General features: G+C 72.8%; 53 protein-coding genes, 1 tRNA gene, 3 pseudogenes and 1 riboswitch (2 of these 58 cut by a window edge). Of the genes and pseudogenes, 31 read left to right on the forward strand and 26 right to left on the reverse strand.

Going from position 1 to position 55525, the window contains the following annotated elements:
• The 4 genes from ACFY0K_RS00515 to ACFY0K_RS00530 all read right to left on the reverse strand — a co-directional run.
• Positions 1 to 1281, reverse strand: the 5' portion of a protein-coding gene (locus ACFY0K_RS00515) for an NADP-dependent succinic semialdehyde dehydrogenase (RefSeq protein ID WP_390637908.1). It extends 105 nt beyond the left edge of the window; the window shows 1281 of its 1386 coding nt (coding positions 1–1281); its start codon is at positions 1279 to 1281; its stop codon lies off the left edge, out of view.
• 75 nt (positions 1282 to 1356) lie between these two features.
• Positions 1357 to 1824: an NUDIX domain-containing protein gene (locus ACFY0K_RS00520; RefSeq protein ID WP_390637909.1), complete on the reverse strand. Its 468-nt coding sequence runs from the start codon at positions 1822 to 1824 to the stop codon at positions 1357 to 1359.
• Complete coding sequence (locus ACFY0K_RS00525) at positions 1821 to 3359, reverse strand: ATP-dependent DNA ligase (protein WP_390637910.1); 1539 nt, start codon at positions 3357 to 3359, stop codon at positions 1821 to 1823. The genes ACFY0K_RS00520 and ACFY0K_RS00525 overlap by 4 nt, the downstream gene beginning before the upstream one ends.
• Positions 3360 to 3388: 29 nt before the next feature.
• The gene (locus tag ACFY0K_RS00530) at positions 3389 to 4318 is read right to left on the reverse strand and encodes an NAD(P)/FAD-dependent oxidoreductase (RefSeq protein WP_390637911.1); all 930 of its coding nucleotides are present in this window, start codon (positions 4316 to 4318) and stop codon (positions 3389 to 3391) included.
• A 78-nt stretch (positions 4319 to 4396) separates the two neighbouring features.
• On the opposite strand from ACFY0K_RS00530, the gene ACFY0K_RS00535 reads away from it, so the two are divergent.
• From ACFY0K_RS00535 to ACFY0K_RS00560, 6 genes are all read left to right on the forward strand, one after another.
• Entirely contained in the window at positions 4397 to 4972 is a 576-nt protein-coding gene (locus ACFY0K_RS00535; protein WP_351955648.1) for an XRE family transcriptional regulator, read from the forward strand.
• A gap of 95 nt (positions 4973 to 5067) precedes the next feature.
• A complete protein-coding gene (locus ACFY0K_RS00540; RefSeq protein ID WP_390637912.1) occupies positions 5068 to 6036 on the forward strand; it encodes an NADPH:quinone oxidoreductase family protein in 969 nt (322 codons plus the stop codon).
• Entirely contained in the window at positions 6033 to 7214 is a 1182-nt protein-coding gene (locus ACFY0K_RS00545) for an acyl-CoA dehydrogenase family protein (RefSeq protein ID WP_390637913.1), read from the forward strand. Before ACFY0K_RS00540 ends, ACFY0K_RS00545 begins: the two co-directional genes overlap by 4 nt.
• The gene (locus ACFY0K_RS00550) at positions 7211 to 8284 is read left to right on the forward strand and encodes an acyl-CoA dehydrogenase family protein (RefSeq protein WP_390637914.1); all 1074 of its coding nucleotides are present in this window, start codon (positions 7211 to 7213) and stop codon (positions 8282 to 8284) included. The genes ACFY0K_RS00545 and ACFY0K_RS00550 overlap by 4 nt, the downstream gene beginning before the upstream one ends.
• Before the next feature lie 182 nt (positions 8285 to 8466).
• Positions 8467 to 9330: a phosphatidylinositol-specific phospholipase C/glycerophosphodiester phosphodiesterase family protein gene (locus tag ACFY0K_RS00555; protein WP_390637915.1), complete on the forward strand. Its 864-nt coding sequence runs from the start codon at positions 8467 to 8469 to the stop codon at positions 9328 to 9330.
• Between the two features lie 102 nt (positions 9331 to 9432).
• Positions 9433 to 9627 (forward strand): hypothetical protein, encoded by a 195-nt coding sequence (locus ACFY0K_RS00560; protein ID WP_093505948.1) that lies wholly within the window; start codon positions 9433 to 9435, stop codon positions 9625 to 9627.
• Positions 9628 to 9660: 33 nt separating this feature from the next.
• Here the strand turns inward: ACFY0K_RS00560 and ACFY0K_RS00565 are convergent, their stop codons facing one another.
• Complete coding sequence (locus ACFY0K_RS00565; protein ID WP_390637916.1) at positions 9661 to 10833, reverse strand: phosphodiester glycosidase family protein; 1173 nt, start codon at positions 10831 to 10833, stop codon at positions 9661 to 9663.
• A gap of 142 nt (positions 10834 to 10975) precedes the next feature.
• Positions 10976 to 11344 (reverse strand): DUF779 domain-containing protein, encoded by a 369-nt coding sequence (locus ACFY0K_RS00570; protein WP_352365436.1) that lies wholly within the window; start codon positions 11342 to 11344, stop codon positions 10976 to 10978.
• Between the two features lie 255 nt (positions 11345 to 11599).
• On the opposite strand from ACFY0K_RS00570, the gene ACFY0K_RS00575 reads away from it, so the two are divergent.
• Positions 11600 to 12931, forward strand: a complete 1332-nt coding sequence (locus tag ACFY0K_RS00575; RefSeq protein WP_390637917.1) for an enolase C-terminal domain-like protein — start codon at positions 11600 to 11602, stop codon at positions 12929 to 12931.
• A 38-nt stretch (positions 12932 to 12969) separates the two neighbouring features.
• Here ACFY0K_RS00575 and ACFY0K_RS00580 read toward each other — a convergent pair.
• From ACFY0K_RS00580 to wrbA, 4 genes and pseudogenes are all read right to left on the reverse strand, one after another.
• Positions 12970 to 13338 (reverse strand): annotated as a pseudogene (locus ACFY0K_RS00580) (SDR family NAD(P)-dependent oxidoreductase); the annotation flags it as partial.
• A gap of 39 nt (positions 13339 to 13377) precedes the next feature.
• The gene (gene mdlC / locus ACFY0K_RS00585; protein WP_390637918.1) at positions 13378 to 14988 is read right to left on the reverse strand and encodes a benzoylformate decarboxylase; all 1611 of its coding nucleotides are present in this window, start codon (positions 14986 to 14988) and stop codon (positions 13378 to 13380) included.
• 211 nt (positions 14989 to 15199) lie between these two features.
• Positions 15200 to 16204, reverse strand: coding sequence for a zinc-binding dehydrogenase (locus tag ACFY0K_RS00590; protein WP_390637919.1), 1005 nt, complete (start codon positions 16202 to 16204; stop codon positions 15200 to 15202).
• A 202-nt stretch (positions 16205 to 16406) separates the two neighbouring features.
• Entirely contained in the window at positions 16407 to 17009 is a 603-nt protein-coding gene (wrbA, locus tag ACFY0K_RS00595) for an NAD(P)H:quinone oxidoreductase (protein ID WP_390638822.1), read from the reverse strand.
• A gap of 604 nt (positions 17010 to 17613) precedes the next feature.
• Between wrbA and ACFY0K_RS00600 the strand changes: the two genes are divergently transcribed.
• Positions 17614 to 18066 (forward strand): MarR family winged helix-turn-helix transcriptional regulator, encoded by a 453-nt coding sequence (locus ACFY0K_RS00600; RefSeq protein ID WP_390637920.1) that lies wholly within the window; start codon positions 17614 to 17616, stop codon positions 18064 to 18066.
• Positions 18067 to 18414: 348 nt separating this feature from the next.
• Positions 18415 to 18864, forward strand: coding sequence for a MarR family transcriptional regulator (locus ACFY0K_RS00605; protein WP_351955636.1), 450 nt, complete (start codon positions 18415 to 18417; stop codon positions 18862 to 18864).
• A 78-nt stretch (positions 18865 to 18942) separates the two neighbouring features.
• On the opposite strand, the gene ACFY0K_RS00610 is transcribed toward ACFY0K_RS00605, so the two are convergent.
• Both ACFY0K_RS00610 and ACFY0K_RS00615 read right to left on the reverse strand, forming a co-directional pair.
• The gene (locus ACFY0K_RS00610; protein ID WP_390637921.1) at positions 18943 to 19539 is read right to left on the reverse strand and encodes a cysteine hydrolase family protein; all 597 of its coding nucleotides are present in this window, start codon (positions 19537 to 19539) and stop codon (positions 18943 to 18945) included.
• A gap of 84 nt (positions 19540 to 19623) precedes the next feature.
• Complete coding sequence (locus ACFY0K_RS00615) at positions 19624 to 21048, reverse strand: MFS transporter (protein WP_390637922.1); 1425 nt, start codon at positions 21046 to 21048, stop codon at positions 19624 to 19626.
• A gap of 342 nt (positions 21049 to 21390) precedes the next feature.
• On the opposite strand from ACFY0K_RS00615, the gene ACFY0K_RS00620 reads away from it, so the two are divergent.
• From ACFY0K_RS00620 to ACFY0K_RS00635, 4 genes are read left to right on the forward strand one after another with little or no spacing between them, the layout of a single operon-like run.
• Positions 21391 to 22644 (forward strand): glycosyltransferase, encoded by a 1254-nt coding sequence (locus ACFY0K_RS00620; protein ID WP_390637923.1) that lies wholly within the window; start codon positions 21391 to 21393, stop codon positions 22642 to 22644.
• Between the two features lie 26 nt (positions 22645 to 22670).
• Positions 22671 to 24902: an ArnT family glycosyltransferase gene (locus tag ACFY0K_RS00625; RefSeq protein ID WP_390637924.1), complete on the forward strand. Its 2232-nt coding sequence runs from the start codon at positions 22671 to 22673 to the stop codon at positions 24900 to 24902.
• 20 nt (positions 24903 to 24922) lie between these two features.
• Positions 24923 to 25669 carry a response regulator transcription factor gene (locus ACFY0K_RS00630; protein ID WP_390637925.1) on the forward strand — a complete coding sequence of 249 codons (747 nt, stop codon included), beginning with the start codon at positions 24923 to 24925 and terminating at the stop codon, positions 25667 to 25669.
• Complete coding sequence (locus tag ACFY0K_RS00635) at positions 25666 to 27177, forward strand: sensor histidine kinase (protein WP_390637926.1); 1512 nt, start codon at positions 25666 to 25668, stop codon at positions 27175 to 27177. The genes ACFY0K_RS00630 and ACFY0K_RS00635 overlap by 4 nt, the downstream gene beginning before the upstream one ends.
• A gap of 29 nt (positions 27178 to 27206) precedes the next feature.
• Here the strand turns inward: ACFY0K_RS00635 and ACFY0K_RS00640 are convergent, their stop codons facing one another.
• From ACFY0K_RS00640 to ACFY0K_RS00650, 3 genes and pseudogenes are all read right to left on the reverse strand, one after another.
• Positions 27207 to 27830, reverse strand: a complete 624-nt coding sequence (locus ACFY0K_RS00640) for a DedA family protein (RefSeq protein ID WP_390638823.1) — start codon at positions 27828 to 27830, stop codon at positions 27207 to 27209.
• A 153-nt stretch (positions 27831 to 27983) separates the two neighbouring features.
• Positions 27984 to 28112: pseudogene (locus tag ACFY0K_RS00645) on the reverse strand (sugar ABC transporter substrate-binding protein); the annotation flags it as partial.
• A 253-nt stretch (positions 28113 to 28365) separates the two neighbouring features.
• Positions 28366 to 28530 (reverse strand): annotated as a pseudogene (locus tag ACFY0K_RS00650) (cyclase family protein); the annotation flags it as partial.
• Positions 28531 to 28681: 151 nt separating this feature from the next.
• Between ACFY0K_RS00650 and ACFY0K_RS00655 the strand changes: the two are divergent.
• Positions 28682 to 29932 (forward strand): PP2C family protein-serine/threonine phosphatase, encoded by a 1251-nt coding sequence (locus tag ACFY0K_RS00655; protein WP_390637927.1) that lies wholly within the window; start codon positions 28682 to 28684, stop codon positions 29930 to 29932.
• Positions 29933 to 29964: 32 nt separating this feature from the next.
• Here ACFY0K_RS00655 and ACFY0K_RS00660 read toward each other — a convergent pair whose 3' ends face one another.
• Positions 29965 to 30543: a TetR/AcrR family transcriptional regulator gene (locus ACFY0K_RS00660; protein WP_388600984.1), complete on the reverse strand. Its 579-nt coding sequence runs from the start codon at positions 30541 to 30543 to the stop codon at positions 29965 to 29967.
• A 238-nt stretch (positions 30544 to 30781) separates the two neighbouring features.
• On the opposite strand from ACFY0K_RS00660, the gene ACFY0K_RS00665 reads away from it, so the two are divergent.
• Positions 30782 to 32209 (forward strand): MFS transporter, encoded by a 1428-nt coding sequence (locus tag ACFY0K_RS00665; RefSeq protein ID WP_390637928.1) that lies wholly within the window; start codon positions 30782 to 30784, stop codon positions 32207 to 32209.
• 45 nt (positions 32210 to 32254) lie between these two features.
• Positions 32255 to 32328: transfer RNA gene (locus tag ACFY0K_RS00670), tRNA-Pro, on the forward strand.
• Between the two features lie 146 nt (positions 32329 to 32474).
• Here ACFY0K_RS00670 and ACFY0K_RS00675 read toward each other — a convergent pair.
• Positions 32475 to 33149, reverse strand: coding sequence for a TetR/AcrR family transcriptional regulator (locus tag ACFY0K_RS00675; protein WP_390637929.1), 675 nt, complete (start codon positions 33147 to 33149; stop codon positions 32475 to 32477).
• A 164-nt stretch (positions 33150 to 33313) separates the two neighbouring features.
• Between ACFY0K_RS00675 and ACFY0K_RS00680 the strand changes: the two genes are divergently transcribed.
• Positions 33314 to 34276 carry a zinc-dependent alcohol dehydrogenase family protein gene (locus ACFY0K_RS00680; RefSeq protein ID WP_390637930.1) on the forward strand — a complete coding sequence of 321 codons (963 nt, stop codon included), beginning with the start codon at positions 33314 to 33316 and terminating at the stop codon, positions 34274 to 34276.
• Positions 34277 to 34863: 587 nt separating this feature from the next.
• The gene (locus ACFY0K_RS00685) at positions 34864 to 35697 is read left to right on the forward strand and encodes a hypothetical protein (protein ID WP_390637931.1); all 834 of its coding nucleotides are present in this window, start codon (positions 34864 to 34866) and stop codon (positions 35695 to 35697) included.
• Between the two features lie 175 nt (positions 35698 to 35872).
• On the opposite strand, the gene ACFY0K_RS00690 is transcribed toward ACFY0K_RS00685, so the two are convergent.
• From ACFY0K_RS00690 to ACFY0K_RS00700, 3 genes are all read right to left on the reverse strand, one after another.
• Entirely contained in the window at positions 35873 to 36091 is a 219-nt protein-coding gene (locus ACFY0K_RS00690; RefSeq protein ID WP_390637932.1) for a hypothetical protein, read from the reverse strand.
• Between the two features lie 35 nt (positions 36092 to 36126).
• Complete coding sequence (locus ACFY0K_RS00695) at positions 36127 to 36936, reverse strand: hypothetical protein (RefSeq protein WP_390637933.1); 810 nt, start codon at positions 36934 to 36936, stop codon at positions 36127 to 36129.
• 167 nt (positions 36937 to 37103) lie between these two features.
• Positions 37104 to 37355 carry a hypothetical protein gene (locus ACFY0K_RS00700; RefSeq protein ID WP_390637934.1) on the reverse strand — a complete coding sequence of 84 codons (252 nt, stop codon included), beginning with the start codon at positions 37353 to 37355 and terminating at the stop codon, positions 37104 to 37106.
• A gap of 160 nt (positions 37356 to 37515) precedes the next feature.
• Between ACFY0K_RS00700 and ACFY0K_RS00705 the strand changes: the two genes are divergently transcribed.
• The 11 genes from ACFY0K_RS00705 (at position 37516) to ACFY0K_RS00755 (ending at position 47971) form a co-directional block, all read left to right on the forward strand.
• The gene (locus ACFY0K_RS00705) at positions 37516 to 37647 is read left to right on the forward strand and encodes a hypothetical protein (RefSeq protein WP_351955620.1); all 132 of its coding nucleotides are present in this window, start codon (positions 37516 to 37518) and stop codon (positions 37645 to 37647) included.
• Positions 37648 to 37800: 153 nt separating this feature from the next.
• On the forward strand, positions 37801 to 38673 hold the full coding sequence (locus ACFY0K_RS00710; RefSeq protein WP_390637935.1) for a glutathione S-transferase C-terminal domain-containing protein: 873 nt from the start codon (positions 37801 to 37803) through the stop codon (positions 38671 to 38673).
• Between the two features lie 77 nt (positions 38674 to 38750).
• Positions 38751 to 38874: riboswitch (SAM riboswitch) on the forward strand.
• Positions 38875 to 39263: 389 nt separating this feature from the next.
• The gene (locus ACFY0K_RS00715; RefSeq protein WP_351955618.1) at positions 39264 to 40247 is read left to right on the forward strand and encodes an amino acid ABC transporter permease; all 984 of its coding nucleotides are present in this window, start codon (positions 39264 to 39266) and stop codon (positions 40245 to 40247) included.
• Positions 40244 to 41032, forward strand: a complete 789-nt coding sequence (locus tag ACFY0K_RS00720) for an amino acid ABC transporter ATP-binding protein (RefSeq protein WP_390637936.1) — start codon at positions 40244 to 40246, stop codon at positions 41030 to 41032. The genes ACFY0K_RS00715 and ACFY0K_RS00720 overlap by 4 nt, the downstream gene beginning before the upstream one ends.
• A 64-nt stretch (positions 41033 to 41096) precedes the next feature.
• Positions 41097 to 42122 (forward strand): ABC transporter substrate-binding protein, encoded by a 1026-nt coding sequence (locus ACFY0K_RS00725; protein WP_390637937.1) that lies wholly within the window; start codon positions 41097 to 41099, stop codon positions 42120 to 42122.
• Positions 42123 to 42170: 48 nt separating this feature from the next.
• Positions 42171 to 42956 (forward strand): GNAT family N-acetyltransferase, encoded by a 786-nt coding sequence (locus tag ACFY0K_RS00730; RefSeq protein WP_390637938.1) that lies wholly within the window; start codon positions 42171 to 42173, stop codon positions 42954 to 42956.
• Positions 42957 to 42999: 43 nt separating this feature from the next.
• Positions 43000 to 43095: a putative leader peptide gene (locus tag ACFY0K_RS00735; protein WP_350785419.1), complete on the forward strand. Its 96-nt coding sequence runs from the start codon at positions 43000 to 43002 to the stop codon at positions 43093 to 43095.
• Between the two features lie 66 nt (positions 43096 to 43161).
• Complete coding sequence (locus ACFY0K_RS00740; RefSeq protein WP_390637939.1) at positions 43162 to 44379, forward strand: LLM class flavin-dependent oxidoreductase; 1218 nt, start codon at positions 43162 to 43164, stop codon at positions 44377 to 44379.
• A 22-nt stretch (positions 44380 to 44401) separates the two neighbouring features.
• Positions 44402 to 45775, forward strand: coding sequence for an NtaA/DmoA family FMN-dependent monooxygenase (locus ACFY0K_RS00745; protein ID WP_390637940.1), 1374 nt, complete (start codon positions 44402 to 44404; stop codon positions 45773 to 45775).
• Entirely contained in the window at positions 45772 to 46854 is a 1083-nt protein-coding gene (locus tag ACFY0K_RS00750) for an LLM class flavin-dependent oxidoreductase (RefSeq protein WP_390637941.1), read from the forward strand. The genes ACFY0K_RS00745 and ACFY0K_RS00750 overlap by 4 nt, the downstream gene beginning before the upstream one ends.
• Positions 46847 to 47971: an MsnO8 family LLM class oxidoreductase gene (locus tag ACFY0K_RS00755; protein WP_390637942.1), complete on the forward strand. Its 1125-nt coding sequence runs from the start codon at positions 46847 to 46849 to the stop codon at positions 47969 to 47971. The genes ACFY0K_RS00750 and ACFY0K_RS00755 overlap by 8 nt, the downstream gene beginning before the upstream one ends.
• Before the next feature lie 3 nt (positions 47972 to 47974).
• Here the strand turns inward: ACFY0K_RS00755 and ACFY0K_RS00760 are convergent, their stop codons facing one another.
• The 5 genes from ACFY0K_RS00760 to ACFY0K_RS00780 all read right to left on the reverse strand — a co-directional run bounded on the left by ACFY0K_RS00760 (position 47975) and on the right by ACFY0K_RS00780 (position 52615).
• A complete protein-coding gene (locus ACFY0K_RS00760; RefSeq protein WP_390637943.1) occupies positions 47975 to 49045 on the reverse strand; it encodes a phosphotransferase enzyme family protein in 1071 nt (356 codons plus the stop codon).
• Complete coding sequence (locus tag ACFY0K_RS00765; RefSeq protein WP_390637944.1) at positions 49042 to 49803, reverse strand: ABC transporter ATP-binding protein; 762 nt, start codon at positions 49801 to 49803, stop codon at positions 49042 to 49044. The genes ACFY0K_RS00760 and ACFY0K_RS00765 overlap by 4 nt, the downstream gene beginning before the upstream one ends.
• Complete coding sequence (locus tag ACFY0K_RS00770; protein WP_382724877.1) at positions 49800 to 50552, reverse strand: ABC transporter permease; 753 nt, start codon at positions 50550 to 50552, stop codon at positions 49800 to 49802. Before ACFY0K_RS00770 ends, ACFY0K_RS00765 begins: the two co-directional genes overlap by 4 nt.
• A 5-nt stretch (positions 50553 to 50557) precedes the next feature.
• Positions 50558 to 51595 carry an ABC transporter substrate-binding protein gene (locus tag ACFY0K_RS00775; protein WP_390637945.1) on the reverse strand — a complete coding sequence of 346 codons (1038 nt, stop codon included), beginning with the start codon at positions 51593 to 51595 and terminating at the stop codon, positions 50558 to 50560.
• A 117-nt stretch (positions 51596 to 51712) separates the two neighbouring features.
• Entirely contained in the window at positions 51713 to 52615 is a 903-nt protein-coding gene (locus ACFY0K_RS00780) for an ABC transporter substrate-binding protein (RefSeq protein ID WP_390637946.1), read from the reverse strand.
• Positions 52616 to 53036: 421 nt separating this feature from the next.
• On the opposite strand from ACFY0K_RS00780, the gene ACFY0K_RS00785 reads away from it, so the two are divergent.
• Positions 53037 to 53909 (forward strand): sulfurtransferase, encoded by an 873-nt coding sequence (locus ACFY0K_RS00785; RefSeq protein ID WP_390637947.1) that lies wholly within the window; start codon positions 53037 to 53039, stop codon positions 53907 to 53909.
• Between the two features lie 208 nt (positions 53910 to 54117).
• Here ACFY0K_RS00785 and ACFY0K_RS00790 read toward each other — a convergent pair whose 3' ends face one another.
• On the reverse strand, positions 54118 to 55197 hold the full coding sequence (locus tag ACFY0K_RS00790; RefSeq protein WP_390637948.1) for a M12 family metallopeptidase: 1080 nt from the start codon (positions 55195 to 55197) through the stop codon (positions 54118 to 54120).
• A 94-nt stretch (positions 55198 to 55291) separates the two neighbouring features.
• On the opposite strand from ACFY0K_RS00790, the gene ACFY0K_RS00795 reads away from it, so the two are divergent.
• Positions 55292 to 55525, forward strand: the 5' end (the start) of a protein-coding gene (locus ACFY0K_RS00795; protein ID WP_390637949.1) for a LuxR C-terminal-related transcriptional regulator. The gene runs 1503 nt beyond the window's last position; only the first 234 of its 1737 coding nucleotides appear in the window; the start codon lies at positions 55292 to 55294; the stop codon falls past the right edge of the window.

The raw sequence follows: 55525 nt of genomic DNA on the forward strand, positions 1-55525 counted from the left end.
CGGGTGGGAGGCGGTCATGCCGTTGACGAACACGCCGCCTGCCTCCAGATCCCGTACGAACCGGTCCACCTCGGCCTCGTCCCGCGTCCACACGTTCGAACTCAGTCCGAAGGGCGAGTCGTTGGCGATGAGGATCGCCTCGTCCAGGTCCCCGGCCCGGTACAGCGTGGCCACCGGCCCGAACGCCTCCTCGCGGTGGATGCGCATGTCGCGGTGGATCCCGGCGAGGACGGTCGGCGGGTAGTACCAGCCGGGTCCGTCCGGCCGCTCCCCGCCGCACAGCACCTGGGCACCCGACCGCTTCGCGTCCTCGACCAGCTCCTCCAGGTCCTTGCGCCCCTGCTCGCTGGCGAGCGGCCCGACGTCCGTCGCCTCGTCCATCGGGTCGCCCGTGCGCAGCGCCGCCATGCCCGCCACGAACTTCTCGGCGAACGCGTCGTAGACGTCCGTGTGCACGATGAACCGCTTCGCCGCGATGCACGACTGCCCGTTGTTCTGCACGCGCGCCGTCACCGCGATCTGTGCGGCGCGGTCGACGTCCGCCGAGGGCATCACCACGTACGGGTCGCTGCCGCCCAGTTCCAGGACCGTCTTCTTGATCATCTCGCCGGCGGTGGCGGCGACCGCGCGGCCCGCGGGCTCGCTGCCGGTGAGCGTCGCCGCCCGCACCCGCTCGTCGCGCAGGATGTCGTCGACCGCGCCGGAGCCGATCAGCAGGGTCTGGAAGCAGCCCTCGGTGAAGCCGGCCCGGTGGAACAGGTCCTCCAGGTACAGGGCCGTCTGCGGGACGTTGGACGCGTGCTTGAGCAGGCCCACGTTGCCCGCCATCAGCGCGGGCGCGGCGAAGCGGACCACCTGCCAGAGCGGGAAGTTCCACGGCATCACGGCGAGCACCGGCCCGATCGGGCGGTAGCGCACCCGCACCCGGGACGCGCCCGAGTCCTTCACGTCCGTGTCCGCCGGCTCCTCGTCGGCCAGCAGCTCCTCCGCGTGGTCGGCGTACCAGTGCATCGCCTTCGCGCACTTGGCGGCCTCCGCGCGGGCCTGCTTCAGCGGCTTGCCCATCTCGGTGGTCATGGTGCGCGCGATGTCGTCCCGGTCGGCGTCCAGCAGGCCGGCGGCGGCGTGCAGCAGCCGGGCGCGCTCGGCGAAGGTGGTGGTGCGGTACGTGCGGAACGTCGCCTCGGCGAGTTCGAGCCGGCGTTCGAGCTCGTCCTCGTCCATGGGCTCGAACGTTTCGAGCGTCTCGCCGTTCGCCGGGTTGACCGTCGCGATGGGCATGGCTGACCTCCCTGGGAGCGGGCTTGCTAAGACCTTCGCGCGCGGCCGGGTAGGCCGCAACGTAGGGGACTCCGTTCAGCCCGAGTGCTCCGCCAGCCGGTCGAGAAACGCGGCCTGGGCCTTGACGATCACCTCGCGGGCCCGGTCCGGGCTCAGCCAGGCCACCCGGTCCAGTTCGGGGAACTCCTGGATCCGGCCGGACCGCGGCGGCCACTCCATCACGAAGGTGCCGGGTGCGATCGTGTCCGGGTCGAGGTCCGCCTCGATCGCCCACGCGGTGACGATCTTGCCGTTGGTCTGCCGCACCTCGCCCAGCTCGATCGCCTCCCCGTCCGGCGGCGCCAGCCCCAGCTCCTCCCGGAACTCGCGGCGGGCCGCTTCCCAGGCCGGTTCGCCCGGCTCGTACTCGCCCTTGGGGACGGTCCAGGCACCCGCGTCCTTCTTCGCGAAGAACGGCCCGCCCATATGGCCGAGCAACACCTCAACGCCCTCGCCCGTATGCCGGAACAACAGCAGTCCGGCGCTTCGCCTCGGCTCCGTCAACGCCGTACCTCCGGGTGCGCGGCCAGCAGGGTTTCCACCGTATCGGCCTCCTGCGGCCGTTTGTCCTCGCGGTAGCGGACGACGCGCGCGAAGCGCAGGGTGACGCCGGCCGGGTAGCGGGAGGAACGCTGCAGGCCGTCGTAGGCGATCTCGACGACGAGTTCCGGGCGTACGGTCACCACCCAGCCGTTGTCCGAGACCTCCAGCTCCTTGAGCCGGGCGGTCTGCCACTCCAGCATCGCGTCGGTCATGCCCTTGAAGGTCTTGCCGAGCATGGCGAAGGTGCCGTCCGGGTTGCGGGCTCCGAGGTGGAGGTTGGACAGCCTGCCGGTGCGGCGGCCGTGGCCCCACTCGGCGGCCAGCACGACCAGGTCGAGGGTGTGGACGGGCTTCACCTTCAGCCAGGAGGCGCCCCTACGGCCCGCGCTGTAGGGGCCGTCCAGCGACTTGACGACCACGCCCTCGTGGCCGCGAGCGAGGGTGGCCGCGAGGAACTCCTCGGCAGCGGCCGTGTCGTCAGGGCCCGACACCAGCGCCCGGCGCACCCGCATCGGCTCGGGGACCAGCCGGGCCAGCGCCGCGTGCCGTTCGGCGAACGGGAGGTCGAGCAGATAGTGGCCGTCGACCGAGAGCGCGTCGAAGAAGACCGGGGAGACCGGGACCTGACGGGCCGCCTTCGCCACGTCGGTCCGGGAGCCGACCCGGCCTGCCGTCTCCTGGAAGGAGCGGGGCCGGCCGTCCGCGTCGAAGGAGATCACCTCGCCGTCCAGGACGAACCGCTCGCCCCTCAGCTCGCGCGCCGCGGAGGTCACCTCGGGAAGGCGGTCGGTGATGTCGTCCAGGGTGCGGGTGAAGACCCGTACCGTGTCGCCGTCCCGGTGGACCTGGACCCGGATGCCGTCCAGTTTCTCCTCGACCGCCGAGCCGCCCAGCTTCTGCACCGCCTCGGCGACCGAGGAGGCGGTGTGCGCCAGCATGGGCAGCACCGGGCGGCCGACGGTGAGCCGGAAGCGGTCCAGGGCCGGCGGGCCGTCCGCCAGCAGCGCCGCCGCCACCGTCTGGAGGGACCCCGCGAGCATCACCGCCCGGCGGACGTCGGCCGGGTCCGCCCCGGTCGCCCGCGCGAGCCCTTCGACGGCGACCGCGTCCAGGGCGCCCTGCCGCACCTCCCCGGAGAGCAGCCCCAGCAGGAAGCGCTGCTCGTCCGCCGTCGCCGCGCCCATCAACTCGCCCACGATCCGGGCCCGTTCGGCCTGCGAACCGGCCCCGGAGACCTTGCCGAGATCGCTGAGCCGGGCGTCGACCTCGCGCACGGTGAGGGACGGTTCGGCGGCCGCCGGGACGGGCCGGCTCAGCACTTTCCAGCCGACGCCGAGGCGGCCCTGGGGGAGCCGGCCGGCCAGGTAGGGGATGACGACCGGGACGTCGTCGGGCGCCGTCTCCCGGAAGAGCTCGGCGAGCAGCGCGGTCTTGCGGGACCTGGCCGCCGTGGCGGCGACCTCCCGGGACACTTCGGCGAGCCGGGTCAGCAGCATGCAGCCATGGTGCAACGGGCGGGCCCGGACTACACCCGCACGGTCGCGTCCAGGTCCGCGAAGAGCAGCTCGCCGTTGATCGCCGCGCCGGCTCGGTAGCCGCGGCTCGCCGCGTTGACCACCTGCTCGGCGAAACCGCTCGCGTTGCCGGCCGCCCACAGTCCGGGCACGGTCGTCCGGCCCAGCTCGTCGATCACCGGGTAGGCGCCGAAGGGGGTCTCCGCCAGCTCCGCGCCCAGCGCGCGGAACAGGGCGTTCTGCGGGACCGGGCGGGGCGCGACGAACAGCGCCTCCCGCGCGTGCAGGCTCCCGTCCTCCAGGTGCACGCCCGTGAGCCGGCCGTCCTCGATCCGCAGCCCGGCCACCGCACCGGGCACCACCCGGACCCCGGCCGCGGCCAGCCGCCGCAGGTCGTCGTCGGTCAGCTCCGTCTCCTCGACCCGGTGCAGGAAGAGGGTCACGTCCTTGGACCACTGGGTGACCATCAGCGCCTGGTGCACGCTCATCGGGGTCGTGGCCAGCACGCCGAACGCCTGGTCGCGAACCTCCCAGCCGTGGCAGTAGGGGCAGTGCAGCACATCGCGGCCGAAGCGCTCGGCCACCCCCGGGACGGGCGGGAGCTCGTCCTTCAGGCCGGTGGCGACGACCAGCTGCCGGGCCCGGACCGTCCGGCCGCCCGCCAGTTCCACCGCGAAACCGCCGTCCCTCGTCGCGCCCACCGCGCGGTCCCGGACCAGTTCCACCCCGTACCGCGCGATCTCCTCCCGGCCCACCGCAAGGAACTCCGCCGGCGGCATGCCGTCGCGGGACAGGAAGCCCTGCATGTGGGCCGCCGGGGCGTTGCGCGGCTCGCCCGCGTCGACGACCAGGGTGCGGCGCCGGGCCCGGCCCAGGACCAGCGCGGCGGACAGCCCGGCCGCGCCGCCGCCGACGACGACCACCTCGTACGTATCGGTCATGGTGACCACCTCCGCGGCCGAGGCTCGCCCGTGAGCTGCCGGATTGACAAACGTCTTTGCCGAAACTGCAATGCAGGCATGACTACGGACGACGTCCTCGCGGGCGTGGGGCCCCGGCTGCGCCGGCTCCGCAAGGAGCGCGAGGTCACCCTCGCCGCCCTCTCCGAGACCACCGGCATCTCGGTCAGCACCCTCTCCCGGCTGGAGTCCGGGCTGCGCAAGCCCAGCCTGGAGCTGCTGCTGCCGATCGCGCAGGCGCACCAGGTGCCCCTGGACGAACTGGTCGGCGCCCCGCCGGCCGGCGATCCCCGGGTGCGGGCCAAGCCGATGGAGCGGTACGGCCGCACCTTCCTGCCGCTCACCCGGCAGCCCGGCGGCCTGCAGGCCTTCAAGGTGGTCGAGCCGAAGCGGAAGCTCGAACCCGAGCCGCGCACCCACGAGGGCTACGAGTGGCTCTACGTGCTGTCCGGGAAGCTGCGGCTGGTGCTGGGGGAGCACGACGTCGTGCTGGGGCCCGGGGAGGCGGCCGAGTTCGACACCCGGGTGCCCCACTGGTTCGGGTCGACGGGGGAGGGCCCGGTGGAGTTCCTCAGCCTGTTCGGGCCGCAGGGGGAGCGGATGCATGTGCGGGCGCGGCCGAAAAAGCAGGAGTGACTAATCCGTCTGTTACCCCGGACACGGTTCCCTCGTGGGCAAGCGACCGCTTAGTATGCGGTGGACCCCGACGAAGCAGTCTGTGGAGGCACCGCATGCAGGCATGGCAAGTGCACGAGAACGGCGAGCCGAGCGAGGTGATGCGGCTCCAGGAGGTGGAGCGGCCCACGCCCGGTGACGGCCAGGTGCTGCTCAGGGTGCGTGCCGCCAACATCAACTTCCCCGACGTCCTGATGTGCCGGGGCCACTACCAGGTGCGTCCGCCGCTGCCGTTCACCCCCGGGGTGGAGATCTGCGGCGAGACCGAGGACGGGCGCCGGGTGATCGCCAACCCCGCGCTGCCGCACGGCGGTTTCGCCGAGTACGCGGTCGCGGACGCCGCCGCGCTGCTGCCCGCCCCGGAGGCACTGGACGACGCCGAGGCCGCCGCGCTGCACATCGGCTACCAGACGGGTTGGTTCGGACTGCACCGCAGGGCGGCTCTCCAGGCCGGCGAGACCCTGCTCGTGCACGCCGCCGCCGGCGGGGTCGGCAGCGCGGCCGTCCAGCTCGGCAAGGCGGCCGGGGCGCGTGTGATCGGCGTGGTCGGTGGCGCCGACAAGGCCGCCGTCGCCCGCGAGCAGGGCTGTGACGTCGTCGTCGACCGCCGCGCCGAGGACGTCGTCGCCGCCGTCAAGGAGGCCACCGGCGGCCGGGGTGCCGACGTGATCTACGACCCGGTCGGCGGCGACGCCTACACCCAGTCCACCAAGGTCGTCGCCTTCGAGGGCCGGATCGTGGTCGTCGGCTTCGCCAGCGGCACCATCCCCAGCCCGGCGCTCAACCACGCCCTGGTGAAGAACTACTCCATCCTGGGCCTGCACTGGGGCCTGTACGCCACCAAGAACCCCAGGCTGATCCTGGAGTGCCACCGGCAGCTCACCGAGCTGGCCGCCAAGGGCGCCATCAAGCCGCTGGTGAGCGAGCGGGTCCCGCTGTCCGAGGCCGCGGCGGCCGTGCAGCGGGTCGGCGACGGCGTCACCACCGGCCGGGTCACCGTCGTACCGAACGGAGCCGCAGCATGACCGACGCCGCCGAACTCACCCGCCGCACCGGCGAGTTGCTGGCCGCGCACCCGCCCGCCACGACGGACAGGCTCGACTTCCTCAAGGCCCGGTTCGACGCCGGACTGGCCTGGGTGCACTACCCGGAGGGCCTCGGCGGTCTCGGTGCCCCGCGCTCCCTCCAGGCCGTCGTGGACGCCGAACTGGAGGCCGCGGGCGCCCCCGACAACGACTCCCGCCGCAACGGCATCGGGCTCGGCATGGCCGCGCCGACCATCCTCAAGTACGGCACGGAGGAGCAGAAGCAGCGCTATCTGCGGCCGCTGTGGATCGGCGAGGAGGTCTGGTGCCAGCTGTTCAGCGAGCCGGGCGCCGGCTCCGACCTGGCCGCGCTGGGCACCCGGGCCGTGCGTGAGGGCGACGACTGGGTGGTGAACGGGCAGAAGGTGTGGACCTCCGGCGCGCACAACGCCCGCTGGGCCATCCTCATCGCCCGCACCGACCCGAACGTGCCCAAGCACGCCGGCATCACCTACTTCATCTGCGACATGACCGACCCCGGCGTCGACGTCCGCCCACTGCGGCAGATCACCGGCGAGGCCGAGTTCAACGAGGTCTTCCTCACCGACGTCCGCATCCCCGACTCCCGTCGCCTCGGCGCGGTCGGCGACGGCTGGCGGGTCGCGCAGACCACCCTGAACAACGAGCGCGTCGCCATCGGCGGCATGCGGCTGCCCCGCGAGGGCGGCATGATCGGCCCGGTCGCGAAGACCTGGCGCGAACGCCCCGAGCTGCGCACCCACGACCTGCACCAGCGGTTGCTGAAGCTGTGGGTCGAGTCCGAGGTCGCCCGCCTCACCGCCGAGCGCCTGCGCCAGCAGCTCGTCGCGGGCCAGCCCGGCCCCGAGGGCGCCGGCATGAAGCTCGCCTTCGCCCGCCTCAACCAGGAGATCAGCGGCCTTGAGGTCGAACTCCGCGGCGAGGAAGGCCTGTTGTACGACGACTGGACCATGCGGCGGCCCGAACTGGTGGACTTCACCGGCCGCGACGCCGGCTACCGCTACCTCCGCGCCAAGGGCAACAGCATCGAGGGCGGGACCAGCGAGGTCCTGCTGAACATCGTCGCCGAGCGCGTCCTGGGCCTGCCGGCCGAACCGCGCACCGACAAGGACGTCGCCTGGAAGGACCTGGCCCGATGACGGATCTGCTGTACTCGGAGGAGGAAGAGGCGCTGCGGGCGGCGGTGCGGGACCTGCTCGCCGACCACTGCGACGCGCCGGGCGTCATCGCCCGCACCGAGTCCGACACCCCGTACGACCCGGCCGCCTGGAAGGCCCTCACCGAGGGCATGGGGCTCGCCGGGCTGCTGGTCCCCGAGGAGCAGGGCGGCCAGGGCGCCTCGCACCGTGAGGTCGCCGTCGTCCTGGAGGAACTGGGGCGGGCGGTCGCGCCGGTGCCCTACCTGACCAGTGCCGTGGTGGCGACCGAGGCGCTGCTGGCCTGCGGCGACGGGCAGCTGCTCGGGAAGCTGGCGTCCGGGCGGACCGTCGGGGCGCTGGCGGTGGGGCTGCACGTCGCCCCGGGGGGCGAGTTCAAGGCCGTACGCGTCGAGGACGGGCGTCTGCACGGCGAGCTGACCGGGATCGCGGACGCGGTCGCGGCGGACGTGCTGCTGGTGCCGGGGGACGACGGCGGGTTGTACGCGGTCGAGGCGGGTGCCGCGACCGTCACCCCGCAGGTGTCCTTCGACCTGACCCGGCCGCTCGCCACGGTCACCCTGGACGGGGCGGCTGGACGGCGCGTGGGCGACGCCGAGACCGCGGTACGGCGGGCCCTGCGCGCCGGGGCCGGTCTGCTGGCCTCCGAGCAGTTCGGCGTGGCCGAGTGGGCGCTGACCGAGACCGTGCGGTACCTCAAGGAGCGCAAGCAGTTCAACCGTCCGGTGGGCGGGTTCCAGGCGATCAAGCACCGGCTGGCGCAGTTGTGGCTGGAGGTGGTGAACCTGCGGGCCGCTGCGCGGGGCGCCGCCGATGCGCTCGCCTCCGGCGAGGATGCCGACGTGGCCGTGGCCGTCGCTCAGGCCTACGCGGCGCCGGTCGCCGTGCACGCCGCCGAGGAGGCACTGCAGTTGCATGCGGGGATCGGGATGACCTGGGAACACCCGATCCATCTGTATCTGAAGCGGGCCAAGGCGGATTCGATTGCTTTCGGTACGGCGGGGGCGCATCGGGAGGTCTTGGGCGAACTGGTCGGTCTTCAGACGCCGTGATTTCCGGTTTTCGGGTGCGGGTGTGTGGGGGCTGGTCGTGCAGTTCCCCGCGCCCCTTTCGGGGCGCCTGAAGTGAACCAGGGACGGCAGTCCAGCCAACTCCCTGCAGAGATACATCAATTGGGCTCTGCTCGAACGCATACTCCCTTGGGTCACTCATGGCCCTACAAGGGAGGCAGAGCATGGCCCTCACCACCCGTCGCAGAGCCCTCGGCACCCTCGGCGGCGCCCTCGCCGGTGCCGTCGTACTGCCTGGCGCGCAGGCCTGGGCGGGCGGCGGCCGTCGCGGGCGGCGGCCGCTGTGGCGTGCCCACGCCCACAACGACTACGAGCACACCCACCCCCTCCACGACGCCCTCGGCCACCGGTTCGGGAGCGTCGAGGCCGACATCTTCCTCGTCGGGGACCAGCTCCTCATCGGCCACACCGAGGACGACCTCGACCCGAGCCGCACCCTCGAATCCCTCTACCTCGACCCGCTGGCCGCGATCGTCAAGGCCAACCACGGTTTTGTGTACCGGGGTTGGCGCAGGCCGCTGCAGCTGCTCATCGACATCAAGACCGAGGGCTCCTCGACCTACCTGGAGCTCGACCGGCATCTGCGGCGCTACCCGCACCTGTTCACCACCTACGCCCACGGCCGGGTGATCCCCGGCGCGGTCACCAACGTCATCTCCGGCGACCGTGCCGCCCGCACGCCGATGGAGGCGCAGGCCGTGCGCCGGGCCTTCTACGACGGCCGGCTCACCGACCTCGGTACCGCGGCGCCCGCCTCCTTCGTCCCGCTGATCAGCGACAACTGGCAGCTCAACTTCACCTGGCTCGGCGCGGGCGCGTTTCCCGACGCCGAGCGGCAGAAGCTGCGCGACATCATCGGCCAGGCACACGCGCACGGCCAGACGGTGCGCTTCTGGAACACCCCCGACGTGGCCGGCCCCGACCGCGACGCGCTGTGGCGCGAACTCCTGGCCGCCGGCATCGACTACTTCAACACCGACGACCTGGCAGGCCTGGAGGCCTTCCTGGACGCCCGCGCCGGGTCGTAACACCACTCGAACGGGGGCCGTGTCAACCGCACGGCCCCACCCTCCGCTACGCCACACTTGCGGCCGAACGCCCCGGAACGGGCGTGGCGGAGGAGGTTCGCGATGGCCGTTTCCATCTCTGTGGTGCTGCTGCTCCTGTTGCTGGCCGTGATCTTCATGCGCCAGGGCGCGCTGAAGATCTCGCACGCCCTGGTCTGCATGCTGTTCGGGTTCTTCCTGGCCAGCACCAGCATGGCGCCGACCATCACCAGCGGGCTCACCGCCACCGCGGACCTGGTCAGCAGTCTGCGGCCCTGAGCCGGCCGCTAGAGGGTTGCGTCAGGGGTTCCGTCAGGGTTTCCAAAAGATCCCGATTCCGTTCGCCACGGCGCGTTCCGGGCTGTCGGTCGGGTGGTTGAGCACGCTCACCGTCTGCGTGCCCGCGGTGCGGGCCACCATGGTCGTGGAGCCGCCGCCGTCCAGGCTGAACGCGTCGGCCGCTCCCAACAGCCGCATCTCCTCCGCTACTTCGGCGATGGTCAGGCCGCTTCGGTAGGCCACCGCGCCGTCCAGCGCGAGCAGCAGCAGCCTGCGCCCGCCGTTCGCGTAGCCGACGGCCGTGCGCACGGCCGCGGTGGTGCCGTCGAGGCCGGCCAGCGGCTCGCCGTCGCGCAGCACCGGGTACCCGCCGACCGCGAAGCGGTACGGGATCCTGGACGCGGACGCCACCATCCGCTCGCGCACCGTGACCCGTTCGCCCTTGGTGAGGGCGCGCAGCCTGTCCGCGCCCGCCTCCCGGCCCAGCAGGACGGTGGTGCCCGCGGCGATCGCACCGCTGCCCGGGGTCGCGGACGTGGCGACGACCCTGCCGCCGCGGATCCGCACCTCGTAGGTGTCCGTGCTGCACCCGGCGGCCCGGTCGGTGTCCGAGCCGCAGGTGGCGCGCTTGCGGGACGCCGAGCCCCAGGCGGCGGTGTAGGCGCCGACGGATCCCTGCGCCAGGGCGTACTGGTTGAGCCCCCGCAGCGCCAGGGTGGCGTGGGGGGTGCGGACCGTACCGGCGAGCGTCAGCCGGTCGAGCCGGGCCCGGCGGTCCACGCCGACGCCGAAGACGTCGGTGGTGCCGGTGCCCGGCGGCAGCGACGGGCCGAACCGCTGGGCCGTCGGCACCGCCGACTTGAGCACCCGGCCGTGCGCGATCGCCGGACCGACGCTCGCGCCGGTCGCCTCGACGCCCGGGTGCTGGGTCTCGTTGATGTTGAAGAAGTCGCCGTTCACGCCCGCGACCGCGCCCGCCGCGTCCGCCATCGTGGACACCCGCGACCGTGCGGCCACCGCGCCCGGCGAGAGCAGGTCCACGCGGACGTGCGGGTCGGTCAGGTCGACGGTCAGCAGATGGACGTGGACCGTGCCCTTGGCCGCGGGGAGGTCGAACTGCCGGTAGGCGACGCCGGACGCGATCCGGCCGGCGCCCGACGCGGCGCCGGCCGGTGCCGCCCCCACGAGGGCCGCACCGGCCAGCACGCCGGACGTGGTGAGAATCGTGCACAGAGTTCGGGTCGTCGCTGCAAGCCGTCTCCGACGATGCGTCACCGCACCCCCTGATGTCTCGTCAAGTTCCTCAGGACTCAGGAAGTGCAGCAGACGAGAGTGGCCCGCGGGGCGGCTAGCCGTCGACTACGCGAGAACGGGTGAGGAAACGCACCCCCTCGGGTGCCTCCAGGGAGAAACCACTCCCTCTTCCGGGTACCACGTCCACGATCAGCCGGGTGTGGCTCCAGGCCTCGTACTGGCTGCGGGACATCCAGAAGGTGACCGGCTCCTCGACCCCGTCCACCGCCAGCTCGGCCAGCAGCACGTCCGAGCCGCCGGTACGGAACTCGCCGTCCGGATAGCACATGGGCGCGCTGCCGTCACAGCAGCCGCCGGACTGGTGGAACATCAGCGGCCCGTGCTCGGCATGGAGCCGGCGCAGCAGCTCGGCTGCCTGCGGGGTGAGTTCGACGCGCGCGGGCGCGGTCCTGTCGTCGTCCATGGGCACCGTCCTGGGCCGGGGGGCGTCGGATCCCCTCAGTCTCACGCGGCGTCAGGGGCGCGTCCAGCATGCGGCGTCGAGCGTTGGCCGCTGCTGCGACTTGTCGGATTGGTTACTGTTCTTGCGTTTTGGTGTAGTACGGCCGATTCTGCGGGGCTGCCCGTTGACTGGAGCGTGTCCGCATCCATAGCCTTCATCTTCATACGTAGACGGAGGCTCGCGCGATGCCTCTCCAGCAGTAAGGACGTCCCGCCCATGAGTCAGCCCGTCGTCACCCGCTTCTCCGTGTATCCGGTGGCAGGCCGGGACTCCATGCTGCTCAACCTCTCCGGCGCGCACGCCCCGTACTTCACCCGCAACGTCGTGGTCGTCGAGGACTCCGAGGGCCGCACCGGGCTCGGTGAGGTACCGGGCGGGGAGGCGATCACCCGGACCCTGCGGGACGCCGGGTCCCTGGTCGTCGGCTCCCGGCTGGGGGACTACAAGCGGGTGCTGCGGGCCGTGGGGGAGGAGTTCGCGGGGCGGGACGCCGGTGGCCGCGGTGCGCAGACCTTCGACCTGCGCACCACCGTGCACGCCGTCACCGCCGTGGAGTCGGCCTTCCTCGACCTGCTCGGCCAGCACCTGGAGGTGCCGGTCGCCGCCCTGCTCGGCGACGGCAAGCAGCGCGACTCGGTCCGCGTCCTCGGCTACCTCTTCTACGTAGGCGACCCGGGCCGAACCGACCTGGACTACCTCCGCGAACCCGACTCCGAGGTGCCCTGGTACCGCGTCCGCCGCGAGGAGGCCCTCACCCCGGAGGCAGTCGTCCGGCAGGCGGAGGCGGCCTACGACCGCTACGGCTTCCGGGACTTCAAGCTCAAGGGCGGTGTGCTGGAGGGGGCCGAGGAGGTCAAGGCCGTCCGGGCGCTGAAGGACCGCTTCCCCGAGGCCCGGATCACCCTCGATCCCAACGGCGCCTGGTCCCTGCGCGAGGCCGTCGAGCTGTGCCGCCCGCTGCTGGGCACCCTCGCCTACGCGGAGGACCCCTGCGGGGCCGAGGGAGGCTACTCCGGGCGGGAGATCCTCGCCGAGTTCCGCCGGGCCACCGGGCTGCCCACCGCGACCAACATGATCGCCACCGACTGGCGGCAGCTCACCCACGCCCTCGCCCTGCAGTCGGTGTCGATCCCGCTGGCGGACCCGCACTTCTGGACCATGCAGGGGTCGGTGCGGGTGGCGCAGCTCTGCCACGAGGCGGGGCTGACCTGGGGCTGCCACTCCAACAACCACTTCGACATCTCGCTCGCGATGATGGCGCACTGCGGTGCCGCGGCCCCCGGCGAGTACAACGCCCTGGACACGCACTGGATCTGGCAGGAAGGACAGGAGCGGCTCACCGTCGAGCCGCCGAGGATCACCGGCGGCGAGGTCGCCGTCACCGACGCCCCCGGGCTGGGCGTCCGGCTCGACATGGACCGGCTGCTGGCCGCCCACGCCCGCCACGAGGAGCTGGGCCTCGGGGCGGGCCGGGACGACGCGGCCGGGATGCAGTACCTCGTGGAGGGCTGGAGCTTCGACGCCAAGCGGCCCTGCCTGGTGCGGTGAGCCGTCAGGCGCCCCGCGCGGCCGGGGACGTCCTCGGGCCGCGACAGCCGCACCGCGCCCAGGAAGCCCGACTCGAAGGAGGTGCGCCACTGTTCGTCGTCGATGCCGTCCCTGGTGCCCGTCGGCGGGCCGCCGACGCTGATGAGCACGGCGTCCAGCCCCTCGAACGCCTCGTGCGCCGTCGCCGGCAGCCGGTCCGGCGTCCCGGCGCCGGCGTTGTCGGCGACGACCCCGACGGCCTGCCCGGGGCCGCCCAGCTCCGCCTCGGCCGCGGCCGGCGAGTGCGTACTGCGTCCGCTGACCACCACCTTGGCGCCGCCTGAGGTCAGTTCGCGGGCGGCGGCCAGGCCGAGACCGCGGGTGCCGCCGGTGACGATGTAGACGCGGTCCTTCAGTCCGAGATCCACCACTGTTCCCGTGTTCCGTGCTGCCGGCCGAAGGCCCGCCTAGAGCATGGCCTGCTGGGGCTGGGTGGCCACCACGATGACGGTGGTGGTGCCGGCGCTCAGGGCCGCCTTGAACTCGCGCTGCAGGTCCTCGGTCGTGTCGACGTCGACCGCGTGGCACCCGAAGCCGCGGGCCACGCCCGCGATGTCCAGGCCGGGCAGGTCGAGGCCGGGGACGCCCGGTGTCTCCTCCAGGACCGCGAACGACTTGAGGATCGAGTACTCCTGGTTGCGCATCACGACGTAGACCACGGGCAGCCGATGCTGCGCCGCCGTCCAGAGGGACTGCACCGAGTACTGGAACGAACCGTCGCCGATCAGTCCCACGACCGGCCGGCTCACGCCGCGCTCCCGGTCGGCGAGGGCCACGCCGACGGCGGCCGGCGCGCCCCACCCGATGCCGCCGCTGGCGGTGGCGAAGAACGACCCGGTCCGGGTGGTCGGCAGCCACTCGATCTGCTGGGCCATCGTGGAGGTCGACTCGTTGACGACGACCGCGTCGGCCGGCTTGACGTCGCTCAGGGCGGCATAGACCTCCGGCGGGGTCAGCGGGCTGTTCGGCGTCTCCGGGAGCACCCGGGGGCGCTCCATCGGCTGCGGGGCGGTCCGTGCGGAACCGTCCGCGACCGCGGCCAGCAGCTGCTCGATCGCCGCCTTGGGGTCGCCGAGCAGGCTGTCGCCCACCCGGGCCGCGGCGGCCACGTCGGGGTTCCCGGTGATCTGCAGGAGTTCGGTGCCCTCGGGCAGGTAGGGGCCCGGCACGTAGGGGTAGTACCGGAAGACCTCGGCGCCGATCACGACCACCAGGTCGTGGCCCGCCAGGCGGTCGCTGATCGTCTTGACCGACATGCCGAGGGGGCCGCGGAAGAGCGGGTGGTCCTCGGGGAAGGAGGCGCGGTCCAGGAGGGGGGAGCCGTAGACGGCCGCCCGCAGCTTCTCCGCGAGGGCGACGGCCGCGTCCCACCCGCCGGCCTTGTCGACCTCCGGCCCGAAGACCAGCGCCGGACGGCTGCTGGCGGAGATGCGGTCGGCGAAGTTCCGCAGCCGCTCCGGATCGGGCAGCACCCGGTCGCTGAAGGTCCGCGTGCGTTGGAAGCCCGGCAGCGGCCGCTTCCAGTCGTCCATGGGGATCGACAGGTAGACGGGACCGGCGGGCGGCTGCAGGGCGATGGCGTAGGCCCGCAGGAAGGCCTCGGGCACGTCCTCGGCGCGTGCGGGTTCGTACGACCACTTCACCCACGGCTTGGGCAGCGTGGTGGCCTCCCGGTTGCCCAGGTAGGGCTCGCCGATCAGCAGTTCCCGGTGCTGCTGGCCGGAGGTCACGATCAGCGGGGTGCCGCCGTGGTAGGCGGCCACCAGGTTGCCGACCGCGTTGCCAAGACCGGCCGAGGAGTGCACGTTGACCAGCGCGGGCCTGCCGGTGACCTGGGCGAAGGTGTCCGCCATCGCGATGACGGAGGCCTCCTGGAGGGCGAGGACGTAGGTGAAGTCCGCGGGGAACTCCTGGAGGAACGGCTGTTCGGTGGAGCCCGGATTGCCGAAGACGGTGGTGAGTCCGAGAGAGCGCAGCAGATCGTAGGTCACGCTGCGGACGGTGGCTTGCTCGGTCATGGCAACCTGCCAGTTCTCGTGCCGGGTCTTAGATCGGGAGGATCCAGCCCATCCTGACCCGGCCCCGGGCGCCGCGCCTTCCGTCCGATGACTGAAGCCCGTACTCAGCCGACGGGTCCAGGCCGCCCCCCCGCCCGCGCGTCGCCCAGGGCGGTTCCGGTGTCGGTCGGATGACCGAAGCCCGACCGCCCTGGGCCGTCGGAGCGTGGAGTCAGCCGTTGGGCGCCACGAACACCTTCATCACCTCGGCCGACCGGAGGGTGCCGATGGCCCGCAGCGCCTCGCCGACCGGGACGATCTCCGTGGTGAGGTCGTCGACACGGACGGCACCGCGGGCCAGCAGACCGACGGCGTCGTCGAACTCGGAGCCGTACACGAACGACCCACGGACGGTGATCTCCTTGAGCAGCACGACATCGGGGTCGAAGCCGCCGCCGGGGCCGGCCCCCACGTTGACCAGCACCCCGCCGGGGGCCAGCAGCCGGAGGCCCTCCGCCCGGGCCGCCGCGTTGCCCGAGCACTCGAACACCACGTCCACCGTGGACTCGGCGAGCTCGGCGGCCGACTCCGCCGGACTCAGGGTCGCATCGGCGCCGGAGGCCGGCCCGAAGCGGCGCCGTTCCGGGGCCGGCTCCACCAGGACCACCCGGCCCGCTCCCCGGTGCAGGGCGATCCGGCAGGCCAGCTGGCCGATCGGGCCCCCGCCGAACACCGCCACCGTGGCGCCCCCGAGGTCGCCGGCCAGGACCGCGGCCCGCAGTGCGGTGGCCGTCGGCTCGACCCAGGCGGCCTCCAGGCGCCCCATCGACGCGGGCAGCGCCCGCAGGGTGCCCGGGAAGACGGCCATCCACCGGGCGAGGGCGCCGTCCGCCTGGAGCCCGAGCGCGGTCTCCATGGTCGCCTGCCGGCAGAAGTTGGGCCGCCCCGAGAGGCAGTACCGGCAGTGGCCGCACACGTTGCCGTTCGGGTTGACGGCGACCCGCCGGCCCACCGTCCAGCCCTCGACCGCATCGCCCACGCGGACGATACGGCCCGAGGGTTCGTGGCCCATCACGAAACCGCCTCGGTAGACCTGGGGCAGGTGCGGCGCGTGCAGGTCACTGCCGCAGATGCCGCACAGGTCGACCTCCACCATCACCTGGTCGGGCCGGAGTCCGGGCTCGGGCCTCGACTCCAGCACGATCCTGCGGTCCACACCCAGGACCACCGCGTCCATCACGGCCCTCGCCGCCCTTCCGTCGTCGCCGTGCGATCCCGACTCCGCCCCTGTCCGCCCGTCTCGTCCGTGCCCCGTCCGGCGACGGCTCGTGGGCGCCCCGAGCCGCGTGCCGTGACCGTGTGTCCGCCGGCAGCAGCAGCCCCTGCCGCCGGACACACGGCCGGTGGGTGTCCCCGGTGTGGCCCCGGCCGGCCCGTGGTTACGCGGCCGTGAAACGGGCGGTGACGGTGGCGACCCGCTTGCCCTGGTAGACGGCGGCGGCGCGGGCGGTGTCGTCGACGGGGATCGCGCCCTGTCCGTTGACGTGGCTGGTGCCGTAGGGGTTGCCGTCGACGAACTTCACCGGGTCGGTGTAGCCCGGGGTGACGAGGATGCCGCCGAAATGGTGGACGGAGTTGTAGAGCGCCAGCAGCGTGGACTCCTGGCCGCCGTGCGCGGTGGCCGTGGCGGTGAAGCCGCTGTAGACCTTGTCGGCCAGCTTGCCCTGGGCCCACAGCCCGCCGAGCGTGTCGATGAACTGCTTCAGCTGGCTGGCGATGTTGCCGAACCGGGTGGGCGTGCCGAAGACGACGGCGTCGGCCCACTCGACGTCGGCCGCGGTGGCGATCGGGATGTCCCTGGTGGCCGCGGCATGCGCCGACCAGGCGTCGTTGCTCGCGACGGCCTCCTCGGGCGCGAGCTCGGACACGCGCAGCAGCCGTACCTCCGCACCCTCCTTGCGGGCGCCGTCGGCCACGGCCTCCGCCAGCTCGTGGACGGTACCTGTCGACGAGTAGTAGATGACCGCGATCTTGGGAGCCATGGGGAGTTCCTCTCGCTGTTCTGCGCTCTCGACGGCGGACGCCGCCTCGGTGTTCGGGACGGCGGGGGCAAGCGGGTGGGCCGTGGCGGTCAGGATGAGCCGCAGCTGCCGCGCCACGAGCCCCTTCGCCGCGGCTCGTCGGCGTCGCGCGGCTGGTCCGCTACGGCGCCGTTGCTTGCCTTGGCAAGTATCGTGACTGCGCAGGAATGCTTTGTCAAGCAAGTAATATGTGCTGGAGTGGCAGAGCCGGACAGAGGGAGGGGCGGCATGCCACCGCGGTCGCCGGAGCCCACGTCTCCGCCGGACAACGACGAGGAAGGCCTCTGGCGTGCGCTGCAGCGGATGCCGGCGGCGCTGCCCCGGGCGCTCGACGAGGACCTGCTCCGCGCCATGACCGAACTGGCGCCTGTTCCCGGCCCGTGGCGAGGAACTGGCGGACCTGGCACCGGTGAGCACCAGTACCGGGTTCCGCGCCTCGATGTCCTACTCCGTGACGGACGTCCGCCCGCTGGGCGCGTAGCCGGACCGGGACCGCCCGCGCCAGGGGTGTTCCGTCGGGGCCAGAGGTTTGAGATTCCTTGCTTGAGCACGCTATTGTGCTCAAATGAGCGCAGACATCCCCCTGACCGCCCAGGAAGAACGCCTCTGGCGCGCCCTGATGCGCGTCATCGTCGCGCTGCCCCGCTCGCTCGACGACGACCTGCTGCGCTCCACGGGGCTCACCCTCACCGAGTACGTCGTCCTGATGAACCTCTCCGAGGCCGAGAACCAGGAACTGCGCATGACGGACCTCGCCTCGGCCACGGCCCTGTCGGCGAGCCGCATCACCCGCGTCGTGGACGCACTGCAGAGCCGCGGCCAGGTCGTCAAGCGCCGCTACGAGGGGGACGCCCGCGGCAACGTCGCGACCCTCACCCCGGAGGGGCTGAAGCGGCTCCAGGACGCCTACCCCGTACACCTGGCGAGCGCCCGCAGGCGGGTCGTCGACCTGCTCGACGGCCGGTCGGTGCCGGCCATGGCGCGGCAGTTCGAAGCGGTGGTCGAGAAGCTCGACTGAGTACTGCCGGGACCGGTGAGCGCTTTGGCGGGCAAGCAGGTCGGGCGGTCCGCCGGCCGCCGAGCGGCGGCTCGGGAAACCGCGACGACGGGCACGGAGGCCGGCGGCGCGACGGCCGCGTGAGATCCGTCGTCCGACTCGTCCGGCTCCTGATCATTCGGCCGGCTGCCCGTTCCGCCGCTTCCCGTCCGAGCCGCCGGGCGGCCGGTCGGGCTCCGGCGCGCCGGACAGCCCCTCCACCGCGCCGCGCAGCGCGGCCCGCGAGGTGATGCCCAGCGAGGTTGCGCGCCGACCGAACCTGGTGGAGGTTGCGCAAACGGCGAGGTGGGCGCTGGGTATGGTGGGCGGATGACGAGTGATCCAAGGCCCGAGGCCGAGGTCGCCGCCGAGTTGATGAAGGCGATGACCCGGCTGCGCGCCCGGCTGCGCACCGAGTCGGCCCCCAGTGACCGGCGGTGGAACTGGTCGCAGCTGACCACGCTCGCCCGCATCGTAGAGGAGGGCCCGGTCACGGCCACCGAGCTGGCGCAGGCCGAGCACGTACGCCGCCAGTCGATGGCCGAGACACTCGCCGCCCTGCGCGCCGAAGGCCTGATCGCGACCGGCAAGGATCCCGGCGACGCCCGCAAGACCCTCGTGCACGCGACGCCCGAGGGGCGCACGCTGATCGGGACGATCCCGGTGGCCCGGGCGGCCTGGCTGGGCGCGGCGATCGAGGCGCACCTGCGGGCGGACGAGCGCGAGACCCTGCTGAAGGCCGCCGCGATCATGAACAGGATCGCGGACAGCGGGAGCTGACCCGGTGCCGGGGCGTCCGGGGGCGGTGGGAGCGGTGGGAGCGGTGGGACCGGAGGGGCCGGAGGGAACGGCCGGGGATCAGGCCGGCTTCGTCAGGCCGGGCAGTTCGGCGGTCTCGATGACGTGGGCCTGGTGCGGGAAGACCTTCTCCGTCAGGACGCGGTGGACCTCGGGGTCCGGGTCGGCGGTCGCGTCCTTGAGCAGGTAGAGCGCGAAGTCGTCGTCGGCCGCCTGCCGGAGGGTCGTCAGGACCACGCCGCCGGTGGACAGCCCGGCGAGGACGAGCGTGTCGACGCCCCGGTCACGCAGCAGCCCGCGCACGTCGGTGGCGGAGGCGAAGGCGCTGAACCGCGTCTTGCGCACGGTGATGTCCCGCTCCGCCACCTCGAAGGACTCGTGCAGGTCGGCCTCGGGGCTGCCGTCGGGCAGGAACCCGTTCTCGGCGACGGCGGCGAACGCCTTGTTCAGCGCGGGTATGGCGGCGAAGTCCTCCGGGGCGAAGGCGACGCGGACATGGACGACCTGGACGTCGTTCGACCGGGCCCAGGACAGCGCCGCGTGGGCGCGGGAGAGCGCCTGGTCCGGGTCGGCCACGGCGGTGAGGACGGCCGGCTGGAAGTCCATCAGGAACAGGGCGGTGCGGGCGGGGTCGAGGTGCGGGACGGTGCTGGTCATGACCTGAACTTTCTTGTCTTGCCGGATGGTTGAAGCCGTACCGGACGCTTGGGGTGGTGCCCGGTGGCGGGGAGAGGGGAGGGGTCAGGGGGCGGGCCGTCGGTCGGCGTGCGCCAGCTGCCGGTCGAGGACCGTCATGACGAGGACGACGGCGGCGATGCCGACCAGCGCCCAGGAGATGTGCCTGAGGCCGGTGTCGTCGACGCGGGTGTGGAAGGCGGTGCCGGTGATGGCCGCCGAGGCGATGGAGCCGATGTAACCGAAGGTGCGCAGCAGCCCCGAGGCGGTGCCGACGCTGTCCGCGGGCGCCTCCTGGTACAGCACCGTCTGGTTGGCCACGGTGCCGGCCCCCGAGGTGAGGCCGAACACCGCCGTGATCGCGACCACCACGGCGATGGGCGTGCCGCCGTCCACGAACAGGGTGGCGACGGCGCCCGCCAGCAGGAGCAGCGCCGAGACGACCAGCGGCGCGCGGACCCGGCTGCGCCGGGACACCACCCGGGCGGAGACCGCCGACAGGACACCCATCGGGATGAGCACCAGGCCGGACCGGTAGGCGCTGAGTCCGCGGGACGCCTCCAGCCACTGGGTGAGGCCGTACAGGATCACGTAAGTGCCCAGCAGGGTGAGGCCGTTGCGCAGGTAGGTGCGGGTGAGCGCCAGGTTCGAGGCGAGCAGCCGGACGTTCAGGAAAGGGTTGGCGGCCCGCAGCTCCCAGGCCACGAGGACTGCGGCGAGCACGACGCAGACGCCGAGGGCGGCCCACTGCGGGCCGGGCAGCGAGGTCAGGAACACCAGGAGTGCGGTGAGCGCCCCGCCGAAACCGGCGATCCCGGCCAGGTCGACGCGGGAGACGAGCTCGCGCGCCGAGCGGCCGCGCACCCGGTCGGTGTCCCTGGGGATCCAGACCGCGGCCATGACGAAGGCGACGACCGCGACGGGGACGTTGATCCAGAAAGCCGTCTGCCAGCCGAGCCGGCCGACGAGCAGGCCGCCGACGGCGGGGCCGACGGCGACGGTGGCGGCGCCCGCGATCGCGAGGCCCCCGAGGACGCCGCCCGGGGGTTCCTGCCGTCCGGCGGCCCGGGCCCGGCGGCGGATCAGCAGCATGGCGGAGGGGTAGCCGGCGGAGGTGCCGGCGCCGATGAGCACGCGGGCCGCGACCAGCAGTGGTATGTCACATGCCACCGCGCCCAGCACACCGCCCGCCAGCACCAGGAAGATCCCGGCGAAGAACACCCGCCGCGGCCCGAACTCCTCGGCCAGCCGCCCGGCCGCGGGCTGGGCTATCGCGCTGGTCAGATACAGGCTCGATATCAGGATCGCGGTGCCGCCGACGGACGTGTGCATCGCGGCCGCGATCGCCACCAGGGCGGGTGCGATCACGGAGCTGTTGATCGGGTTGAGGACGGCGCCCATGTAGAGCGGGGTCACGAAGGCCGCCCCGAACGGCTTGTCCGGCGGAGCCTGTTCCCGCTGTACGGAGGCGGTGTCGGCGGTGGTTTCCAAGGTGCTGCTCCTCCCTTCCCGCGCTGCTGCCGGGCCTGCGTGGAGCCGGTCCGGCAATTTACGCAGGCTGCCTGACAAATAATAGCAGGCAGCCTGCCTATTTCTCCGCGGACGTTCGCCGGGGAGGGGGGTGTAGGGCATCGCGGGGCCGTAAATCGCCTTGCCGGAGGGGGTGGGGGAGGAGAAGGGGGGAGTGGTGGCCGGTTTTCGGCCTTGATTGCTGACTCTCCGTCAGTTCTCAGATTTCTTCCCGGCATCCCCCAGTCGCACCGGTAACAGTCGGGAACCGGCCCGCCCCGGGCCCAGGAGCCGCCCCCGTTGTCTCCTCCCGCTTAGGAAGCCATGACTGCCACCCCCACACCCGTTCCGACGTTCGCCTTCCAGCGCCCCGCCGTCCTCTCGCTCGCCGGACCGGGTACCGCCACCGTCGACATCGTCATCCCGGTCTACAACGAGGAGCGCGCGCTCCCGGGCTGCCTGCGCACCCTGCACACCCGGCTCCGTGAGGACTTCCCCTTCCCGTGGCGCATCACGGTCGCGGACAACGCGAGCACGGACGGCACCCTCGCCGTCGCCCGCAAGCTCGCCGACGAACTCCCGGGCGTCGCGGTCACCCACCTCGACCGCAAGGGCCGCGGCCTGGCGCTGCGCACCGTGTGGGGCGACAGCGAGGCGGACATCGTCGCCTACATGGACGTGGACCTGTCCACCGGCCTGCTGCCGCTGATCGCACCCCTGGCCAGCGGCCACTCCGACATCGCGATCGGCAGCCGGCTGGCGCCGGGGGCGCGCACCGTGCGCGGACCCCGGCGCGAGTTCATCTCCCGCTGCTACAACGCGATCATCCGGCTCACCCACGGCGTCAGGTTCACGGACGCGCAGTGCGGCTTCAAGGCCGCCCGCACCGAGGTGCTCGGCCCGCTCCTCGAAGTGACCCAGGACGACGCCTGGTTCTTCGACACCGAACTGCTGCTGCTCGCCGAGCACAACGGGCTGCGCATCCACGAGGTCCCGGTCGACTGGGTGGAGGACATCGACACCCGGGTCGACGTGGTCGGCACCGCCAGTGACGACCTGCGCGGACTGTGGCGGATGGCCCGCGCCAAGGCCTCCGGCGCCGCCCGCGTCGAGCTCGCCCGGCGCCCCGCGCCGGCCGCCGAGCACCCGGACGCCGTACTCGCCACCCCCTCCACCCGGCGCACCGTGCTGTCCTGGGAGGTCGGCTGCTTCGTCGCCATCGGCATCGCCTCCACCGTCGGCCAGGCGCTGCTCTACGCCCTGCTGCGCTCCTGGTGGTCACCGGCCCTGGCGAACCTGTTCTCGCTGCTGGTCCTGACCCTGCTGAACACCGAGGCCAACCGCCGCCTCACCTTCCGCCACACGGCGGCCAGCGCGGGCCGCGCCCACCTCGGGGCCGGGGTCCTCTTCGTCCTCGGCTATCTCGTCACGTCGTTCGCGGTGGTCCTCTTCAAGCGGGCCGACCCCTCGGCCTCCACGGCGGCCGAGACGCTCGTCCTGATGGCCGCCTCCCTCGGGGTGACCGCCGTCCGGTTCGTCGTGCTGCGCACCGCCGTCTTCCGCAGCGCCGCCCACTGACCCCCGACGAGAGCGACTTGCCTCCCATGAACACATCCGCTCACACGGTGCCGACGCCCGCGACGGCCACCGGCCCGACCGCCGAGGACGGCCCGAGCCGTTCCTGGCCCGCCTGGGCGGCGCCCGCGGCGCTCGGCGCGATCCTCGTCCTCGCCGCCGTCCTGTACGCCTGGTCGCTGAGATCGCTCGGCTGGGGCAACAGCTACTACTCGGCGGCCGTGAAGTCGATGGGCCAGAACTGGACCAACTTCCTGTTCGGCTCCTTCGACCCGGCCGGCGTGGTCACCGTCGACAAGCCGCCGGCCGCACTGTGGCCGCAGGTGATCAGCAGCAAGATGTTCGGTCTGCACGGCTGGTCGCTGATCCTGCCGCAGACGATCGAGGGCGTGGCCGCGGTGTTCGTGCTGCACCGCACCGTACGGCGCTGGGCGGGCGAGCGGGCCGCGCTGCTCGCCGCCCTGGTCCTCACCCTCACCCCGATCACGGTGGCCATCAACCGGGACAACAACCCGGACAGCCTGCTCGTCCTGCTGCTGGTGTCGGCCGCCTACACCCTCACCCGGGCCCTGCGCGCCAAAGGCCGGGCGGCGGCCTACTGGCTGTGCGCGACCGGCTTCCTGGTCGGCTGCGCCTTCCTCACCAAGATGCTCGCCGCCTGGATGGTCCTGCCCGCCTTCGCCGCCGCCTGGCTGATCGGCGCGGCCGGCACCTGGGCCGCGCGGCTGTGGCGGCTCGCGGCGGCCACGGGGGTACTGCTGGTGTCGTCGATGTGGTGGGTCGCGATGGTGGCCCTGTGGCCCGGCGACCACCCCTACATCGGCGGCAGCGAGGACGGCTCGGCCTGGAACCTGATCATCGGCTACAACGGCTTCGGCCGGATCTTCGGCTCCAGCGGTGACACGACCCAGGGCTTCGGCGGTGCGTTCGGCGGCGAGGCCGGTGCCGGGCGCCTGTTCAACGACCAGGTGGGCGGGCAGATCAGCTGGCTGCTGCCGGCCTGCGCGGTGTTCCTCGCCGTCGCGGTGGCCGCGGAGGTGCTGCGCCGCCGCGGACGGCTGGCCGGAACCGACCTGCTGCCCCTGTCGGGCTGGGTGCTGTGGGGCGGTTGGCTGGTGGTCTGCGCCGCCGTCTACAGCACCCAGGAAGGCATCTTCCACCCGTACTACACCACCCAGCTCGCCCCGGCGATCGCCGCGTTGTGCGGCGGCGGCTTCGTCCTTTTGGCCCGGCTGCACCGCGGCGGGCTCCGCTGGGCGCCGGTGGCCGGGGCCGCCGCGGTGGCTGCCACGGTGATCTGGGCCGTCGTGGTCATCCGCCGCAACCCGGACTGGAACGGCTGGCTGGTCTGGCCGGTGCTGCTCGCCGGCTGTGCCGCCGTCGCCCTGCTGTTCCTGGTACGGCAGCGCAGGCGGCTGCTGCCCGCGACGGTGCTGGCGGCGGTCCTCGCGGTGCTGCTCGCGCCCGGCGCCTGGGCCGTGAGCGAGGCCGGGACCAAGGACCAGGGCATGGGCGGCACCAACCCGAGCGCCGGGCCCATGACCTCGATGTTCGGCGGCAAGGGGATGCCGGGCCGGGGCTCGGGCGGCGGAGCCGGAGGCTCGGGGATGTCGTCCGGCATGCCGGGCCTGTCCGGCGGCGGCACCGGTTCCGGTGCCGGATCCGGGATGCCGTCGGGCATGCCGTCCGGGATGCCGACCGGTGGTTCGGCGGGTTCGGCGGGCTCCGCAGGCTTCGCGGCGGGCCAGGGCATGCCGTCGATGCCCAGCGGCTCGGGCAGCAGGGCCGGCGGGACGGGCGGCGGCATGCCCAGCGGCATGGGCGGCACCCAGCTCACCGGCGAGCAGCGCAAGATCCTCGCCTACGCCGTCGAGAACGCGCCGAAGGCACGGATCAAGCTGGCCCTCACAAGCGGCGCCACGAGCGCCGCGGCCTTCATACTGGACACCGACGAGACGGTGATCGGCATGGGCGGATTCACGGGCATGGACAACGTCCCGTCCACCGGCCGGCTGGAGAAGTGGACCAAGGACGGCGAACTGCGCTACGTGCTCGGCACGGACTCGGCCCGCGGGATGACCGGCGGCCCGGGAGGCAGCAGCGCCGGGACCCGGCGGTCCCAGTGGATCGCGAAGAACTGCACCAAGGTCCCCGCCTCCGCGTACGGCGGCTCGTCGAGCACGAGCACGGGCGGCACCGCCGGCTTCGCCGGTTTCGGCGGCGCCACCGTCCTGTACGACTGCGCGCCCGACCGGCACTGAGAGAGACGGAAGAACGCACCATGACCCCGCCGTCCGCGACCGCGGAATCCAGGTACCGGCTCCTCGTCGTCGAGGACGAGCCCAGCATCCGCACGCTGCTGGAATCGACCCTCCGCCTCGCGGGCGGCTACGAGGTGAGCGGTGCGGAGAGCGGGCGGTCCGCGCTGGTCGAGGTGGAGCGGGTGCAGCCGCACCTGATGCTCCTCGACGTCATGCTGCCGGACCTGGACGGCTTCGAGGTGACCCGCAGGCTGCGGGCGGCCGGGAACGACGTACCCGTGCTGTTCCTGACCGCCCGCACCGGAGTCGACGACCGCATCAGGGGCCTGGCGGCCGGTGGCGACGACTACGTGGCGAAGCCCTTCAACATCGAGGAGGTTCTGCTCCGCATAGAGGCCATCCTGCGCCGCACCGCCGGCGACCCCGAGCCGCCCGTGCCCGTCGGCGTGCTGCGCTACGCGGACGTCGAACTCGACGAGCTCGCGCACGAGGTGCACCGCGCGGGCCAGTACGTCGCCCTGTCCCCGACGGAGTTCCGGCTCCTGCGCTACCTGCTGGTCAACGCCGGGCAGGTGGTCAGCAAGACCCAGATCGTCGACCACGTCTGGAGCTACGACTTCGCGGGGGACCAGCGCATCATCGAGACGTACGTGAAATACCTGCGCCGCAAGATCGACCGGTTCGACCCGCCGCTGATCCACACGGTCCGCGGGGTCGGCTACTGCCTGCGGCTGCCCCGCGACCACCAGGAGGCGTCCGAGTCGTGAGGCGCCGTCTCGCCGCCGCGCTCAAGTCCCTGCGCGGCCGGCTCATCATCGGCGTCACGCTGCTGGCCACCGCGGCGGTGCTCGCGTCCCAGCTGGCCGGCTTCTTCGTGCTGCGCACCTGGCTGCTGGACCGCGTCGACCAGCAGCTGACCAGCTTCCAGCCGCCGTCCCCGGCGTTCCTGGCGGCACTGCGCGCGTCGGACGTGAAGCAGAAGGAACAGACGGCGCTCCCGTCGGACTTCCGGGTCTTCGTCTACGACGCGAAGAGCCGGCTCATGAAGGCCGCGCTGGGCTCGAAGGACAAGCCCGGTCCCCGGCTGCCGGACTCCGCGCGCAACCTGGACCTGCGGGAGGGCAGGACCGCGACCCTGCCCGCCGTCTCCGGCGACGGACACTGGCGCGTCGTCCTCCGCAACGGGGACGACGGCACGAGGATCGTGGTCGCCCTGCCCCTCGACACGGTCGACGGCGCCATGTCGAAGCTCCTGTGGGCGGACGTCGTCCTGCTCGCCGTCACCGTCGCGGCCCTGCTCGCCCTCAGCCGTTCCGTCGTACGGCTGGGACTGCTGCCGCTGACCCGGACGGAGCGCACCGCGGCCGACATCACCGAGAGCCGGCCCGACCTGCGGCTGCCCGACACCGACCCGCACACCGAGATCGGCCGGCTCGGGAGGGTGCTGAACTCGATGCTGGACCGGCTCCAGCGGGCGCTGGCGGAACGTGAGGCCTCCGAGGCCCGGCTGCGCCGGTTCGTCGCCGACGCCGGACACGAACTGCGCACCCCGCTCACCTCCATCCAGGGGTACGCGCAGCTCGCGCTGCGCCCCGAGCGCCGCCCCGCAGAGGCGGAACGGGAGGCGCAGCGGCTGATCGTGCAGAACGCCGAGCGCATGGCGCTCCTCGTCGACGACCTGCAACTGCTCGCCACCCTCGACAAGGAGCCGGCGTACCAGTCGGAGCCGGTCGACCTGCTGTCGCTGGCGGCCGACGCGGTGAGCGGCGCCGCCGTGCACGGCGGGGGGCATCCGGCCGACCTCGGCCCGCTGCGCGGCGACGGCGAGGACGGCGGCGAACTCGACATAGTCCCGGCCGTCGGGGATCCGCACCGGCTGCGGCAGATCGCGGAGAACCTGCTGTCGAACGCCCGCACCCACACCCCGCCGAACACCCCCGTGCACGTGCGGGTCGGCGTCGCCACGGCCGGCTTCCGGGCCGGCGGCACCAACCGCCCCGGACGCTACTCGGCCTCCGCTCCGCTACCCCCGGGCGCGAGGGTGGCCGTCCTGGAGGTCGCCGACGAGGGCCCCGGCCTCGGCGCGTCCGACGCCGAGCACGTCTTCGAGCGCTTCTACCGCGCCGACCCGTCCCGGTCCCGCGCCCACGGCGGCAGCGGCCTCGGCCTGGCCATCGCGGCGACCATCGCCGAGGGCCACCGCGGCCGCCTCGAACTCGACACGGCACCCGGCCGCGGCTGCACGTTCCGGCTGGTCCTGCCGGCGGCGGACTGACCCGGCCGCCGCCCCGCGCGGCCGTCCGGTCAGCGCCGGCGGCGGGCCCGGCGGGCCTCCAGCAGCAGCGGCAGCAGGGACAGTACGACGATCGCGCCGACCAGCGGCAGCAGATAGCGGTCGACGTGGGAGACCGAGGAACCCAGCGCGTACCCGGCGAGGACGAAGCTCTGGGACCAGAGGACCCCGCCGACGGCCTGCCACAGGGTGAACGGCCGTACCGGCACCCCCAGTGCTCCGGCCGCCGGGTGCAGCACCGACCGGAGCATCGGCACGAACCGGCCGATCACCAGCGCCTTGCCGTACCCGTAGCGGGCGAGCAGCCGCTCCGCGCGGGCGGCGCCCTCCCGCACCCGCGGACGGGAGGTACGGGCCAGCAGCGGCCGTCCGCCGTGCCGGCCGATCAGATAGCCGACCTGCCCGCCCGCCACCGCGCCGACCGCCGCGCACACCAGCACCTGCCACAGCTCCAGCTTGGGCGCCCGGTCCGCGGTCGCCGCGCACAGCACACCGGCCGGGAACAGCAGCGTGTCCCCCGGCAGGAAGAAGCCGACGACCAGCAGCCCCGACTCGGCGAAGATCACCGCCAGCACGCCCAGCGCGCCGAAGGCAGCGAGCAGCGCGCCGCTGTCCGTCGGATTGACGGCGATCACCACGCTCGCCTCCCCGCCCGCTCGCCGGCCGTCTCCCTCGAGTGTCCCGTGACGACCGCCGCACACCCCCCCCCGTGACACCGCGCGCCGCACACCCCCCCCGCGACACGGCGCGCCGGACGCCTCCCGGACCGGCCGGCGGGACCGGGAGGCTCATCTGCCCCAGATCCTCCGGTAGGTCTCCCGGTAGCCCGGTAGGTCCCAGGTGGTGGCTCCCGCGCTGTTGGCGGCCGTCGAGACGTGGGTGGGGGCGACGTAGCCGCCGGCCGGGCGGCCGGCGAAGGTGACCGCGGAGCGGGTACGACGGGCCACGGCCGCCGTGCGGTCCGGCCGGGTCACCGGCACGAGCCCTCTGGCCGGGGGCTCCGCCGGAGGCAACGACGGGTCGGTGCCGGAGGGGAGAGCCGCACGTGGGGCGGCGGTACGCGCTGGCCGCCCGCCGCCTGGCTGCTGACCGACGCCAGCACGCGCATCGGGACCTCGCCCGTCCACACCCTCGCCGTGGCCGCGATGGGGGTGCCGCTGCTGGACAACGTCGATCTGGAGGGGCCCGGTTCCAGGCGCCGCGGTCGGCCGGGGTCCAGCGGCCCCAGGTGCGGACCGCCGCGAAGAGCGCGTCGAAATCCCGGCGGGAGACGGCGGGCCCGTTCCGGGCACCGGTGGGACCGGGGCCCGGGCCGCCCTCGGGGCTCGCGCTCATCCGTACTCACCGCCGTCCCAGTCGGCCCGGATCTCCAGCCTGACACGACCCGGACCGGCAGACCGGTCCGCGAGGGGCGCACGACGGGCAGAGGCGCAGTAGGGACCGTAGATTGAGGACGGAGCCGTTGAGGCGGGAAGGAGCGTCAGCGGTGGCATCGCGGGTTGATCACACAGCGCTCTTCGCCGCGACACCGAGCCCGTATCTGGTGCTCGGTCCCGACCTGGTCATCGTCGATGTGAACCGGGCCTATCTGGCGGCGACCGGACGCACCCGGGAGGACCTGCTCGGGCGGCACGTCTTCACCGCGTTCCCGGACAACCCCGCCGACCCGGACGCCGACGGGGTCCGCAACCTCGGGGCCTCCCTGCGCCGGGTCCTCGCCACCGGCCGGCCCGACACGATGGCGCTGCAGAAGTACGACATCCCCGTCGTCAGCCGTCCCGGGGTCTTCGAGGAGCGCTGGTGGTCCCCGGTGAACACCCCGGTGCTCGGCCCGAACGGGGAGGTGATGTACATCATCCACCGGGTGGAGGACGTCACCGCGTTCGTCAAGGAGTACCAGGCCACCCACCCCGAGGGCGTCCGGGTGGGGCAGCGGCTGAAGGAGACCCAGGCCCTGGAGGCGGAACTCTACGTCCGGGCAAGGGAGTTGCAGCGGCTGAACGAGGAGCTGCGGCAGGCCCACACCCGCGAGCGCGAGGTCGCCGTCATCCTGCAGGAGGCCATGCTGCACGTCCCCGACCTGGCCCACCACCGCGACATCGCGGTGCGCTACCTGCCCGCCACCGGCTCCCTCAACGTCTGCGGCGACTGGTACGACGTCGTCGACATCCCGCCCGACCGGCTCGCCGTCGCGGTCGGCGACGTCATCGGGCACGGCCTGGAGGCGGCGGCCGTCATGGGCATGCTGCGCAGCGCCCTGTCCGCCGCCATCCGGGCCCTGGAACGCCCCGCCCAGGCCCTGGAGGTGCTCGGCCTGTACGCCAGGTCCGTCGAGGGGGCGCTGGGCACCACCGCCGTCAAGGCGGTCGTCGACATGCCCAGCCGCCTGATCACCTACAGCAGCGCGGGCCACCCGCCGCCGATGCTCATCCACCCCGACGGCAGCTGTGATCTGCTGGACCAGGCCACCGATCCGCCGCTCGGTGCCCGTCCGCAGCACGTGCCCCGGCCGCAGGCGAGCCTGCCGTACCGGCCCGGCGACACCCTCGTCCTGTACACCGACGGGCTCATCGAGCGGCGGGACCAGGACATCGACGTCGGCCTGGGGCAACTGTGCGAAGTCCTCGGCGAGTTCGCCCATCTGGGCACCGAACAGCTCGCCGACATCGTGCTGGCCCGCCTGGGCGTCGCCAGTGGCGGCCGGGACGACATCGCGCTCGTCATCGTACGGCTCTGAGCCGGGGCGGTCCGGCGGGGGAGCGGTGCCCGCTAACGGCCGGTGCGTACCCCGTCCAGGGCGATGCCGAGGACGCGGTCGCGCTGGGCGTCGTCGTCGAAGGCCGTCGCCGTGATGCCGGAGACCATGCGGAGCAGGTCGCCGATCTCCATGTCGGTGCGGACCACGCCCGCCTTCTGGGCCCGCTCTAGCAGCGGGCCGCCGGCCGCGTACATCGACTCACGGCAGGCCTGGAAGATCTCCGACTCGTCGTTCAGGGCCTCGCGCACCGCCCGCTTGGTGACCATGTAGCCGGTGAAGCGGTCCAGCCAGGCCCTCAGGGCCTCCCAGGGCTCCAGCCCGGCCAGCTCCACGGCGGCCCGGCACAGCGCGTTGACCTCGTCCGCGTAGACGCTCTCGAAGAGGTCGCGGCGGGTGGGGAAGTTCCGGTAGAGGGTGCCGATCCCGACCCCCGCGCGGCGGGCGACGTCCTCCAGGGAGACGTCGGCGCCGCGCTCGGCGAACGCCTCGCGGGCGGCCGTGACCAGCGCGTCGTAGTTGCGGGCCGCGTCCTTACGGTGCGGTCTGCGGGACGCGACGATCTCGCTTACGGGGAACGGGCTGTCCGTCACTGCTGCCTCCCGCGTGACACAAGGGTAAACCGGAGGGTTTCCTCGACTTCGGTTGAAGCGGAGGGTTGCCTCCAGTAGAGTGGAGGGATGCCTCCACTTTAGCAGTGCGGAGCGGTACCGCCATGGCCGGACGCGGCCCGGTGTCCCCTTCCCGCACGCTCACGGATGTCTCGCTCGCAGTTCCCTCCGTTTGTTCCCTCCGTTTGTTCCCTCCGTTCCGATGTCGGAGAGGCTCTTCATGCCCCGGAAGTCCACCCGCCTCACCTTCGCGGTCCTCGCGTCCGGTGCCGGCGTGTTCTCCATGCTCCAGTCGCTGGTCGCCCCGGCCCTGCCGACCGTCCAGCATGCCCTGCACACCTCCCAGTCCACCGCGACCTGGGTGATGACGGCCTACCTGCTGTCCGCCTCGGTCTTCACCCCGATACTCGGCCGGGTCGGCGACCTGATCGGCAAGAAGCGCACCCTCGTCGCCGTCCTGCTGGCCGTCCTGGCCGGCTGTCTGGTCGCCGCCCTCGCGCCGAACATCGGCGTCCTGATCATCGCCCGCGTCGTCCAGGGCATCGGCGGTGCCCTGTTCCCGCTCTCCTTCGGCATCATCCGCGACGAGTTCACCCCGGCCGAGGTCAGCGGCAGCATCAGCAACCTGTCCGCGGTGATCGCGGCCGGCGGCGGCGTCGGCATCGTGGCCGCGGGACCGATCGTCTCGGCGCTCGACTACCGCTGGCTGTTCTGGATCCCGGTCGGCGTGGTCGCGGCCACCGTCCTGATCGCCGCCCGCTACGTTCCCGAGTCGCCCAAGCGGGCCGAGGGCAGCGTCAGCTGGCTCGGTGCCGGGCTGCTCTCCGCCTGGCTGGTGGCACTGCTGCTGCCGCTGAGCCAGGCCGGTCAGTGGGGCTGGGGCTCGGCCAAGGTGCTGGGCCTGTTCGGCACGGCGGTCGTCCTGTTCGCCGTCTGGCTGCTCACCGAGTCGCGCTCCGCGACCCCGCTCATCGACCTGCGCGTGATGCGGCTGCCCTCCGTCTGGACCACCAACACGGCCGCCCTCCTCTTCGGCGCCGGCATGTACGCGATCTGGTCCTTCCTGCCCGGCTTCGTCCAGACCCCCACCGCGGCCGGCTACGGCTTCGGCGCCACCGTCACCGAGTCCGGCCTGCTCATGCTGCCGATGCTCATCGCCATGTTCCTCTCGGGCGTCGTCGGCGGCCGCCTCGAACCGCGCGTCGGCGCCAAGGCGCAGCTCACCGCGGGGGCCGCGCTCGGCGCGCTGGCCTGCGGCTTCCTCGCCCTCTGGCACGACAAGGAGTGGCAGATCGGCGTCGTCGCGGGCCTGTTCGGCCTCGGCATCGGCCTGGCCTTCGCCTCGATGGCCAACCTCATCGTCGGCAGCGTGCCGCCCGAGCAGACCGGCGCCGCGACCGGCATGAACGCCAACATCCGCACCATCGGCGGCTCCGTCGGCGCCGCGCTCACCAGCGTCCTGGTCACCGGCCGGCTCCAGCCCTCCGGGCTGCCGTACGCCTCCGGCTACACCCACGCCTGGGCCCTGCTCGCCCTGTTCTGCCTCACCGCGGCCGGGGCCGCCCTCCTCGTCCCGGTCCGCCGCGCGAGCCGCGTCGCCGGCCCGGTCGCGGAGCAGCCGACGGCAGCACCCGTACGCGTACGGTAGTGTTGACCTGCGTGATCACGCGGCAGTCGCCGCGTGACTCCGCAGCGGGACGTGGCGCAGCTTGGTAGCGCACTTGACTGGGGGTCAAGGGGTCGCAGGTTCAAATCCTGTCGTCCCGACTTTTCGAAGTCGCAGGTCAGAGGCCGTTTCAGACAAGTTCTGGAGGGGCCTTTCGGCCGTTTTCGGGGACCGGTTCCCCGCCCATGAACCCCGTCCCGCAACTGACCTGTCGACGGCGCGGAGCGGCACTCCACGGGTGGGACGTTCAGAAGCCCGAACCGCCGCTCCGCGCACGTGGGGCGGTGCTGGGCGAGTGGGCGGGCTGCAGGCGTGGTGCCGGCGGCAGCGGTGCAGGTGCTCCCGTCTCCGGTGCGGTGCGGAACGCCTCGATCATGTAGGCGGCGAAGCGGCGGGAGGCCGTGAGCCGGGAGGCACGCGGTGCGTCCTGGAGGCCCCGGTGGGCCATGAGCATGAGGATCAGGTCGTCTACGACGAAGCCGGGGCGGAGCCGGCCGGTCTCCTGGGCGCGGCGGGCCAGTTCGGCAACCGCACGCAGAGTCCGCTCTCGGTCGGCGGCGAAATCCATGGCCTCGGGGAAGGCCGTCATGAAGGCGTCCGCGAATCCTCGGCTGTGCGCGTGGAGTTCGCAGATCCGCTCGACCAGGCTCCGGAATCCGTGCCACGGGTCAGGGTCTTCGAGGGCGTCGCGGACGGCGGCACGGCAGGCTCGCCGCTGCTCGGCGAAGGCCTCCAGGATCAGTGCCTGCTTGGTCGGGAAGTGCCGGTACAGCGTGGCCGGGCCGACGCCGGCCCGCCGGGCGACCTCGCGCATGGGCGCGCTCAGGCCCTCCTCGCCGAACACCGCGCGGGCGGTGTCCAGGACGCGGGCCCGGTTGTCGCGGGCGTCGGAGCGCACAGGGTGAGGCAAACGGTCGGTCATGGCCTCTCACTTTAGCCAAACGGACGGGGGCGTCCGTTACGGTCCGAGGGCGGTGACGCCGCCCCGCCCCGGCTCCCTGCCGGTGCCTCGGCCTGTCGGGCCGGGCTCGCCGCTCCCGGTCGCATCAGCTGTGACCCGTCCGTCCACCGACCTGAGGAGCAGAGATGATGGCTGTCGTGATCAGGGAGTTCGGAAGCCCTGACGGTCTGGAGGTCGTCGACCTGCCCGTGCCCGTACCTGCCCCGGGGCAGGTACGGATCACCACGGAGGCGATCGGGGTGGGCGGCGTGGACGCCGTGATCCGCCGGGGAACGCTCGCCGCCCACGGCTTCCGGGAGGGCCATCTCCTCGGCAGCGAGGTGGCGGGAAGCGTCTCCGCGCTGGGAGAGGGTGTGGACGCCTCGTGGATGGGACGGCGGGTGTGGGCGTTCACCGGCCTGTCGGGTGGGTATGCCGAGCAGGCCGTCGCCTCGGTCGAGGACGTGCTTCCGCTGCCTGACGGCCTGAGCGGCGCGGACGCGGTGACGCTCGGCGGCTCCGGCGTGGTCGCCCACTTCGCCCTGGACCGCGCCCGCCTCGCGCCCGGCGAGACAGTGCTCGTGCGCGGTGCGGCGGGCAGCATCGGGATCACGGCGGTCCAGCTCGCGGCCAGGGGTGGTGCGGGCGCGGTGGCGGTCACCACCTCGTCGGCGGAGCGCGGCGGCCGCCTGCGGGACCTGGGCGCGACCCATGTCGTCGGCCGCTCCGGCGAGGGCGGCCCGGACGCACCGTCGGGCTTCGACGTGGTGATCGACGTCGTGGGGGGTCCCCAGCTTCCCCTCTTCCTGGACAGGCTGAACTCCAACGGGCGGTACGTGGCCGTCGGCGTGGTCGGCGGGCAGCCGCCGGCGGACTTCGGCACCCGGCTGATGGACGCCTTCCGCAGGTCACTGTCGTTCGCCACCTTCAGCTCCGACACGGTGCCCGGGCCCGACAGGCAGGCCGTGCGGTCGTCCCAGTTCGCCGATGCCGCACGCGGGGACCTGCGCACGGTCGTGCACGAGACGCTGCCACTCGACCGGGCGGTGCCGGCCCACCGCGCAATGGACGCGGGCAAGGTGTTCGGCAGGATCGTACTGACGCCCTGACCCGGTCAGGCACGGTCCGCCGCAGCGGGGCCGTCCCGCGCCGGCCGTTTTTTGGCCGGGACGGCCATGCGCGGGCGGCGACGCCATCACGCCGGTCCTTCAGGCCCTGTTGGCGTCGGCCAGGCGCCGACATCGAAGACACCCGGGCGAGTTGCGGCGATGCGCTCACCCAGCGACGGCTCCCGCTTCCCCGGCCCTACACCCTGGACGACGCCACCGCCTGGTGCACCGGCGTTGAAGAGGACCGACTGGCGGGCCCCGGTGAGCGAGGTCGGCTACTGGACATCCCCCCGGGCCCGCGGCCACGGGATCCGGTCGGCGTGGGTCCGGTCCGGTGAACGGAGAAACCCGGAACGGCGAACCGGAGTGGAGCACACCGATCGCGGTCGAGATCGCCACACCGCGATGTCCGCGGTGAGCAGTAGTACCTCGTGGACGGGTTGGGCAGCGGGCCGGAGGGCGGCATGAGGATCGGCCGGCCGTGGTCCGGGACGAGTACGACGGCCCTCGATGAGTCGGGTCGGTGCGGTGTGGATGTGTGACCATCGATGGCGACAGTGACCGTCGGCCCGCTCGGAGGGAGACGCGTGCAGGGACTGGTCCGGGTGCTGGTCGCCGGCGAGATCGTCGTGACGAAGTACGGCGATCTGATCGACGACGTGCTTGATGTGCCGCTGTTCTGCCCTCGTTGTGGCCGCACGGCAGGGCTGACGCTGGTGGCCGACGGCCGCGAGGCGCACCTGGAGTGCGCGGAGGGCCATGTCTGGACCGACCCCGAGGTGGCCGCGTGCGGGGTGCGGCAGTTGCTGCACCTGAGCACGCAGGGGTCTCCGCCCCGGTTCCCGGGCGCGACGGTCAGGATCGACATGCTGCCGCGGATCTCCGAGGACCGGACCCTCTACCCGCCGTCGCCGGACGTGCCCGGGCACCTGCTGCGCTGGGAGGGCCGCGTCCTGACCGCGACCGGTACCCCGCCGCTGACCGACTGCCTGCACTGGGCGCGGCGGCTGTGCGCCTGGGCCCTGCCGAGCGACGGCGAGGTCTACGAGCGGCTCTACCCGCCCGCCGGAGGCAACGCGCTCGACGCGCACATGGCCGTCGTACTCGTCGCGCTGGCCCTCTACGCGGCCGCCGCCGCAGCGGACCTGGCCCGCATCGAGCAGGTGGTGCCGGACCGGGCGGCGGAACCGCTGGCGGGCGCCGAGCTGCGGTGGCTGCGTCCGGCCGGCGCGGCGGGCCTGGGCGGCCGGCTCCGGGTGACCGACGTGCACCGGCTGGCCACCGCCGCGCCCGAGACCTACGAGCGCTGGCGTACGGCGGCCCGCCTCGTGCTCGCCGCGAACACCGACGACCGGCCCGCCGCGGCACTGGCGGACCGGAACGGGCGCCTGCCCGCGGTGGCCGACGACGTGGCCTGGTAGTGCGCCGTGAGGCGACCGTACGGGTCGCGGCGACCCCCAGGACCTCCTCCTCGGTCGGCTGCCGGGGTGCGTTGCGGGTGACCGCGTCCGCGAGGGCGGCGGCGACCGGCCGCGGCAGCTCCGGGCGGGCGCCCAGCTCGCGCAGGGGCTGCCTGATGCCGAGGACACCGGAGATCTAGCGGACGGCACCGATCGCGGCGCGGGCCCAGCCGCCGTCGGCGGGCGGGGCGAGCCGTGCCCGATGCCGTGCACCAGGCCGAGCCCGGAGACGGTCAGGGCCCGTCAGGTCGGCGCCGAGCATCGGCCCCGCCCGTGCCTCCAGGTCCGAGCCGTCGGCGTGGGCGACGGGCAGCCGGCGCCCGACCATCGCCACCGCCTGCGTCGCGTACGCCACCGGGTCCGCTTGGCGCCCCGCACGGGACCGCCGGCCTAGTCGAACTGGCTCGGCAGCGGTGCCGGGGTCTTGCCGGACAGTACGTCCTTGAGGCGCTTGGCGCCGTTCTGCACGGCCAGGGCGGTGCTGTCGTGGTCGACGCCCGAGAGGCCGCCATTGGTGACCGCGGCCCCGGAGGCGCCGACGCGCAGCACCGCGACGTCGAGGGTGGTCGTGGCGGGCTGCCCGTTCGAGGTGCCCTGGACGGTGACCGTGAGCGCCGCCAGGTTGTCGCCCGCCTTGGGCGGTTCCTTGTACTCGACGACCTGGACGGTCCGCTTGCTGCCGTCCGAGGCGGTGGCCGAGAACTGGTTGCACTCGCTGGGGAGCTTCTTCAGCCACTTGATGGTGGCGTCCATGGTCGGCTGGCCGTAGTCGCCGACCTGGTACAGCAGCCGGGAGTCCTCCGAGGTGAAGCCGCGCAGCCCGGAGGCGCCGGTGGCGCGGCCCAGCAGGGTGTCGGAGTAGAGGCTGTCCAGCAGCCGCTGGCAGTCGGCGGCGTCGGACTTGGCGTTGAGGAACTGGGCGACGTCGACCTTCCCGACCAGCATCTGGTTGCGCCAGGTGGCCGCGTCGTTGGCCAGCTGCCAGTCGTCCTCGATGTCGGCCGGCGTGATCAGCGCGGCCTGCGCCCCGGGGCCGGTGAGGGTGGGGGTGCGCGACGGGGCCGGGGAGCGCTCGGCGGCGGGGGAGACGGCCGCGGCCTCGGGGGAGCCGCTGCCGTCCGAACAGGCCGCCGTGGCGAGCAGGGTCCCCGCCGCCAGGGCCGTGGCGAGCACACGCGCGGGTCGGGACGGACGGGTCATCGCGACTGCCTCCTCGGGGACGCGGTACGTCACTGGGCGGGCGGCGCCGATGCGCCCTTCCGCCGGACGACGCCGGACGACGCCGGACGACGTCGCTGCGTCCCTCCACGCCACCACCGGCCGCGGGCGCCGACCACCCGCACGTGCCATTCGGGTGAGCGTCGTGATCAGGCCGCCGTGACCCGCACCCGCCGGCTGCCGCAGCGCGGGCACACCGCGTCCGTGAGCGGCGACGGCACGGCCCGGCCGGCCTCGTCGACGTACTCCAGGGTGCTCTGCAGCTCCGGATCGGCGACCGGGTCGGTGAAGAACACCGCCTGGAAGACGGCCTCCCAGCCGTGGCCGCACCGCCCACAGCGGAACGCGAACGTCTCGCGCACGGCGCCCGGCACCGGCCCGGGACCCGGGGACTCGGTCATCGGCTCCGGCTCCTGTCACTCGGCCTCCGCCACCAGCGCACCGCCCCGCCCGCCCGGCGGCAAGTCGGGGCCGGGTGTCCCAGGCGTGGACGCCCCCTTGACGCGGGGCGGAGGCCGATCGACACTCCAGATGGAAATCCTAGTGAAAAGGTAGGGAAAGATGGGTCGCCTGCGCACGCTCACCGGCAGACAGCGCCGCGAGAGCCCTGCGCCCTGGACGGCCCCCCTGCTCACCTCCCGCCGCCACCTCGACCTGCTGCGGATGTGCGGCGCCACCGGCCGCAGAGGCTGAGCGCCCGACCCCGGCCGTACGGGCCGGGTGCCCGACCCCGGCCGTACGAGCCGGGCGCCCGTCCGCAAGGACTCACCGGAACCCGCCGAGAACCCACCGACGAACGCTTCGGCCGCGCGTACCTCCGCGCGCCCGCCCGCCCCGGGGAGACGCATGTCCATCACTCCACTCGCCGCCCTGCCGTCCGTCCGTACCGCCCCCGCCTTCCGGGGCCGCATCGGCCGGGACGCCCGCAGCGGTCACTACGCCGTGCCGCGCCGCTACCGGCTGCACCTCTCCACCGCCTGTCCGGACGGCCTGCGCATCGCCGTCGGCCACAGTCTGCTGGCCCTGGACGACTGTTGTCCGGTCACCTACCTGCCCGCCGTCCCGGACTGTCCGGACGGCAGCCACGCGGTGCTGCGCCCGCTGTACGAGGCCAGCGCGCACCACTACGCGGGCCCGGCCCTCGCGCCGGTGTTCAGCGACGGCTGGTCCGGCCGTATCGTCAGCACCCACAGCCGGGACATCCTGCGCGACCTGGACCAGCACTTCGGTGACGGTGGCGCCCGGCTCTACCCGTGTGAGGCCGAGGCCGAGATCGAGGCCGTCGAGCGGCTGTGCGCCGAGGACATCGAGCAGGCCGCACAGCGGGCCGGGCGCGCGGGCGGCGACCCCGAGGCGCTGGAGGTGCTGCTCGCGGCCCTGGACGAACTGGAGCGCCGGCTGACCGGGGTGGAGTTCCTGGTCGGCGGTCAACTCACGGCCGCGGACGTCGAGGTGTGGGTGACTCTGGTGCAACTCGACACCGTGCACCGCAACCACCTCGACGCCGCCGCCGTGCACGCCATCGCCGGCCACCCGGTGCTGTGGGCCTACGCCCGCCGGCTGGCCGCCCACCCGGCCTTCGGCACCCACCTCGACCTGGACGGCATCGCCCGCCGCCACCACGGCCGTTGCCAGGGCCTGGAAGCCGCCGGCGCGGCCGTCCAGATCCTGGACTGGGCGGGCCACGCGGCGGACGCACCCCGCGGTCCGCGCAGGTGAGAGAGGCTCGAACCGTTTCGCCAGTCGGACAGGCGTTGACATTCGTTCGGGCAACTGCGTTACTTACGGACCAGAACGGTCATGAGCGTCAGCGTCAAGCCCTGGCTTGCTGACCGGCAACCCTCGCACCGCGGTGGGGTGCCCCAGGTGACGACCGGACCGACGACGTTTCGGCAAGCGACGAATCGGTAAGCGCGAGTGCCCTCCGGGGCCGGCACGACAGTGACAGGTGACGGACATGTACGCAGCCTCCAGGACGGCCCAGCGCCGCGCCGAGGGCTGCGTACGCCCGTACCCGAGCCCGCTCGTCGCCGACCGAGCCGTCGACCTGCTCCGTGTCAACAGCGCCCTGTGTAGCGCGTGTACCGCACCGGGCTGTGCCCGCTGTCGGGTCTGACCAGGCCTTTCCGCCGGTTCCCCGCAGCCTCGCACCCCAGCGTCCCCGTCGAAACACCGGCCGTCCGGTGTGCCGCCGTCCGCCCAGCCCCGTGCCCCGCGCGCCCCCGCGCACCGGCGCCGTGCCCGAACACGGACCGGTGCGCGGCCCCCGCCGTGGGACACGTGGGTGTCCGACTCCGCCGGAGCCCGCCATGAGTGAACCCCCAGGCGCCACGATCGCCGCCCCCGAGGCACCGCCCGCAGCCGACGAGCCGTCACCACCCCTCGCCGCACAGCGCGTTCAGCCGCTGCGCAGGCCCGGACGGTGGATCGCCACCGCCGTCGTCCTGGTCCTGGCCGCCCAGTTCGTGCACGGACTGGTGACCAACCCCTTCTACCAGTGGGACCGCTGGGGCTACTGGTTCCTGCGGCCGACCATCCTCGACGGACTGGTCATCACCCTCGAAGTCACCGCCTACAGCGCGGTGCTGGGCCTGCTCGGCGGCATCCTTCTCGCCCTGGCCCGGCTCTCGAAGAGCCCCGTGCTGCGCGCGGTCAGCTGGACCTACGTATGGGCGCTGCGGTCCATACCGCTCATCGTGGTCCTGCTCTTCCTCTACAACTTCAGCGCCCTGTACAAGACGTTGAGCATCGGCGTCCCCTTCGGGCCCGCCTTCTTCTCCTTCGACGAGTCGAAGCTCGCCACCGACATGGTCGTCGCCGTCATCGGCCTCAGCCTCAACGAGGCCGCCTACGCGGCCGAGGTGGTCCGCGGCGGCATCCTCTCCGTGGACCAGGGCCAGCACGAGGCGGCCGCCGCACTCGGTCTGCCCAAGGGCTACCAGTTCCGGAGGATCGTTTTCCCGCAGGCGCTCAGGTCCATCACCCCGAACTACGTCAACCAGCTGATCGGCCTGGTCAAGAGCACCTCGCTGGTCTTCTACGTCTCGCTGCTCGACCTGTTCGGCACCGCCCAGAGCATGGGCTCCACCTACCCCGGCGACATCGTGCCGCTGCTCCTCGTGGTGACCGTCTGGTACCTGATCCTGACCAGCGTCGTCTCCGTGATCCAGTTCTACGTGGAGCGGTACTACGCCCGTGGCGCCACCCGCGCGCTGCCCCCGACCCCCCTGCAGAAACTGCGCGCCGGCCTCACCGAACTGCGTGCCCGCATCCGCCGGGAGGCCGCGGTATGACCATCACCGACAGCGTGGAGACGGCCCCCGCCGCCCTGGAGATCCACGGCGTCCACAAGTGGTACGGCACCCACCGCGTCCTGGACGGCATCGACCTGACCATCCGCCCCGGCGAGGTCACCGTCGTCCTCGGCCCGTCCGGCTCCGGCAAGTCCACCCTCCTCAGGGTCATCAACCACCTGGAGAAGCCCGAGCGCGGCCACGTCAGCATCAACGGCGAGCCGATCGGCGTGAAGCGGCACGGCGAGCGGCTGAAGGAACTGAGCGAGCGCGCCATCCTGGCCCAGCGCGGCCGGATCGGCTTCGTCTTCCAGAACTTCAACCTCTTCCCGCACCTGACCGTGCTGGACAACGTGGCCGCCGCCCCGGTCGCCACCGGAAAGCTCGGCAAGCCCGAGGCCCAGGCCCTGGCCAAGGAGCTCCTGGAACGGGTCGGCCTCGGCGAGCGCATCGGCGCCTACCCGCGTCAGCTCTCCGGCGGCCAGCAGCAGCGCGTCGCCATCGCCCGCGCGCTCGCCCTGCGCCCCGGCGTGATCCTCTTCGACGAGCCCACCTCGGCCCTGGACCCCGAACTCGTCGGTGAGGTCCTCGCCGTCATCAAGGACCTGGCGACCAGCGGCACCACCCTCGTCATCGTCACCCACGAGATCGGCTTCGCCCGCGAGATCGCCGACCGGGTCGTCTTCATCGACGGCGGCCGGATCGTCGAGCAGGGCCCGCCCTCCGAGGTCCTCGACAACCCGCAGCACGAGCGGACCAGGGACTTCCTCAGCAAGGTCCTCTGAACCGCCGTACCCCCAGACCTCCCCCCACGCCTCTCTCACTCGCACCCAGTCACAAAGGACGACCATGCCTGCCCACTTCACCCGACGCAGCCTGATCAGAGGCATCTCCGCGGCGACCGTCGCCGCCTCCCTCGCCACCGGGCTCGCCGCCTGCGGGGGCGACAGCGACGCGGCCACCACCGCCTCCGCCGCGAAGACCGGCGAGGTCGTCATCGGCCAGGTCTCCAACGGCGCCGCCACCCAGACCGCGATCAAGGTCTCCGAGGTCAAGTCCATCAGCGCCGAACTGCCCGACTCCGTCAAGAAGAGCGGCAAGCTCGTCATCGGCGAGGGCGCCCTGCCCGCCGGGTTCCCGCCGCTGGCCTTCGTGGGCAGCGACCAGAAGACCCTCACCGGCTCCGAGCCCGACCTCGGCCGCCTGGTCGCCGCGGTCTTCGGCCTCAAGCCCGAGATCCAGAACGCCACCTGGGAGAACATGTTCGTCGGCATCGACAGCGGCAAGGTCGACGTGGCCTTCTCCAACGTCACCGACACCGAGGAGCGCAAGAAGAAGTACGAGTTCGCCTCCTACCGCCAGGACAACCTCGCCTTCACCGTGCCGAAGAAGAGCACCTGGAACTTCGACGGCAACTACGAGAACCTCGCCGGCAAGACGGTCTCCGTGAGTGCCGGCACCAACCAGGAGAAGATCCTCCTGGAGTGGAAGAAGAAGCTGGAGAGCGAGGGCAAGAAGCTCACCGTCAAGTACTTCCAGGACAGCAACAGCGTCTACCTGGCCCTGTCCAGCGGCAAGATCGACGCCTACCTCGGCCCCAACCCCGGCATCGCGTACCACAACAAGCAGACCGCGAACACGCCGAACGCCACCCGCACCGCGGGCACCTACTCCGGCGCGGGCGCCAGCCTCCAGGGCCTGATCGCGGCCACCGCCAAGAAGGACAGCGGCCTCGCCAAGCCCCTCGCGGACGCCATCAACTACCTGATCAAGAACGGTCAGTACGCCGAGTGGCTCAAGGCCTACAACCTCTCCAACGAGGCCGTCGCCAAGTCCGAGGTCAACCCGCCCGGACTGCCCCTCGACAACTCCTGATCACCCGTCAAGAAGCAAGGCCGCAAGCCGAGAAAGGACCGCGCCTCCGTGACCCTCCAGACCGACCTCCACGGCGGCGGGGCCCCGCTCGCACCCGGCACGTCCCCGCTCGACAACGCCGTCTGGTCGGCCCTCGCCGGCCCGCACGCCCACCTCGCGGAGCGAAGCGAGATGGGGGTCCCCCCGGCCGAAGGCTGGGGGAGGGTCGGCCGGGCGGCGCGGTATCCGGACGACGTCTACGCCTACGCGGCCGTCGCCGACGCCACCGACCCGGCCGCCTGGGCCGACCTGCGCACGCTCGTCGGCCCGGGAACGACCGTGAAGATCAAGCCGGTCGAGGCGGCACCGCCCGGCTGGGAGGTGGTCGGCGGCGGGACCGGCGTCCAGTTCGTCGACACGGCACTCAGGGCCGAGCCCGCCCCCGAGGCGGTACGGCTCGGTCCTGACGACGTGCCCGAGATGCTGGACCTGGTCGCCCGTACCGAACCCGGCCCGTTCCGCACCCGGACCGTCGAGATGGGCACCTATCTCGGCATCCGGCACCGCGGACGGCTGATCGCCATGGCGGGGGAGCGGCTGCGGCTGCCCGGCTGGACGGAGATCAGCGCCGTCTGCACCGACCCGGACCACCGGGGGCGGGGCCTGGCCACCCGTCTGATCCGCGCGGTCGCCGCCGGGATCCGGGAGCGCGGGGACACCCCGTTCCTGCACGCGGCTCCCGGCAACGCGAACGCGATCCGGCTCTACGAGTCGATCGGCTTCACCGAGCGGCTGCGCGGCCGCACCCTGCTCGTGCGCAGCCCGGGAACAACCACGGACGCCGGTCTGTTGTGAGTCACGACGAGATGCACGCGGAGCAGGCCGGGAGGTGCGGGACGTGACACGTGTCCTCAGCCCCAGCCGCCGTACCGTCCTGCACTCCCGGCCGCACATCGACCTGCAGCGCGTGGCCGGCGCGCTCTGTTGTTCCTGACCAGTCGTCCCCGCCGCGCCCCTCTCTCCGGCGCGCCCTCGTACGGACCCTCAGGAAGGCACCACTGTGTCCTCATCTCCCGCTTCCCCTCTGCACCTCGCCGTCGCCCTGGACGGCACCGGCTGGCACCCGGCGTCCTGGCGCGAGCCGGTCGCCCGCCCCCGCGAACTGTTCACCGCCGGCTACTGGGCCGACCTGGTCGCCGAGGCCGAGCGCGGCCTCGTGGACTTCGTCACCATCGAGGACGGCCTCGGCCTGCAGTCCTCGCACTACGGTGAGCTCGACGGCCGCACCGACCAGGTCCGGGGCCGCCTCGACGCCGTCCTGATCGCGTCCCGGATCGCGCCCCTGTCCAGCCACATCGGCCTGGTACCGACGGTGATCGCCACCCACACCGAGCCGTTCCACATCTCCAAGGCGATCGCCACCCTGGACTACGTCAGCACCGGCCGCGCCGGGCTGCGGGTGCAGATATCCGCCCGCCCCAACGAGGCGGACCACTTCGGCCGGCGCGCCTTCCCGCCGATAGACCTGGCCGGACTGCGGTCCCCGGCCGGGCAGGAGCGGCTCACCGAGCACTTCGACGAGGCCGCCGACCACGTCGAGGTGGTGCGCCGGCTCTGGGACAGCTGGGAGGACGACGCCGAGATCCGGGACGCCGCCACCGGCCGCTTCATCGACCGCGACAAGCTGCACTACATCGACTTCGAGGGCCGGCACTTCAGCGTCAAGGGCCCCTCCATCACCCCGCGCCCGCCGCAGGGCCAGCCGCTCGTCACCGCCCTCGGCCACCAGACCGTGCCCTACCGGCTGATCGCCCGCCAGGCCGACGTCGGCTACGTCACCCCGCAGGACGGCGCCGACGCCCGCGCCATCGTCGCCGAGATCCGCGCCGAGCAGGAGGCCGCCGGCCGGGCCGGCGACACCGTGCACGTCTTCGGCGACCTCGTGGTCTTCCTGGACGACGACCGGGCCGCGGCCACCGCCCGCAAGGAGCGCCTCGACGCCCTCGACGGCGGCGAGTACACCAGCGACGCCCGGATCTTCACCGGGACGGCCGCGGAACTCGCCGATCTCCTGGAGGAGTTCGCGGCAGAGGGCCTCACCGGCTTCCGGCTGCGGCCCGCCGTGCTCGGCCACGACCTCCCGCGCATCACCGCGGACCTGGTCCCCGAACTCCAGCGCCGCGGCCGCTTCCGGACCGCCTACGAGGCGGACACCCTGCGCGGCCTGCTCGGGCTCGCCCGCCCCGCCAACCGCTACGCCGCCGCTGCCACCGCCTGAGCCGGAAGGACCCCGCACCGACATGAGCAAGCCGCTGAAGCAGATCCACCTGGCCGCGCACTTCCCCGGCGTCAACAACACCACCGTGTGGAGCGACCCGGCCGCCGGGAGCCACATCGAGTTCAGCTCCTTCACGCACTTCGCGAAGACCGCCGAACGCGCCAGGTTCGACTTCCTGTTCCTCGCCGAGGGCCTGCGGCTCCGCGAACAGGGCGGGAAGATATACGACCTGGACGTCGTCGGCCGCCCCGACACCTTCACCGTCCTCGCCGCGCTGGCCGCCGTCACCGACCACCTCGGGCTGACCGGCACCATCAACTCCACCTTCAACGAGCCCTACGAGGTGGCCCGCCAGTTCGCCAGCCTCGACCACCTCTCCGGCGGCCGGGCCGCCTGGAACGTGGTCACCTCCTGGGACGCCTTCACCGGTGAGAACTTCCGGCGCGGCGGCTTCCTGCCGCAGGACGAGCGCTACTCCCGCGCCAAGGAGTTCCTCGCCACCGCGAACGAGCTCTTCGACTCCTGGCACGGCGACGAGATCCTCGCCGACCAGGCCACCGGCACCTTCCTCAGCGACGCCAGGGCCGGCTCCTTCGTGCACAAGGGCCCGCAGTTCGACATCCACGGCCAGTTCAACGTGCCCCGCTCCCCGCAGGGCCGCCCGGTGATCTTCCAGGCCGGCGAGTCCGACGAGGGCCGCGAGTTCGCCGCCTCCGGTGCCGACGCCATCTTCAGCCGGTACGCCACCCTCGACGCCGGCCAGGCCTTCTACACCGACGTCAAGTCCCGCCTCGCCAAGTACGGCCGGCGCCCCGAGGAACTCCTGATCCTGCCCGCCGCCAGCTTCGTCCTCGGCGACACCGACGCGGAGGCCGAGGAGATCGCCCACCAGGTACGCCGCCAGCAGGTCAGCGGCGCGACCGCCCTCAAGCACCTGGAGTTCGTCTGGAACCGGGACCTGTCGTCGTACGACCCGGAGGGACCGCTGCCCGACGTCGACCCGCTGGTCGGCGAGGAGCACATCTCCCGGGGCCGGGCCCAGGTCAGGATGTACCGCGACCCGCTCGCCATCGCCCGCGAGTGGCGCGAGCTCGCCGAGGCCAACAAGTGGTCCATCCGTGACCTCGTGATCAACACGGGCAACCGGCAGACCTTCGTCGGCTCCCCGGCCACCGTCGCCCGCACCATCAACGACTTCGTGCAGGCCGACGTCTCCGACGGCTTCATCCTGGTCCCGCACATCACCCCCGGCGGACTCGACACCTTCGCCGACACGGTCGTACCGCTCCTCCAGGAGCAGGGCGTCTTCCGCACCGAGTACGAGGGCACCACCCTGCGCGACCACCTCGGCCTCGCCCACCCCGACGACAGGCGGAGTGAGCGGGTGGCGTCGTGAGGTTCCTGGCGATCACCCTGATCGTGCACCGCCCGGATCCGGTCACGGGGAGACAGAAGTCCACCCACGACCGGTTCCGCGAGGTCCTCGACAACGCTGTGCTCGCCGAGGAACTGGGCTTCGACGGCTTCGGGGTGGGGGAGCGGCACGAGCGTCCGTTCATCTCCTCCTCCCCGACGGTCGTGCTCGGCCACGTCGCCGCGCTCACCCGGCGCATCCGGCTGTTCACCGCGGTGACCACGCTGAGCCTGCTGGACCCCGTCCGGGCGTACGAGGACTACGCGACCCTCGACCACCTCTCCGAGGGCCGCCTCGACCTGATCATCGGCAAGGGCAACGGCTCCGCCCAGCGCGAGCTGTTCCACGTCACGCCCGAGGACCAGTGGGACCGCAACGCCGAGAGCTACGAGGTGTTCCGGCAGCTGTGGCGGCAGGACAAGGTGACGGCGAAGACCCGGTTCCGGCCGGAGCTCACGGACGCCGAGGTCTGGCCGCGTCCCTACCAGCGGCCGGTGCGGGTCTGGCACGGCAGTGCCACCAGCAAGGAGTCCGTCGACCTCGCCGCCCGCTACGGCGACCCGCTTTTCTCCGCCAACGTCACCAACCCCATAGAGCCGTATGCCGAGTTGATTCGCCACTACCGGGAACGCTGGGAGCACTACGGCCACGACCCGGCGGACATCGCCGTCGGCGCGGGTACGGCGGGCCTGCTGGTGGCGCCCACCACTCAGCAGGCCCTGGCCGCCTACCGCCCGGTGTTCGAGGCGAACCTGGCCTTCTTCCGCCGGGCCGGGCTGCCGGTCGTCTTCGAGACCCTGGAGGACTTCGTCGAGCGCAGCTCGGCGCTGATCGGCAGTCCGCAGCAGGTCATCGACAAAGTGCACCGCTATTACGAGCAGTTCGGGCACACCGTCCTGCATCTCCACGCCGACGCCGGCGGACTGACGGACACCCAGCACCGCGACTCGCTGGAGCTCTTCCAGTCGGCGGTGGCCCCGGTCCTGCGCAAGGAGATTCCCGACCCGCCCTTCCCCTGGGCACCCGTGCACCCGGCCGCCGAGGAGCCCGCCCATGTCTGACATCCCGCTCGGCGTCCTCGACCTGGTGCCGATACCGAGTGGTGCCACCGCCGCCGAAGCCCTGCGCAACTCCGTCGAACTCGCACAGCGCACCGAGGAGTTCGGCTACGCCCGCTACTGGTTCGCCGAGCACCACCTCAACCCGGGGGTGGCCGGCACCTCCCCCGCGGTCGTCCTGGCACTGACCGCCGCCGCCACCTCCACGATCCGGCTCGGCTCCGGCGCCGTACAACTCGGCCACCGCACCGCCCTGTCCACGGTCGAGGAGTTCGGCCTCCTCGACGCCGTGCACCCGGGCCGCCTCGACCTGGGCCTGGGCCGGTCCGGCGGGCGTCCGCCCGCGGAGCAGGCCGCCGCGCCGACGGCGACCCCGGTGGTCGACGGCAGGGCCCCCAACGGCCTGGTCGTCCCGCCCCGCTTCTCCTTCGCTCATCTCCTGCGCTCGCCCCGGTTCGCACTCCACCGCAAACTGCTCCTGCTCCCGAACGCCGAGTCCCAGGACTACGCAGAACAGATCGACGACATCCTCGCCCTGCTCGCCGGGACCTACCGCACCGAGGACGGCGTCGAGGCCCACATCGTGCCTGGCGAGGGAGCCGACGTGGAGGTGTGGATCCTGGGCAGCAGCGGCGGCGAGAGCGCGCAGGTCGCGGGCGAGCGGGGCCTGCGCTTCGCCGCGAACTACCACGTCAGCCCGGCCACGGTCCTGGAGGCGGTGGACGGCTACCGCGCGCACTTCCAGCCGTCGGACGTCCTCGACAAGCCGTACGTCAGCGTCTCCGCCGACGTCGTGGTCGCCGAGGACGACGCCACCGCCCGCGAACTCGCCACCGGCTACGGGCCCTGGGTCCGCAGCATCCGCACCGCCGAGGGGGCCATCCCCTTCCCCACTCCCGACGAGGCCCGGGCGCACGTCTGGACGGACGAGGACCGGGAACTGGTCCAGGACCGCCTCGACACCCAGTTCGTGGGCAGCCCGCAGCACGTCGCCGACCGCCTGGAACAGCTCCAGGAGGCCACCGGCGCCGACGAGCTGCTCATCACCACCATCACCCACGACCAGGCCGACCGGGTCCGCTCGTACGAACTCCTCGCGGCGGAGTGGCGCCGCCGCTGAGGCTCACACCTGCGCGGCCACCAGCTCGAGGAGCCGGTGGCCGGACGCTCCCGAGAACCACTCGGCGTGGCCGACGTAGTACTCGTACGCCAGCCGGGCGTTCGCCGGTGACCGGGTGACGCCGTGGAAGTAGTCCAGCTCGGACAGGGCGAACTCGGCGTGGACCAGGGGGAGGAGGGCGGGCAGTGCCGCCGACTCGACGGAGGTGAGCGGGCGTACCGACTGGTATCCCCGGAGCAGTTCGACGGCGTGCTGCTCCTGGACCGGGCGGTCGGGGTCCAGCCACTGCACGGTGTTGCGTTCCAGGGCCGTGGCCAGGTCGTGCACGGCGGTGGTGCGGTCGCTCATGCCGAAGTCCAGGACCGTGGCGACCTCGCCGTCCTCGCCCCAGAGGAGGTTGGAGGCGTGCCAGTCGTTGTGGGTCCACAGGGGGTCGAGGCCCGAAAGGTGGGGCGCGAGGCGTTCGTGGAGCGGGAGCAGGACGCGTCGGGTGTCCTCCCGCCAGGGGAAGTCCGCCAACGCCGCTGCCAGCCGCGGTCGTTCGGCCACGTAGGTGTGCAACGCGGGCCACGGGTCCGGGGCCGCGAACACCGTGAAGGAGGCGACCAGCGGCTGCGGTGAGCGGCGGGGCGCGGCGAAGCCCTCCGCCGCCAGGTGCAGCCGGGCCAGCGCCTCGCCGGCCGCCCGGGCGTGGGCCGCGCCGGCGAACGGCGACCAGGACAGCGCGTCCCGGTACAGGTCCGTACCGGTCCCGGCCGAGTGGACCTCGTACGTCCACTCGCCGCGCTCCACCAGGTCCAGGACCTCCACCACGGGTGCCCCGCGCTCCCGCAGACGGCGCAGGAAGGCGTGCTCCTCCGCCAGTCCCCGCGGGGTCCGAACGGTGACGTGGTGGCGTTTCACGAACAGCCGCCGCCCGTCCCGTTCCACGACGGCCGCCGCCGACAGGGGGCGCGGGCTGCGCCACACCACCCGGGCCGGCCCGGTCACGGCCGTGACCTCGGTGTCGGTCAGCGGCGGCCAGTCCGGCTCGACCGGCTCGGTGCCCAGTCCGTGGGCGAGATGTGCACTCATGCCGTGCGCACCGCCGTCGTACCGCGCAGGGAGTCCAGGATCCGGCGTTCCGCCGCCGCGAACTCCGGTGCGGTGAAGTCGTCGGCGCCGCGCGGCCGGGGCAGCGGGACCTCGACGCGGTCCACCACCGTAGCCGGGCGCGGGGACAGGACGTGGACGGTGCCGGCGAGCAGCACCGCCTCCCGGATGTCATGGGTGACCAGGACGACCGTCCAGCGGTGCCGCTGCCACATCCCGGCCAGCCACAGCTGCATCTCCGTGCGGGTCAGCGAGTCCAGCGCGCCGAACGGCTCGTCCAGGAGCAGCACCGGCCGCTCCAGGACCACCGTGCGCAGCAGCGCGGCCCGCTGCCGCATGCCTCCGCTGAGCTGGGCGGGGTACGCCTTCTGGAAGCCGTCGAGGCCGAAGTCGGCGAAGAGCGCGTCGGCCCGGGCCCGCGCCTCCTTCTTCCGCACCCCCTGTGCCTCCAGGCCCAGCGCGGTGTTGTCGAGGACCGTCCGCCAGGGGAACAGCAGGTCCTTCTGCGGCATGTAGGCGACCTTGCCGGACTCCACCCCGGCCGGCTCGCCCTCTACCAGCACCTGCCCGGAGGTGGGCCGGTCGAGGCCGGACACCAGGTTGAACAGGGTGCTCTTGCCGCTGCCGCTGGGGCCGATGACGGCGGCGAACTCGCCCGGTTCCACGGTGAGGTCGAGGTCCCGCAGGACTTCCAGCGAACCGAAGGACTTGCCCACGCCCGCGATGCGCAGACTGCTCATTTCCCGGCCTTCCGCTCCCAGGGCAGCACCAGCCGCTGCAGCAGATATGTGGCCCCGAACAGCGCGATGCTCAGCGCGGCCGTCACCGCGACCGCCGCGAACACCAGGTCGGTCCGGAACGCGCTCTTCTGGGCCTGCATGTAGATCCCGAGGCCGGACTCGGCGCCCGCGTACTCGGCGAACACCGCGCCGACCACGGCGTAGGTGATGCTCACCCGCAACCCGGCGAAGAAGTACGGCATCGCGCTCGGCACCCGCACCAGCCGGAAAGCCCGCCACCGGCCGGCCCCGAGGGAGCGCAGCAGCCGCATCGCCTCCCGGTCGGTCGCCGCGAACCCGGCGGCCAGGTTGGCGGCCAGCGGGAAGAACGTCGTCAGCGTCACCACCAGCATCTTGGGCAGCAGCCCGAAGCCGAACCAGATGATCAGCAGGGGAGCCACGGCCACGATCGGGATCGTCTGCGAGGCGACAAGGAGCGGGTACAGGCCCCGGCGGGCGGCGGCGGAGAAGTCCAGCACCACCGCCACCAGCCAGGCCGCCGCGAACGACAGCGCGAAACCGAGCAGTGTCTCCTGGAGCGTGGGCAGCGTCTGGTCCCACAGGTCCTGGCGGTTCGCCCAGCCCTGCTGCACCACCCGGGCGGGGGAGGGCAGGGTGGTCGGGTCGACCCCGGCCGCCGTCACGTACAACTGCCAGCCGCCGACGACCACGGCGAGCACCAGCAGGGGCGGCCACGACGACCGCAGCACGGACCTCACTTGGTGTCCGGGAGGTAGGCGTTGGTGAAGAACGCCGAGGTGTCCGGCGCCTTGGTGAGCTTCTTGCCGTTCGCGTCGACGAGCAGCCCGGCGCCGTACTCGAAGTCGGCGAAGGCCTTCCAGCGGGCCGCGCTCTGCGTCCCGATCGTGCCGTCGGCGCCCTTGTAGTACTCCTTGGCCAGCAGCTGCGAACTCTCCTTCACCAGCTCGGTGTTGGTGAGCACGCTCTTGTTCGCGGCGATGAGCAGGCCGGCCGCCTGGTCGGGGTTCGCGGCCGCGTAGCGGTAGCCCTTGTCGACGGCGGCCAGGAACTTCCTCGCCACCGCCGGGTTCTTCTTCAGGAACTGGTCGGAGGACGCGATCAGTGTGGAGTAGATCGCCGGGAAGCCGTAGTCGGAGAGCTGGAAGTCCTTGAGCGGCTTGCCGCTGAGCTTCGCCTCCAGGCCCTCCCAGGTCGGCATCGGCATGGCGAAGTCCGCCTTGCCGGCGTACAGCGCCGCGTACGCGGAGGTGTTGAGGGTGACCTGCCTGAAGTCGCCGGTGCCGCCCGCGTTCTTGATCACCTTCTGGAGCAGCGGCTTCTCGTAGGGGGCGCCGAACCCGGCGTACGTCTTGCCGTCGAGGTCCTTGGGTGAGGTGATGTCGGTGCGGTCGGCGCGCACCGAGACGGTCACGTCCGTCTTCTGCGTGACGGCGTAGACGGAGGTGATGTCCTGGCCGGCCGCGCGGGCCGTGGTGACGCCCTCCTGGTAGGAGATGCCGAAGTCGGCCTTGTGGCTCGCTATCAGGGTCTCGGGCGCGGTCGAGCCGTAGGGCACGATCTTCAGGTCGATCCCGGCGTCCTTGAACCAGCCCTTGGCCTGGGCGACGTAGATGCCGGTGTGGTTGGTGTTGGGGGTCCAGTCCAGGGCGAGGGTGACGGTGGTGGTGCCGTCCTTGGCGGCGGCCGTGGAGCCGGCGTCGGCCGAGCAGGCGGTGGTGACGGCGAGCAGTGTCAGGGCGGCGAAAGCCGGCAGCGCGGTGCGGCGGAGCATGGTGGAGGGTCCTTCGTACGGGGGAGGGGAGCCGGGCGGCGGTGCGGAGCGGTCAGGCCCGACACAGCGCGCTGTCCGTCCGCTTGAAGTCGACGGCGAGCCGCCGGGTGAGCAGGGTCATGCGGTCACGTCCAGCAGGCTGTTGGTGAACGACCGGTCCCAGCCGTGGTCGTGGGCGATGGCGCCGTTCTCGGCGAGCCAGTGCGCGTAGGGCCCCATCCGGCCCTCGTCGATCACACCCCAACGGCCCCGCGGGTCCGTCCAGGTCGGGGCGATCAGGGTAAGGGAGCGGGCGATGAGCGGGCGCGGGAAGTAGGGGATCACCCGCTCAAGCATCTCCAGCGTGGCGTCGGGATCCCCGGCGGCGGTGCCGTATCCGCGGGCCGTCACGGTCAGGAAGTCCCGTACCAGGGACGGCTGTTCGTCGCGCAGCCGCTCGCTCGTGCCCAGCAGGTAGCTGTGGTAGCGGGGCGCGCCTATCTCGTCGACCGGCCAGGTCAGCCTGCTGTGCTCGGGCAGGTCGCCGCGCAGGGCGTCCCAGGACCAGTAGTTGCCGAAGGTCGCGTCCGCTTCGCCGGCCTCGATGTCGTCCACAGTGAGTTCGCGGGAGCCCGCGTCGACGGTGATCACCGCGTCCGGGTCGCCGCCGTCCGCCGCCACCAGATGGCGGACCATGGCCCGCCCGCGCGGGGTCGGGTTGTAGGCGAGGCGGCGGCCCGCCAGGTCGCGGGGGCGGGTGATGCCGGTCGAGGTGGTGGTCTGGATCGCTTCCAGCCCGCGGTGGTTGATCGCGGCGACCGCGACCAGCGGCTGGCCAAGTGCCGCCCGCCGGGCGAGCAGCCGGTTCGGCGGGAAGATCCCGAAGTCCACCTCGCCCCGGGCCAGGTACTCCAGCGTGTCCCCGCGCCCCGGATCCTGCACCACCAGCTCGACGTCCAGACCGGCCGCCTCGTACCAGCGACGGGCGCGGGCGACGTATAGACCGGCAGAATTGGGCCACGGATGGAAATAGTCGAGCATGACCCGTATGTGCGGCATGGGAGTACTCCGAAGGCGGTGTGCGCGAGCGCGCGGGGATGAGCGGGGTGAAGGAGCCGAGGAGGGTCGCGGTCAGCGGGACCGGCGACAGCACGTGCGACGACAACAGGAGCGGACAGCGTGGTGGGACACCATGGGCTGCGGCTCGACTGCTGTGGACACGTGGACTCCTACGCGGGGCGCAAAGCGCTGTTGGTGCGGTCGGCGTCCCCATGGGGACCGTGTCCGCGAGTGCGGCGCACGGATCCCAGACGCCCTCTCAGCCCGGTCGGGGAGGGGCTCCCGCGTAGATGGCCGAAACCATAACCGCAGCTCCCGCCTGCTGTGCAAGCCAGGTCCGAAATGTGGGATGGGTGCGCCCGTCTTGTGAGACGCCCAGGTCGCGGGCGTACGATCGCCCGCCATGACCACCCTGCTGCCCGGCCCCCTGGTCGACCACACCTGGCTCGCGACCCACCTGGACGACCCCCGGCTGGTCGTCCTCGACGCCACCGCGCTGCTGCCCTCGCCCTGCCACGACGGCGACCACCGCTCGGCGTCCGGCCGCGCGGGCTGGGCCGAGCGCCACATTCCCGGCTCCCGCCACGCCGACCTCACCGGGGACCTTTCCGACCCCGCCGCGCCGTACCACTTCGCCGTCCCGGCGCCGGACGCGCTCGCCGCCGCCCTGGCCCGGCTCGGCGTGGGGGAGGGGACCGAGGTCGTCGTCTACGACACCGGAGGCGGCATCTGGGCCGCCCGGGTGTGGTGGATGCTGCGCGCGATCTCGGTACCGGCCGCGGTGCTGGACGGCGGGCTGGCGGCGTGGGAGTCGGCGGGGCGGCCGGTGGCCGCGGGGGACCGCGTCGCCGAGCCGGCCGTCGTGCCGGTGACGCCGGTGCCGCGGCCGGAGCTGTGGTCGGGGATCGAGGAGGTGGCGGCGATCGGCCGGGGGGAGCGGCCCGGGGTGCTGGTCTGTGCGCTGCCCGCCGGGGGGTACGCCGGGTCCGTGCCGGGCCGGTACAGCCGGCGGGGGCACATACCGGGGAGCGTCAGCCTGCCCGGACGAGAGCTGCTGGACGATGCGGGGCGGGTGCTGGCGGTGAGTGAACTCGCCGAGAAGGCACGGGCATTGGGGGATGCCTCGCCCGTCGTCCTCTACTGCGGTGGGGGGATCTCGGCGGCGGGGGCGGCGCTCGCGCTCACGCTGCTGGGCCGTCAGGACGTGTCCGTGTACGACGGTTCACTCGAGGAATGGTCCAAGGACCCCGCGCGGCCGCTGGAGCTGGGCGGATAAGGGGCGGGGTGGGTGCGGTGCGCTGCTGGGTGCGGGTGCGTGGGGGTTGATCGCGCAGTTCCCCGCGCCCCTGGTGGGATGCCCTGAGGTTGGATCCCACGCACCGGTGCTGCCGCGCGGACGTCTCCCTCCCCCGAAGGTGGCGTCCGCGCGGCCGCTTCCCCCGGCGCCGGACAGTGGTCCGACCTCCGCGTCGCGGTCCGTGCTCTCACCAGCACATGACCGCTGTCTCCCCCGACCCCCACGTGGAATGGAGACGGACGCGGACGGCATAGCGGCGGCCCTTGACGAGCCTGACCGTGATCCTCGTGTTGTGCGGGGTGCCTCCGTCGTCGTGGCCGGCGAGGTAGCGCGGTTCCCCGTCGCGCTCCTCGAAGACCACGACGACGGAGTCGCTCTCCCCGAAGGTGCCCACGCGGTAGACGCGGGTCTCCGGCGGCTCCACGGCGAAATCGGCCTGTCCGCCGGGTCCCAGGCTGAGCGGCACCGAGCGGAACGGCACCAGCTCGGCCGGCGGCCCGGCCGGCGGGTACCAGCGGAGCACGAACTCCTTGTCGGCCGGGGACAGCGACCCCGGCGGGTACAGGCCGTTGTGGTACTGCTCCGGCTCCAGGACCAGCCCCGGGCCGAAGGGGAACTGCATCACGGACTGCGGGTCCCACACCGAACCGTTGGCCTCGGACGGATCCAGCGTGCGCAGGATGTTGAAGTGGGTCCGGTCCCGGCTCCAGTGGTTCGGCGGTCCGGCCAGGTCGGCGTAGACCGCCTCGTCGTCCCAGTGGACGCCCGCGAACGGGCTCTGGTGCTCGTGCCGCATCCCGAGCGCGTGCCCGATCTCGTGCAGCGCCGTCCAGCGCCCGCCGGGCTCGGTCAGGTCCCAGCCCAGGTTCATGGTGCGCTCGCCCGCCCCCACCGAGAGCGCGTCCCGGCCCACCGCCGACCAGGACCCGTCCCCCGGCTGGAAGCCGATCCGCAGCTCCGCCTCGCACCGGTCGAAGACCTCGGCGAACGTCACCCCGATGCCGAGGCCCTGCCACTCCCGGAAGCACTCGCGCACCACGTCCCGCTGCTCCTCCGCACCCGCCCACGGCACCCGGCGGGTCTCCCCGGTCCCCGGGACCGGGATCACCGAGGCGTCCGTGTCGGCGTCGAAGAAGTAGTAGTGCAGCACCGTCCCGTTGACCCACATCCGCCGCCCGCCGACGAGCGCGCCGAGCCGCTCGGCGGCCAGTCCCGGCGCGAACGCCGGAGCAGGCTGCTGCGTCAGCGAGCAGTAGCGTCGGGTCATGCGCCCAGACTGCCGTTCGACCCGGCCGCACGCCTGAGTCGGAAGCTACTCAAGTCCCCCTGTATCAGAGCTGAGTAACGCGGCTCATACTCACGTGACGACTTACGGACGGGATGCGCGAACCCTCGAACTCCCCTGGCCCTTCACCGGCCGGGAGGACGAACTGGAGCTGGTCAGGCGGGCGTCGGTGGCCGGCCGGCAGGGTGTCGTGGTGACCGGCCCGGCCGGCATCGGCAAGACCCGGCTGATCACCGAGGCCGTCCGCGGCACCGACTGCGTCCGGGTGACCGGCACCCCCGAGACCGGCGCCCTCCCGTTCGCCGCGTTC

The organism is Streptomyces sp. NPDC001507, from assembly GCF_042894765.1.
Classification (GTDB): domain Bacteria; phylum Actinomycetota; class Actinomycetes; order Streptomycetales; family Streptomycetaceae; genus Streptomyces.

Coding starts and splice junctions, on each gene's coding strand:
- ACFY0K_RS00525 (WP_390637910.1), bottom strand. CDS start 3,359: ATGCTGCTGACCCGGCTCGCCGAAGTGTCCCGGGAGGTCGCCGCCACG.
- ACFY0K_RS00530 (WP_390637911.1), bottom strand. CDS start 4,318: ATGACCGATACGTACGAGGTGGTCGTCGTCGGCGGCGGCGCGGCCGGG.
- ACFY0K_RS00535 (WP_351955648.1), top strand. CDS start 4,397: ATGACTACGGACGACGTCCTCGCGGGCGTGGGGCCCCGGCTGCGCCGG.
- ACFY0K_RS00540 (WP_390637912.1), top strand. CDS start 5,068: ATGCAGGCATGGCAAGTGCACGAGAACGGCGAGCCGAGCGAGGTGATG.
- ACFY0K_RS00545 (WP_390637913.1), top strand. CDS start 6,033: ATGACCGACGCCGCCGAACTCACCCGCCGCACCGGCGAGTTGCTGGCC.
- ACFY0K_RS00550 (WP_390637914.1), top strand. CDS start 7,211: ATGACGGATCTGCTGTACTCGGAGGAGGAAGAGGCGCTGCGGGCGGCG.
- ACFY0K_RS00555 (WP_390637915.1), top strand. CDS start 8,467: ATGGCCCTCACCACCCGTCGCAGAGCCCTCGGCACCCTCGGCGGCGCC.
- ACFY0K_RS00560 (WP_093505948.1), top strand. CDS start 9,433: ATGGCCGTTTCCATCTCTGTGGTGCTGCTGCTCCTGTTGCTGGCCGTG.
- ACFY0K_RS00570 (WP_352365436.1), bottom strand. CDS start 11,344: ATGGACGACGACAGGACCGCGCCCGCGCGCGTCGAACTCACCCCGCAG.
- ACFY0K_RS00575 (WP_390637917.1), top strand. CDS start 11,600: ATGAGTCAGCCCGTCGTCACCCGCTTCTCCGTGTATCCGGTGGCAGGC.
- mdlC (WP_390637918.1), bottom strand. CDS start 14,988: ATGACCGAGCAAGCCACCGTCCGCAGCGTGACCTACGATCTGCTGCGC.
- ACFY0K_RS00590 (WP_390637919.1), bottom strand. CDS start 16,204: ATGGACGCGGTGGTCCTGGGTGTGGACCGCAGGATCGTGCTGGAGTCG.
- wrbA (WP_390638822.1), bottom strand. CDS start 17,009: ATGGCTCCCAAGATCGCGGTCATCTACTACTCGTCGACAGGTACCGTC.
- ACFY0K_RS00600 (WP_390637920.1), top strand. CDS start 17,614: ATGAGCGCAGACATCCCCCTGACCGCCCAGGAAGAACGCCTCTGGCGC.
- ACFY0K_RS00605 (WP_351955636.1), top strand. CDS start 18,415: ATGACGAGTGATCCAAGGCCCGAGGCCGAGGTCGCCGCCGAGTTGATG.
- ACFY0K_RS00610 (WP_390637921.1), bottom strand. CDS start 19,539: ATGACCAGCACCGTCCCGCACCTCGACCCCGCCCGCACCGCCCTGTTC.
- ACFY0K_RS00620 (WP_390637923.1), top strand. CDS start 21,391: ATGACTGCCACCCCCACACCCGTTCCGACGTTCGCCTTCCAGCGCCCC.
- ACFY0K_RS00625 (WP_390637924.1), top strand. CDS start 22,671: ATGAACACATCCGCTCACACGGTGCCGACGCCCGCGACGGCCACCGGC.
- ACFY0K_RS00630 (WP_390637925.1), top strand. CDS start 24,923: ATGACCCCGCCGTCCGCGACCGCGGAATCCAGGTACCGGCTCCTCGTC.
- ACFY0K_RS00665 (WP_390637928.1), top strand. CDS start 30,782: ATGCCCCGGAAGTCCACCCGCCTCACCTTCGCGGTCCTCGCGTCCGGT.
- ACFY0K_RS00675 (WP_390637929.1), bottom strand. CDS start 33,149: ATGACCGACCGTTTGCCTCACCCTGTGCGCTCCGACGCCCGCGACAAC.
- ACFY0K_RS00680 (WP_390637930.1), top strand. CDS start 33,314: ATGATGGCTGTCGTGATCAGGGAGTTCGGAAGCCCTGACGGTCTGGAG.
- ACFY0K_RS00695 (WP_390637933.1), bottom strand. CDS start 36,936: ATGACCCGTCCGTCCCGACCCGCGCGTGTGCTCGCCACGGCCCTGGCG.
- ACFY0K_RS00700 (WP_390637934.1), bottom strand. CDS start 37,355: ATGACCGAGTCCCCGGGTCCCGGGCCGGTGCCGGGCGCCGTGCGCGAG.
- ACFY0K_RS00705 (WP_351955620.1), top strand. CDS start 37,516: ATGGGTCGCCTGCGCACGCTCACCGGCAGACAGCGCCGCGAGAGCCCT.
- ACFY0K_RS00710 (WP_390637935.1), top strand. CDS start 37,801: ATGTCCATCACTCCACTCGCCGCCCTGCCGTCCGTCCGTACCGCCCCC.
- ACFY0K_RS00715 (WP_351955618.1), top strand. CDS start 39,264: ATGAGTGAACCCCCAGGCGCCACGATCGCCGCCCCCGAGGCACCGCCC.
- ACFY0K_RS00720 (WP_390637936.1), top strand. CDS start 40,244: ATGACCATCACCGACAGCGTGGAGACGGCCCCCGCCGCCCTGGAGATC.
- ACFY0K_RS00725 (WP_390637937.1), top strand. CDS start 41,097: ATGCCTGCCCACTTCACCCGACGCAGCCTGATCAGAGGCATCTCCGCG.
- ACFY0K_RS00745 (WP_390637940.1), top strand. CDS start 44,402: ATGAGCAAGCCGCTGAAGCAGATCCACCTGGCCGCGCACTTCCCCGGC.
- ACFY0K_RS00755 (WP_390637942.1), top strand. CDS start 46,847: ATGTCTGACATCCCGCTCGGCGTCCTCGACCTGGTGCCGATACCGAGT.
- ACFY0K_RS00760 (WP_390637943.1), bottom strand. CDS start 49,045: ATGAGTGCACATCTCGCCCACGGACTGGGCACCGAGCCGGTCGAGCCG.
- ACFY0K_RS00765 (WP_390637944.1), bottom strand. CDS start 49,803: ATGAGCAGTCTGCGCATCGCGGGCGTGGGCAAGTCCTTCGGTTCGCTG.
- ACFY0K_RS00775 (WP_390637945.1), bottom strand. CDS start 51,595: ATGCTCCGCCGCACCGCGCTGCCGGCTTTCGCCGCCCTGACACTGCTC.
- ACFY0K_RS00780 (WP_390637946.1), bottom strand. CDS start 52,615: ATGCTCGACTATTTCCATCCGTGGCCCAATTCTGCCGGTCTATACGTC.
- ACFY0K_RS00785 (WP_390637947.1), top strand. CDS start 53,037: ATGACCACCCTGCTGCCCGGCCCCCTGGTCGACCACACCTGGCTCGCG.
- ACFY0K_RS00790 (WP_390637948.1), bottom strand. CDS start 55,197: ATGACCCGACGCTACTGCTCGCTGACGCAGCAGCCTGCTCCGGCGTTC.